Source organism: Phycicoccus sp., assembly GCF_035325325.1.
In the GTDB taxonomy this organism is placed as follows: domain Bacteria; phylum Actinomycetota; class Actinomycetes; order Actinomycetales; family Dermatophilaceae; genus Phycicoccus.
Window position 1 is genome coordinate 1 of sequence record NZ_DAOLAC010000028.1, and the last position, 53,862, is coordinate 53,862.

Annotated in this window: 55 protein-coding genes and 1 pseudogene; 18 read left to right on the top strand and 38 right to left on the bottom strand. The window is 73.6% G+C overall.

Annotation, left to right across the window (positions count from 1 at the left end):
• The first annotated feature begins 164 nt into the window (after nt 1-164).
• A complete protein-coding gene (locus PKA89_RS14825; RefSeq protein ID WP_324420775.1) occupies nt 165-1,121 on the top strand; it encodes an HNH endonuclease signature motif containing protein in 957 nt (318 codons plus the stop codon).
• Here PKA89_RS14825 and PKA89_RS14830 read toward each other — a convergent pair.
• Nucleotides 1,016-1,750 (bottom strand): DUF4386 domain-containing protein, encoded by a 735-nt coding sequence (locus PKA89_RS14830; RefSeq protein WP_324420777.1) that lies wholly within the window; start codon nt 1,748-1,750, stop codon nt 1,016-1,018. The two genes, PKA89_RS14825 and PKA89_RS14830, sit on opposite strands and share 106 nt — an antisense overlap.
• A complete protein-coding gene (locus PKA89_RS14835) occupies nt 1,747-2,190 on the bottom strand; it encodes a hypothetical protein (protein ID WP_324420779.1) in 444 nt (147 codons plus the stop codon). The genes PKA89_RS14830 and PKA89_RS14835 overlap by 4 nt, the downstream gene beginning before the upstream one ends.
• 240 nt (nt 2,191-2,430) lie before the next feature.
• Between PKA89_RS14835 and PKA89_RS14840 the strand changes: the two genes are divergently transcribed.
• A complete protein-coding gene (locus PKA89_RS14840; protein WP_324420781.1) occupies nt 2,431-3,459 on the top strand; it encodes an aldo/keto reductase in 1,029 nt (342 codons plus the stop codon).
• Between the two features lie 14 nt (nt 3,460-3,473).
• On the opposite strand, the gene PKA89_RS14845 is transcribed toward PKA89_RS14840, so the two are convergent.
• Entirely contained in the window at nt 3,474-3,890 is a 417-nt protein-coding gene (locus tag PKA89_RS14845) for a hypothetical protein (RefSeq protein ID WP_324420783.1), read from the bottom strand.
• A gap of 76 nt (nt 3,891-3,966) precedes the next feature.
• The gene (locus PKA89_RS14850; RefSeq protein ID WP_324420785.1) at nt 3,967-5,520 is read right to left on the bottom strand and encodes an amidohydrolase family protein; all 1,554 of its coding nucleotides are present in this window, start codon (nt 5,518-5,520) and stop codon (nt 3,967-3,969) included.
• 50 nt (nt 5,521-5,570) lie between these two features.
• On the opposite strand from PKA89_RS14850, the gene PKA89_RS14855 reads away from it, so the two are divergent.
• Nucleotides 5,571-5,963 (top strand): nitroreductase family deazaflavin-dependent oxidoreductase, encoded by a 393-nt coding sequence (locus PKA89_RS14855; protein ID WP_324420787.1) that lies wholly within the window; start codon nt 5,571-5,573, stop codon nt 5,961-5,963.
• Here PKA89_RS14855 and PKA89_RS14860 read toward each other — a convergent pair.
• The gene (locus tag PKA89_RS14860) at nt 5,960-7,018 is read right to left on the bottom strand and encodes an L-erythro-3,5-diaminohexanoate dehydrogenase (RefSeq protein ID WP_324420789.1); all 1,059 of its coding nucleotides are present in this window, start codon (nt 7,016-7,018) and stop codon (nt 5,960-5,962) included. The genes PKA89_RS14855 and PKA89_RS14860 overlap by 4 nt on opposite strands.
• Before the next feature lie 87 nt (nt 7,019-7,105).
• Between PKA89_RS14860 and PKA89_RS14865 the strand changes: the two genes are divergently transcribed.
• Nucleotides 7,106-8,551: a lysine 2,3-aminomutase gene (locus tag PKA89_RS14865; protein WP_324420791.1), complete on the top strand. Its 1,446-nt coding sequence runs from the start codon at nt 7,106-7,108 to the stop codon at nt 8,549-8,551.
• A gap of 24 nt (nt 8,552-8,575) precedes the next feature.
• Nucleotides 8,576-9,061, top strand: a complete 486-nt coding sequence (ybaK, locus tag PKA89_RS14870) for a Cys-tRNA(Pro) deacylase (protein WP_324420793.1) — start codon at nt 8,576-8,578, stop codon at nt 9,059-9,061.
• A 7-nt stretch (nt 9,062-9,068) separates the two neighbouring features.
• On the opposite strand, the gene PKA89_RS14875 is transcribed toward ybaK, so the two are convergent.
• A complete protein-coding gene (locus tag PKA89_RS14875) occupies nt 9,069-9,641 on the bottom strand; it encodes a helix-turn-helix transcriptional regulator (RefSeq protein WP_324420795.1) in 573 nt (190 codons plus the stop codon).
• A 50-nt stretch (nt 9,642-9,691) separates the two neighbouring features.
• Here PKA89_RS14875 and PKA89_RS14880 point away from each other — a divergent pair, with 50 nt between their 5' ends.
• Nucleotides 9,692-10,663, top strand: a complete 972-nt coding sequence (locus tag PKA89_RS14880; RefSeq protein WP_324420797.1) for an NAD(P)/FAD-dependent oxidoreductase — start codon at nt 9,692-9,694, stop codon at nt 10,661-10,663.
• Between the two features lie 11 nt (nt 10,664-10,674).
• Here PKA89_RS14880 and PKA89_RS14885 read toward each other — a convergent pair whose 3' ends face one another.
• Together PKA89_RS14885 and PKA89_RS14890 are read right to left on the bottom strand one after the other, a co-directional pair.
• The gene (locus PKA89_RS14885; RefSeq protein ID WP_324420799.1) at nt 10,675-11,250 is read right to left on the bottom strand and encodes a DinB family protein; all 576 of its coding nucleotides are present in this window, start codon (nt 11,248-11,250) and stop codon (nt 10,675-10,677) included.
• Nucleotides 11,247-11,669: an Lrp/AsnC family transcriptional regulator gene (locus PKA89_RS14890; RefSeq protein WP_324420802.1), complete on the bottom strand. Its 423-nt coding sequence runs from the start codon at nt 11,667-11,669 to the stop codon at nt 11,247-11,249. The genes PKA89_RS14885 and PKA89_RS14890 overlap by 4 nt, the downstream gene beginning before the upstream one ends.
• Before the next feature lie 76 nt (nt 11,670-11,745).
• Here PKA89_RS14890 and PKA89_RS14895 point away from each other — a divergent pair, with 76 nt between their 5' ends.
• The gene (locus PKA89_RS14895; protein WP_324420804.1) at nt 11,746-12,690 is read left to right on the top strand and encodes a 5'-3' exonuclease; all 945 of its coding nucleotides are present in this window, start codon (nt 11,746-11,748) and stop codon (nt 12,688-12,690) included.
• On the opposite strand, the gene PKA89_RS14900 is transcribed toward PKA89_RS14895, so the two are convergent.
• On the bottom strand, nt 12,656-13,105 hold the full coding sequence (locus PKA89_RS14900; protein ID WP_324420806.1) for an AraC family transcriptional regulator: 450 nt from the start codon (nt 13,103-13,105) through the stop codon (nt 12,656-12,658). The genes PKA89_RS14895 and PKA89_RS14900 overlap by 35 nt on opposite strands.
• Nucleotides 13,106-13,223: 118 nt before the next feature.
• Here PKA89_RS14900 and PKA89_RS14905 point away from each other — a divergent pair, with 118 nt between their 5' ends.
• On the top strand, nt 13,224-13,643 hold the full coding sequence (locus PKA89_RS14905) for a VOC family protein (protein ID WP_324420808.1): 420 nt from the start codon (nt 13,224-13,226) through the stop codon (nt 13,641-13,643).
• Nucleotides 13,644-13,645: 2 nt separating this feature from the next.
• Here PKA89_RS14905 and PKA89_RS14910 read toward each other — a convergent pair whose 3' ends face one another.
• Complete coding sequence (locus PKA89_RS14910; RefSeq protein ID WP_324420810.1) at nt 13,646-16,426, bottom strand: DEAD/DEAH box helicase; 2,781 nt, start codon at nt 16,424-16,426, stop codon at nt 13,646-13,648.
• 21 nt (nt 16,427-16,447) lie between these two features.
• Nucleotides 16,448-17,332, bottom strand: a complete 885-nt coding sequence (locus tag PKA89_RS14915; protein WP_324420812.1) for a YegS/Rv2252/BmrU family lipid kinase — start codon at nt 17,330-17,332, stop codon at nt 16,448-16,450.
• Nucleotides 17,333-17,390: 58 nt separating this feature from the next.
• Between PKA89_RS14915 and PKA89_RS14920 the strand changes: the two genes are divergently transcribed.
• On the top strand, nt 17,391-18,980 hold the full coding sequence (locus PKA89_RS14920; protein WP_324420814.1) for a TrkA C-terminal domain-containing protein: 1,590 nt from the start codon (nt 17,391-17,393) through the stop codon (nt 18,978-18,980).
• Between the two features lie 12 nt (nt 18,981-18,992).
• Here PKA89_RS14920 and tatC read toward each other — a convergent pair whose 3' ends face one another.
• Genes tatC through PKA89_RS14945 form a run of 5 tightly spaced genes read right to left on the bottom strand, consistent with a single transcriptional unit; the run spans nt 18,993 to nt 22,514 of the window.
• Nucleotides 18,993-19,811 (bottom strand): twin-arginine translocase subunit TatC, encoded by an 819-nt coding sequence (gene tatC / locus PKA89_RS14925; protein WP_324420816.1) that lies wholly within the window; start codon nt 19,809-19,811, stop codon nt 18,993-18,995.
• A 27-nt stretch (nt 19,812-19,838) separates the two neighbouring features.
• Nucleotides 19,839-20,147 (bottom strand): Sec-independent protein translocase subunit TatA, encoded by a 309-nt coding sequence (gene tatA, locus PKA89_RS14930; protein ID WP_324420818.1) that lies wholly within the window; start codon nt 20,145-20,147, stop codon nt 19,839-19,841.
• Nucleotides 20,148-20,184: 37 nt separating this feature from the next.
• A complete protein-coding gene (locus PKA89_RS14935; RefSeq protein WP_324420820.1) occupies nt 20,185-20,502 on the bottom strand; it encodes a hypothetical protein in 318 nt (105 codons plus the stop codon).
• Between the two features lie 3 nt (nt 20,503-20,505).
• Nucleotides 20,506-21,501, bottom strand: a complete 996-nt coding sequence (locus PKA89_RS14940; RefSeq protein WP_324420822.1) for a WYL domain-containing protein — start codon at nt 21,499-21,501, stop codon at nt 20,506-20,508.
• Complete coding sequence (locus PKA89_RS14945) at nt 21,501-22,514, bottom strand: WYL domain-containing protein (RefSeq protein ID WP_324420823.1); 1,014 nt, start codon at nt 22,512-22,514, stop codon at nt 21,501-21,503. Before PKA89_RS14945 ends, PKA89_RS14940 begins: the two co-directional genes overlap by 1 nt.
• A 35-nt stretch (nt 22,515-22,549) precedes the next feature.
• Between PKA89_RS14945 and PKA89_RS14950 the strand changes: the two genes are divergently transcribed.
• Entirely contained in the window at nt 22,550-23,647 is a 1,098-nt protein-coding gene (locus tag PKA89_RS14950) for a DUF3866 family protein (RefSeq protein ID WP_324420825.1), read from the top strand.
• On the opposite strand, the gene PKA89_RS14955 is transcribed toward PKA89_RS14950, so the two are convergent.
• The 7 genes from PKA89_RS14955 to dop form a co-directional block, all read right to left on the bottom strand.
• On the bottom strand, nt 23,631-24,008 hold the full coding sequence (locus PKA89_RS14955; protein WP_324420827.1) for an FKBP-type peptidyl-prolyl cis-trans isomerase: 378 nt from the start codon (nt 24,006-24,008) through the stop codon (nt 23,631-23,633). The genes PKA89_RS14950 and PKA89_RS14955 overlap by 17 nt on opposite strands.
• A gap of 47 nt (nt 24,009-24,055) precedes the next feature.
• Nucleotides 24,056-25,003 (bottom strand): FKBP-type peptidyl-prolyl cis-trans isomerase, encoded by a 948-nt coding sequence (locus PKA89_RS14960; protein ID WP_324420829.1) that lies wholly within the window; start codon nt 25,001-25,003, stop codon nt 24,056-24,058.
• A gap of 114 nt (nt 25,004-25,117) precedes the next feature.
• On the bottom strand, nt 25,118-26,497 hold the full coding sequence (gene pafA, locus PKA89_RS14965) for a Pup--protein ligase (protein ID WP_324420831.1): 1,380 nt from the start codon (nt 26,495-26,497) through the stop codon (nt 25,118-25,120).
• Complete coding sequence (prcA, locus tag PKA89_RS14970) at nt 26,494-27,309, bottom strand: proteasome subunit alpha (protein WP_324420833.1); 816 nt, start codon at nt 27,307-27,309, stop codon at nt 26,494-26,496. The genes pafA and prcA overlap by 4 nt, the downstream gene beginning before the upstream one ends.
• Nucleotides 27,306-28,124, bottom strand: coding sequence for a proteasome subunit beta (prcB, locus tag PKA89_RS14975; protein ID WP_324420835.1), 819 nt, complete (start codon nt 28,122-28,124; stop codon nt 27,306-27,308). Before prcB ends, prcA begins: the two co-directional genes overlap by 4 nt.
• Nucleotides 28,121-28,315, bottom strand: coding sequence for a ubiquitin-like protein Pup (locus PKA89_RS14980; protein WP_324420837.1), 195 nt, complete (start codon nt 28,313-28,315; stop codon nt 28,121-28,123). The genes prcB and PKA89_RS14980 overlap by 4 nt, the downstream gene beginning before the upstream one ends.
• 35 nt (nt 28,316-28,350) lie before the next feature.
• Nucleotides 28,351-29,886, bottom strand: coding sequence for a depupylase/deamidase Dop (gene dop, locus PKA89_RS14985; protein WP_324420839.1), 1,536 nt, complete (start codon nt 29,884-29,886; stop codon nt 28,351-28,353).
• Nucleotides 29,887-29,907: 21 nt separating this feature from the next.
• On the opposite strand from dop, the gene PKA89_RS14990 reads away from it, so the two are divergent.
• The 3 genes from PKA89_RS14990 to PKA89_RS15000 are packed head-to-tail and all read left to right on the top strand — an operon-like array spanning nt 29,908 to nt 32,235.
• On the top strand, nt 29,908-30,891 hold the full coding sequence (locus PKA89_RS14990; RefSeq protein ID WP_324420841.1) for an alpha/beta hydrolase: 984 nt from the start codon (nt 29,908-29,910) through the stop codon (nt 30,889-30,891).
• 4 nt (nt 30,892-30,895) lie between these two features.
• Nucleotides 30,896-31,888, top strand: a complete 993-nt coding sequence (locus tag PKA89_RS14995) for a ribose-phosphate pyrophosphokinase (RefSeq protein ID WP_324420843.1) — start codon at nt 30,896-30,898, stop codon at nt 31,886-31,888.
• The gene (locus PKA89_RS15000; protein ID WP_324420845.1) at nt 31,885-32,235 is read left to right on the top strand and encodes a DUF3054 domain-containing protein; all 351 of its coding nucleotides are present in this window, start codon (nt 31,885-31,887) and stop codon (nt 32,233-32,235) included. The genes PKA89_RS14995 and PKA89_RS15000 overlap by 4 nt, the downstream gene beginning before the upstream one ends.
• Nucleotides 32,236-32,266: 31 nt before the next feature.
• On the opposite strand, the gene PKA89_RS15005 is transcribed toward PKA89_RS15000, so the two are convergent.
• The 4 genes from PKA89_RS15005 to PKA89_RS15020 form a co-directional block, all read right to left on the bottom strand.
• Nucleotides 32,267-33,160: an LLM class F420-dependent oxidoreductase gene (locus PKA89_RS15005; RefSeq protein ID WP_324420847.1), complete on the bottom strand. Its 894-nt coding sequence runs from the start codon at nt 33,158-33,160 to the stop codon at nt 32,267-32,269.
• A 4-nt stretch (nt 33,161-33,164) separates the two neighbouring features.
• Nucleotides 33,165-34,784 carry a proteasome ATPase gene (gene arc, locus PKA89_RS15010; RefSeq protein ID WP_324420881.1) on the bottom strand — a complete coding sequence of 540 codons (1,620 nt, stop codon included), beginning with the start codon at nt 34,782-34,784 and terminating at the stop codon, nt 33,165-33,167.
• Between the two features lie 151 nt (nt 34,785-34,935).
• On the bottom strand, nt 34,936-35,919 hold the full coding sequence (locus tag PKA89_RS15015; protein ID WP_324420849.1) for a tRNA (adenine-N1)-methyltransferase: 984 nt from the start codon (nt 35,917-35,919) through the stop codon (nt 34,936-34,938).
• A 10-nt stretch (nt 35,920-35,929) separates the two neighbouring features.
• A complete protein-coding gene (locus PKA89_RS15020) occupies nt 35,930-37,027 on the bottom strand; it encodes a site-2 protease family protein (RefSeq protein WP_324420851.1) in 1,098 nt (365 codons plus the stop codon).
• Nucleotides 37,028-37,104: 77 nt separating this feature from the next.
• Between PKA89_RS15020 and metH the strand changes: the two genes are divergently transcribed.
• Nucleotides 37,105-40,899: a methionine synthase gene (metH, locus tag PKA89_RS15025; RefSeq protein WP_324420853.1), complete on the top strand. Its 3,795-nt coding sequence runs from the start codon at nt 37,105-37,107 to the stop codon at nt 40,897-40,899.
• Nucleotides 40,900-41,119: 220 nt separating this feature from the next.
• The gene (locus PKA89_RS15030; RefSeq protein ID WP_324420855.1) at nt 41,120-41,965 is read left to right on the top strand and encodes a PD-(D/E)XK nuclease family protein; all 846 of its coding nucleotides are present in this window, start codon (nt 41,120-41,122) and stop codon (nt 41,963-41,965) included.
• On the opposite strand, the gene PKA89_RS15035 is transcribed toward PKA89_RS15030, so the two are convergent.
• Nucleotides 41,948-42,613, bottom strand: a complete 666-nt coding sequence (locus PKA89_RS15035; RefSeq protein WP_324420857.1) for an HAD family hydrolase — start codon at nt 42,611-42,613, stop codon at nt 41,948-41,950. The genes PKA89_RS15030 and PKA89_RS15035 overlap by 18 nt on opposite strands.
• A gap of 57 nt (nt 42,614-42,670) precedes the next feature.
• On the opposite strand from PKA89_RS15035, the gene PKA89_RS15040 reads away from it, so the two are divergent.
• Nucleotides 42,671-43,528, top strand: a complete 858-nt coding sequence (locus PKA89_RS15040; protein ID WP_324420859.1) for a PAC2 family protein — start codon at nt 42,671-42,673, stop codon at nt 43,526-43,528.
• Here the strand turns inward: PKA89_RS15040 and mshC are convergent.
• The 8 genes from mshC to PKA89_RS15080 all read right to left on the bottom strand — a co-directional run bounded on the left by mshC (nt 43,525) and on the right by PKA89_RS15080 (nt 49,435).
• Entirely contained in the window at nt 43,525-44,778 is a 1,254-nt protein-coding gene (mshC, locus tag PKA89_RS15045; RefSeq protein ID WP_324420861.1) for a cysteine--1-D-myo-inosityl 2-amino-2-deoxy-alpha-D-glucopyranoside ligase, read from the bottom strand. The two genes, PKA89_RS15040 and mshC, sit on opposite strands and share 4 nt — an antisense overlap.
• Nucleotides 44,779-44,800: 22 nt before the next feature.
• Nucleotides 44,801-45,601, bottom strand: coding sequence for an SCO1664 family protein (locus tag PKA89_RS15050; protein WP_324420863.1), 801 nt, complete (start codon nt 45,599-45,601; stop codon nt 44,801-44,803).
• Nucleotides 45,579-46,109: a DUF3090 domain-containing protein gene (locus tag PKA89_RS15055; protein ID WP_324420865.1), complete on the bottom strand. Its 531-nt coding sequence runs from the start codon at nt 46,107-46,109 to the stop codon at nt 45,579-45,581. The genes PKA89_RS15050 and PKA89_RS15055 overlap by 23 nt, the downstream gene beginning before the upstream one ends.
• A gap of 10 nt (nt 46,110-46,119) precedes the next feature.
• Nucleotides 46,120-46,851 carry an ABC transporter ATP-binding protein gene (locus PKA89_RS15060; RefSeq protein ID WP_324420867.1) on the bottom strand — a complete coding sequence of 244 codons (732 nt, stop codon included), beginning with the start codon at nt 46,849-46,851 and terminating at the stop codon, nt 46,120-46,122.
• Nucleotides 46,848-47,612, bottom strand: coding sequence for a cobalt ECF transporter T component CbiQ (gene cbiQ / locus PKA89_RS15065; protein WP_324420869.1), 765 nt, complete (start codon nt 47,610-47,612; stop codon nt 46,848-46,850). Before cbiQ ends, PKA89_RS15060 begins: the two co-directional genes overlap by 4 nt.
• 1 nt (nt 47,613) lies before the next feature.
• Nucleotides 47,614-47,946, bottom strand: a complete 333-nt coding sequence (locus PKA89_RS15070; RefSeq protein ID WP_324420871.1) for a PDGLE domain-containing protein — start codon at nt 47,944-47,946, stop codon at nt 47,614-47,616.
• Entirely contained in the window at nt 47,943-48,632 is a 690-nt protein-coding gene (locus PKA89_RS15075) for an energy-coupling factor ABC transporter permease (RefSeq protein ID WP_324420873.1), read from the bottom strand. The genes PKA89_RS15070 and PKA89_RS15075 overlap by 4 nt, the downstream gene beginning before the upstream one ends.
• A gap of 110 nt (nt 48,633-48,742) precedes the next feature.
• Nucleotides 48,743-49,435 carry an MSMEG_4193 family putative phosphomutase gene (locus PKA89_RS15080; RefSeq protein WP_324420875.1) on the bottom strand — a complete coding sequence of 231 codons (693 nt, stop codon included), beginning with the start codon at nt 49,433-49,435 and terminating at the stop codon, nt 48,743-48,745.
• Between the two features lie 63 nt (nt 49,436-49,498).
• Here PKA89_RS15080 and corA point away from each other — a divergent pair, with 63 nt between their 5' ends.
• Entirely contained in the window at nt 49,499-50,476 is a 978-nt protein-coding gene (gene corA / locus PKA89_RS15085; RefSeq protein WP_324420877.1) for a magnesium/cobalt transporter CorA, read from the top strand.
• 24 nt (nt 50,477-50,500) lie between these two features.
• Here corA and PKA89_RS15090 read toward each other — a convergent pair whose 3' ends face one another.
• Both PKA89_RS15090 and PKA89_RS15095 read right to left on the bottom strand, forming a co-directional pair.
• Nucleotides 50,501-51,367, bottom strand: coding sequence for an undecaprenyl-diphosphate phosphatase (locus tag PKA89_RS15090; RefSeq protein ID WP_324420878.1), 867 nt, complete (start codon nt 51,365-51,367; stop codon nt 50,501-50,503).
• Nucleotides 51,368-51,417: 50 nt separating this feature from the next.
• Nucleotides 51,418-52,467, bottom strand: coding sequence for an LLM class F420-dependent oxidoreductase (locus tag PKA89_RS15095; RefSeq protein ID WP_324420879.1), 1,050 nt, complete (start codon nt 52,465-52,467; stop codon nt 51,418-51,420).
• Between the two features lie 233 nt (nt 52,468-52,700).
• On the opposite strand from PKA89_RS15095, the pseudogene PKA89_RS15100 reads away from it, so the two are divergent.
• Nucleotides 52,701-53,862 (top strand): annotated as a pseudogene (locus tag PKA89_RS15100) (hypothetical protein); the annotation flags it as partial.

Sequence of the window (53,862 nt, forward strand, 5' to 3'; positions counted from 1 at the left end):
GCGTGCCTGCGGGTGGATGCCGAGCTGGCGGGCCGGCTGGGGTCGATGGACCCGGCCCGGGTGACCTCCGAGGCCCGGCGGGTCGCGGCGCGGGTGGCGGCCGACCAGGTCGCCGCGCACGCCGAGTCGACGATGCGCGGTCGGTGCGTCGAGGTCCGCGCCGGGTGGACGGGCTGACCGACTGGTTCGGGTCCCTGCCGACCGCCACGAGTGCGGCGATGTGGTCGGCGGTGGAGGAGCTGGCCGGGCAGTACCGCACGGTCGACGCCGACCTGTCGCTGCCCGCGGCGCGCGCGGATGCGCTGGCCGACCTGGTGCTGCGGAACGTGACCGTCTCCGCGCAGGTGACGCTCGGGGTGCCGGTCGTCACCGACCAGTCCACCCCGCAACCCGTGACCGGGGAGCTGTTCCGGGTCGACTGGGACGACGACGAGACCGTCGTCGACTCGGTCACCGGTGAGGTGACCCGGTACGCCGACCTCGACCCCGCCTCCCGCGAGGAGCTGTCCTGGCGGGAGGCGCCGCCCGAGCTCGAGGGTGACCGGACGATGACCATGGCACCCGTGTCCATCGGCAGCGCCGTGTCCGGCGCACAGCTGCCCGGCGTCGGCTGGGTCGACGCCACGACGATGGCCAACCTGCTGAAGACCCCGCCGCTGGAGGTGGCCCGGGCCGTCCTCGACGCCGAGACCGGGACCCTGGCCTCCCTGACCACCGCCGCCTACCGGCCCACCCGTGCGATCGCCGACTTCGTCAGGAGCAGGGACGGCACCTGCCGGATGTGGGGCTGCACCCGACCCGCCGAACGCTGCGACCTCGACCACGCGAGAGCCTGGCCCGACGGGACCACCACCCCCACCGAGCTCGAGTCCCTCTGCCGCCACCACCACCGCTTCAAGCAGACCCACCGCTGGCGACCGGTCCTCGACCCCGACGGCACCCTCACCTGGCACGGCCCGAACGCCGTCACCCGCACCACCGAACCCCAGCACCGCCGTCTGCACGAGCGCGCCGGTCAGGACGCGGGGTCGCTGGTCGGCGCCTCGGCCTTCGTGCCCTTGAGGACGAGCCAGAGCGCGAGGCCGACTTCGGCGACGAACCCGATGACCCACATGGGGTAGCTGATCGCGGGGTACGCCGGGGCCAGGAGGGTCTGCAGGAACCAGACGAGCACTGCGACGCCGTCGAGCAGGAGCAGCCATCCCAGCAGGCGGGGAAGGAACCCTGAGCGCAGCACGAGCCAGCCGAGGGGGAAGAGCCATGCGGAGAAGAAGAGCTGAGCCGTGACGAACCCGACACGGTAGGTGGAGAGCGAGAGCATCGCCATGGTGTCGAGCTGCGGGTCGGTGAGGCCTGACAGCCCCAGGGAGTGGTCGCCTTGGGCGAGGACGGTGAGAAGTGGCAGGTAGCTGGCGAGCTGGACGGCCACCCCGACAGCGTTGAGGACGAGCAGGAGCAGGGCCAGGCTCTGGTCCACGGGCCGGAACAGGGTGGAGAGCGCCCACGCGGTGGTGACGAAGAGCAGGCCCGAGAGCAGCGCTGCGACGAACCCGATCCGGAACGACGGCTCGTGGTCGGCGATCGTGGTGCGCAGGGTCTGGGCGTCGCTGAGGCCGATGTGGCCGACAGAGCTGGCGAGCACGTTGGTGAGGATGTACGCGAGGTAGAGCCCACCGGCCCACCGCGCCAGCCCGGTGCGATCCCAGGCGTCCGGCGTGGTGGCCCGGGCTGTGCTGAGGGTGCTGGTCATGGTGTGTCCTCTCCGGTCGCCCGCGGGCTGTCACTGTCAGCGGCGTCGTCGCGGACGCGCCCGACGAGGCCGATCGTCAGGCCCAGGGCCACGATCCGGATGGTGTTGATGACGGTGGCGACGAGCAGCCACCTGCCGGGGTCGTCGCCACCGGCCCCGAGCTTCGCGGGCACCTCGACGAAGGCTGTCACGAGGACGAGTGCGCAGATGGCGAGGAACAGCGCATGGCACAGCCGCCCCGAACCCGGCAGGCGAGCTCCCCAGCGCAGCATGATCAGGCTGAACAGGCCCGCGAGGACCAGCCCTCCCGCAGCCGCCTCGACGAGCATCGGGACGTAGTCGATCGACTGGGCCGACCGGTAGGCGGCGGCCGCCGGGGTCAGCGAGATCAGCAGGTTGGCTGCCCAGAACGTTGCTGCCCCCGAGAGCGTGAGCGCCACCCAGGCGCCCCGCGCCGTCTTCGCCCGTCCCCCGGCCCGGGTTCGGGTCGCCTCGACCACGTCCATGACGCATCTCCGACCGGCCGAGCCTCACTCGGCCCGCCACCAGCATCCCGCTCCACGCGACCGGCGGAGCCGACGTGGTGGCAACGTCACATGGCGGGGCGGACACGGACGCCGCGAGAGGTGACGACTGGTCGCGAGCACCCGGGTCGTCAGGGCCCGGACTAGTGTCGATCCATGCGTTATCGACTCCTCGGCCACAGCGGATGTGCGGTCTCCGAGCTCGCGCTCGGCACCATGACCTTCGGAACCGAGACCGACGAGGCCGGCTCGCACGAGCAGCTCGACGTCTTCCTCGAGGCGGGCGGCACGCTGGTCGACACCGCCGACGTGTACTCCGCAGGGGTGTCCGAGGAGATCATCGGACGGTGGCTGGCCGCGCGCCCGCGTGAGGTGACTGAGCGCGTGGTCCTGGCCACCAAGGGCCGGTTCGCGACCGACCCGGGCCCCAACGGCAACGGCTTGTCGGCCCGGCACCTGACCCGTGCCCTCGATGCATCCCTGGGCCGGCTCGGGGTCGATGTCGTCGACCTCTACCAGGCCCACGCATACGACGCGCACACGCCGCTGGAGGAGACGCTGCGCACGCTCGACGGCTTCGTGAGGGCCGGGAAGGTCCGCTACTACGGTCTCTCGAACTTCACCGGGTGGCAGCTCACCAAGGCGGTACTGACCGCGAGGGCGCTGGGTCTGCACGCGCCGGTGACGCTGCAGCCCCAGTACAGCCTCATCGTCCGCGAGATCGAGTGGGAGGTCGTGCCGGCAGCCCTCGACGCCGGCATCGGGTTGCTTCCCTGGAGCCCGCTCGGAGGGGGCTGGCTCTCGGGCAAGTACCGGCGCGACGAGCGGCCCACCGGGGACACCCGGCTCGGGGACGACCCCGACCGGGGGATGGAGGCGTACGACCGACGCGGCAGCGACCGCACCTGGCGGATCATCGACGCCGTGGCCGAGGTCGCCGAGACCCGCGGCATCTCCATGCCGGAGGTTGCCCTCGCCTGGGTGAACAACCGCCCCGGCGTGACCTCGACCATCCTCGGTGCCCGCACCACCGAACAGCTGCGGACCAACCTCGAGGCCGCGGGACTCGAGCTGTCGGCCGAGGAGTGCGCCGACCTCGACCGGGCGAGCGACCTCGGCGCCACCGACTACCCCTACGGGCACCTGGGCACCGACCAGCGCAGTCGCGACCTCGCGGGCGGCTAGCCGGCCCCCGGTCGTCAGCCGCCGAACCGGCCCGCCTGCTCGAAGAGCCTCTGGGCGCCGGCTGCCACCTGCTCGGCGTCCGTGCCGTCGAGCCCGTGCGCCAGCTCGACGGCCGCGACGGCCGCCCCCAGGAAGACCCGCCACGGCAGCGGGTCGGGCCCCTCGCCCTTGGGCTTGGGGATGTGGTGCGGCCACCCCGTCCCACACCAGTCCTCGATGTCCTCGGCGAACCGGGAGAAGCTGCCGTGCACCGCCGCCCGCTCGGCGAGGACCGCCACGAGCGCCGCACCGATCTCGTGGGGTGGCAGGGGCTGCGGGTTGAGGGCGACCTGCCCGAGCCGGCCGAGGGGGCCGCCGCCGACGACCTCCCACACGTACGGGTTCCGCAGGGCGATGAACCGCAGGAAGAGGTCAGAGTCGTTGAGTTCCATGGTGTCTCCTGGGTGAGGGTGGACGTTCACCCTGAGGAGCACCCGGGCCGCCGCGTGATACTGCGGCCGTGCCCGGTCAGCCGCGGGCGTCGAAGAGGGCGATGCCGTCGGCGACCGTGAGGAGGCACTCCGGCAGCGGTGCGCCGCCGCCGAGGACGGGCAGCCCGTCCTGGTGGAAGGCGCCGACCGACCACGCGGCGAACGTGGCGGGCGCACCGACCACGAGCTCTCCCCCGGGCCGCCCGGCCAGCTCCCGGCCTCCCGTGGTGTGCGCCGCCAGCGCCGTCGCCGGGTCCACCCGTTGCCGTTCGTCCCGGTGCTCGACCGCCGCCCGCACGGCGACCCACGGCGCGAACGGGGTCACCGGCGAGTCCGCTCCGAACCCCAGCCGTACCCCGGACGCGACGAACGAGGCGTACGGGTTGGTGGCGACGCCGCGGTCGGCACCGAGGCGGGCCGCGTACATCCCCTCTCGCCCGCCCCAGTACGCGTCGAAGGCGGGCTGGACGCTCGCGCCGATGCCGAGCCGCGCCATCGTCGCGATGCCGGCGGCGTCGACCATCTCGGCATGCTCGAGCCGGGGCCGTGACGCGCGTACGACGTCCTCCCCGACCAGCTCCGCCGCCCGCACGTACCCCTCGAGGACGAGGTCGAGGCCGGCATCGCCGATGACGTGGAACCCGCTCTGCACCCCCGCGAGGGCACACGCGGCGACGTGGTCGCGCACCGCGGCCGCATCCCGGTACGCCGTTCCGCGGCAGCCCGGTTCGTCCGCGTAGTCACCGCGGAGCAGCGCCGTGTGCGACCCGATCGAGCCGTCGATGTTGAGGTCGCCGCCGAGGCCCACCGCGCCGTGCAGCGCCGCCAGCGAGCGGGCCTGACCCGGCTCGGTCACCGCCTCGGCCCAGTAGCCGACGGTCTCGGGCAGGTCCGCCCGGCGGCCGAGGTCGAGGACGTCGGCGAAGTCCTCGGCCGAGGTGAGCAGCGGTCCGCCGCACTCGTGGACGGAGACGATGCCCAGCGCTGCGGCCGCCCGCAGCGCGGACTCGACGTCGCGGCGCCGGTCGGCGTGGCTGCGCGCGGCGTCGAAGGCCGCTCGGGCGGCGTTCTTCGCGTCGCGGACGACGAAGCCCGAGGCCGACCACCCGTCGAGGGCGTCGGCGCCGCAGAGGGCGACGAGGGCGGTCGACACCACCGCCGAGTGGCCGTCGATCCGCGAGGCGTACACCACGCCACCACCGGTCGCCCGGTCGAGCTCGATCGAGGTCATCGCCCGCTCGCGGGTCCAGTCCTGCTCCTGCCACCCGTGCGCGAACACCGGTGCGCCGGGCGCCTCCCGCGCGGCGGTCGCGACGAGGTCGAGGGCCTCGGTGACCGTGCGGGTGCCGGCCAGGTCGACCCCCCGCATCCCGAGCCCGGTGTGCGAGACGTGGGCGTGGGCGTCGACGAACCCGGGCAGGACGAGGGCACCGTCGAGGTCGACGACCAGGTCCACCGCGTCGGCGTGCGACTCCGCCCCCGCCTCGTCCCCCACCCAGGCCAGCCGCCCGTCGTCCCCGACGGCGAACGCCGACGCGTCCGGGCGTTCGGCGGCGCGGACACGACCACGGCGGTAGAGGGTGCTCGGCACGGTCGCCACTCTAGGAGGCGTCCCGCGGCGGCCGGTCGTAGCGTGGCTGCATGACCCTCCCGCTGGCGATCGGACGGTTCAACAAGCGTGTGACCAACAAGGTGATGGTCCACCTCGTCGGACTCGGGTCGTTCGCCGAGATCGAGCACGTCGGCCGGCGGTCCGGGCGCACCTACCGCAACCCGGTCAACGCCTTCCGCGACGGCGACCGGGTCACCCTCGCCCTGACCTACGGCCCCCGGGTCGACTGGCTGCGCAACGTCCGGGCCGCCGGAGGATGCCGGATGCGGCTCGGTCGCGAGATCCTCACGCTCGGGGCACCCGTCGACCTCTCGGCCGACGACGGGCGGCAGCGGATGCCCGCCCACGTCCGCGCGGTCCTGGGCGTCGCCGGTGTCGACGGCTTCGTCGAGCTCCCGGTCCTCGCGAGCCGCCCGGTCTAGTCCTCGGCCGCGAGCCGGGACTCGAACAGGCCGCGAACCGCGGGGTCTCGGCGCACGAGGTCGACGGCGAGGTCGGCGTGCCCCGGCACGTAGCCGTTGCCGACGAGCATCCGGACGTCGGCCGCGAGGCCCTCGGCCCCGAGCGCGGCCGCGGCGAAGCTCGTGGCCATCGAGAAGTAGATGATCGTGCCGCCCTGCGCCGTGGCGAGGACGGCGGGCTGCTCGCAGCCCGGCACGTCGACGCAGACGACGGTGACGTCGGCCGGGCCACCCGCGGCGGCCACCGCCTCGGACAGCCCGAGCGGTGACCGGGCGTCGGCGACGACGACCTCGTCGGCCAGCCCCGTGGGCCGCAGCAGAGCCGCTTCGGACTCGGTCGGCACGACGCCGATGCGGCGACCGGCGCCGGCGTCCCGCGCGGCGGCGAGCGACAGCGAGCCCGACTTCCCGGCGGCGCCGAGGACCGCGACCGTCGGCGCGCTCCCCCGCGACAGGTGCTCGGCCACCACCCGCGCGACGAGCGCCGGCGCGCCGCAGACGTCCATCACCATGAGGGCGAGCTCGGGCGCGAGGTCGTCCGGGAGCCGGGCGGCGATCGAGCGGCCGAAGAGCACCGCCGTCCCCCTGGCCGGAACCCGCTCGGACCGGCCGTCCCACCGCTCCAGCCGGTCGGTCAGGGTGAGCGGCGTCAGCGACAGGGAGACCAGGGTGGCCACCCGGTCCCCCACCGCGAGCCCGAGCGGCGACTGCGGCCCCACCTCGGCGACGGTGCCGACGAGCATCCCGCCCGAGCCCGTCACCGGGTTCTGCATCTTGCCGCGCTCCGCGACGATCGCGAGCACCTCGGCCCGCACCGCCGCGCCGTCGCCGGCGTGCTTCTCGGTGAGCTGGCGGAAGGAGGCGGCGTCGAGGTTGAGGGTCTCGACGTCGATCCGCACCTCGTCCGGCCACAGCTCCGGCCCCGCGTCGAGGACCCGGGCGGCCTGCGGGAGCGACGCCCCGGCGGGATCGAGGACGCGGTGGATGCCGACGGGCGAGCTGGGGGTCGTGCGCACAAGAATCTCCTCACGATCCGACACGCCGCCGCAGGACTTGCGGTGAGGACGTGCGTTGGGCGTCATCCGTCCCGTATCCTGCCACGCATGGTCACGAGCATCGAGCAGCCCTACGCGTACCGTCGCCGCGAGCTGGCCGAACCCGACTGGACCCGTCTGCCCGGGTGGCGGGACGTCACCGCGCAGGACTGGGCCAGCGCGCAGTGGCAGCGCGCCCACTGCGTGAAGAACGTCGCTCAGCTGCGCGCCGTGATGGGCGACCTCCTCGAGGACCGGTTCTACGCCGACCTCGAGCGCGACCAGGCCGAGCGGGCCACGATGTCGATGCTCGTCCCGCCGCAGATGCTCAACACGATGGTCGCCTCGACCGAGGGCCCGGTGCCGTCCTCCGGCGCGGCCTTCACCGAGGCGTTCTACGCCGACCCGGTGCGCCGCTACATGCTCCCGGTGTTCTCCGACCGCCGGGTCGACTGGCCGAGCCACCCGTTCGCCGCCCGCGACAGCCTGCACGAGCACGACATGTGGGCCGTGGAGGGGCTGACCCACCGCTACCCGACCAAGGTGCTCGCGGAGATGCTCCCGACCTGCCCGCAGTACTGCGGCCACTGCACCCGGATGGACCTCGTCGGCAACTCGACCCCCCAGTTCGCCAAGCTCAAGCTCGCCGGCAAGCCCGTCGACCGCTACGCGGCGATGCTCGACTACCTCCAGCGGACGCCCGGCGTCCGCGACGTCGTCGTCTCCGGCGGCGACGTCGCCAACATGCCATGGAAGAACCTCGAGGGGTTCCTCGACAAGCTCCTCGACGTCGAGTCCGTCCGCGACATCCGGCTCGCGACCAAGGCCCTCATGGGCCTGCCGCAGCACTGGCTGCAGCCCGACGTCGTCGAGGGCGTGGCCCGGGTCAGCGCGAAGGCCCGCTCGCGCGGTGTCTCGCTCGCCATCCACACGCACGTCAACAACGCCGAGTCGGTGACGCCGCTCGTGGCCGAGGCGGCCCGGACGATGCTCGAGGCCGGCGTCCGCGACGTCCGCAACCAGGGCGTCCTCATGCGCGGGGTCAACGACACCTCCGAGCAGCTGCTCGACCTCTGCTTCGCGCTCCAGGACGACGCGAGCATCACGCCGTACTACTTCTACATGTGCGACATGATCCCCTTCTCCGAGCACTGGCGGCTCTCGCTGCGCGAGGCCCAGCACCTCCAGCACGCGATCATGGGCTACCTCCCCGGCTTCGCCACGCCGCGCATCGTCTGCGACGTCCCGTTCGTCGGCAAGCGCTGGGTGCACCAGGTCGACAGCTACGACACCGAGAAGGGGATGTCGTTCTGGCGCAAGAACTACCGCACCTCGATCGAGGGCGACGACGCCGAGGCGCTGTCGCGCGAGTACGTCTACTACGACCCGATCTACACGCTGCCGGAGGCCGGCCAGGCGTGGTGGCGGAAGAACACCGACGTCGAGGCGGCGCACGAGAAGGCCCTCGCCGGGGCGGGTGCGTCACGCGCGGCCTCGGCCGCCGACCTCGTCTGAGCGACCGGCCCTAGGCTCGGCGGCATGGCCCGCCGCGCACCCTCCGGGACGCCTGCCACCGTGGCCCTCACGGCGGCGGGCGTCACGTTCACCCAGCATGCGTACGACCACGACCCCGCCGCGCCGTCCTACGGGCTCGAGGCGGCCGCGGTCCTCGGGCTGCCGGCGGAGCAGGTGTTCAAGACCCTCCTCGTCGACACCGGGTCGGGATTGGCGGTCGGCGTCGTCCCGGTCGCCGGGCAGCTCGACCTCAAGGCGATGGCGACCGCGCTCGGCGTCAAGAGGGTGACGATGGCCGACCCGGCCGAGGCCGAGCGCTCGACCGGCTACGTCGTCGGCGGCATCTCGCCGGTCGGCCAGAAGCGGGCCCTGCCGACGGTCGTCGACGAGTCGGCCGAGCTGTTCGAGGTCGTCTACGTCTCCGGCGGCCGGCGCGGCCTCGACCTCGGCCTCTCCCCCGCCGACCTCGTCCGGGTCACCGGCGCGAGCGTCGCGGACATCGCCCGGTAGGGGACGCTCAGCTGCCGGCGCGGGGCCGGGCGCGCACGTGCATTCGCTCGCCCTGCGGCCCCATGATGCTCAGCAGCTCGACCGGCCGCTCGTCCGCGCAGCCGAACCAGTGCGGCGTCCGGGTGTCGAACTCGGCGACCTCGCCGACGGTGAGGACGACGTCGTGCTCACCGAGCACGAGCCGCAGCCGGCCGTCGAGCACGTAGATCCAGTCGTAGCCCTCGTGGCTGCGGGGGTCCGGCGCGCGCTCGTCGGGCCGCAGCACCATCTTGAACGCGCGGGGGCCACCGACCCGCGCGGTGAGCCGGATGACCGTGCCGTGCGGCTGGTCCAGCGGCTTGAGGTGCACGCGAGGGTCGCCGGTCACGGGGGCGTCGACCAGCTCGTCGAGGGTGACCCGGTAGGTGCGCGCCAGCGAGACGAGGAGCTCGAGGGTGGCCCGGCGCGCGCCCGACTCCAGCCGCGAGAGGGTGCTCACCGAGATGCCGGTGTCGCCGGAGACCTCGGCCAGGGTCAGCCGCCGCCGGGCCCGCACGTCGCGCAGCCGGTGACCGACGGCGACCGGGTCGAGATTTGCCATTCCGGCAACGTACCTTGCCGGTCGACACGCGGCGAGCCCACCCTCGACGGATGACCACCATCTCCCCCTCTGCGCTCCCCTCCCCGATCGCCGTCGACGTCCTCGTCGTCGGGGGCGGCGCCGCGGGCCTGTCCGCCGCCACCGTGCTCGCCCGCTCCCGCCGCGACGTCGTCGTCCTCGACACCGGCGAGCCGCGCAACGCCCCGGCCGACGGCGTGCACGCCTTCCTCGGGCACGACGGCGTGCCGCCCGCCGACCTCCTCGCCCGCGGCCGGGCCGAGCTGGAGTCCTACGGTGGTCGCGTCGAGCGGGCCGAGGCCGTCGACGCCGAGCACGAGGGTGGGACCGTCCTCGTCCGGTCCGCCGACGGCCGGTGCTGGCGCGCCCGTCACCTCGTCGTCGCGAGCGGTGCCGTCGACCGGCTGCCCGAGGTCCCCGGCCTCGCCCGGCACTGGGGTCGCGAGGTCGTGCACTGCCCCTACTGCCACGGGTGGGAGGTGCGCGACCGACGGGTCGTCGTCCTCGCCACCGGAGCCGCGGCAGCCCACCAAGCCGGCCTCTTCGGGCAGCTGACCGACCGGCTCACCGTCCTGGCGCACACCCCGGACGCCCTCGACGGCTCGGCCCGTGACCGGCTGACCCGGCTCGGTGTCGAGGTCGTCGACGGACCCGCGACGGGCGTCGTCGAGTGCGACGGCGTGCTCGTCGGCCTCGAGACGCCGGGTGGTGTGGTCCCGGCCGACGCCGTGGCCGTGGCCTCCGTCGTCGAGGCACGCTCGGCGGTGCTCGACGCGCTCGGCGTGCCGCTCGCCGACCTCGAGGTGTTCGGGTCCGTGGCGGCACGGCACGTCGCCGCGGACCCGGTGGGCCGCACCACGGTTCCCCGCGTGTGGGCGCTCGGCAACGTGGCCGAGCCGATGGCGCAGGTGGTCATGGTCGCCGCGGCCGGCACGCGCACCGGGGCGCTCCTCAACGCCGAGCTCGTCGCGGAGCACCAGGAGCGGCGGCTCGCCGCGGGCTGACCCGGCCGCGTTCAGCGGTGCGCGTCGGCGGCGGCCCGGATGTCGCCGACGAAGCGCTCCCAGCGCTCGGTGTCGCCGAACGACGCAGCGTCCCGTCCGACCTGCCCGTCGATGGCCTCGCGGAGGATCTCGGCGTGCCCGGCGTGCTGCGCGGTCTCGGTGGCCACCCGGACCACGAGATGGCCGAAGGTCGTCCGCCGTGTGGCCTCGGGCCACCACGGCGGCTCGGCCGGGGCGTCGAGCGGCACCTCGGCCAGGGCGGCGTCGGACAGCGCCCAGGCCTCCCGGTACAGGTCGACGACCCACTCCTGGGTCTCGTCGGCCCGAGCCCACATGTCCCCGCCGTCCCAGACGGAGCCGTCCTCCTCCCAGGGCAGCGTCGGCGCCGGGCGCCCCAGCGACTGCAGGAAGTACCCGACCTCGACGCCCGCGAGGTGCTTGACCAGCCCGAGCAGGTTGGTGCCCGTCGGGGTCAGCGGACGTCGGACGTCGTACTCGGAGAGTCCGTCGAGCGAGCGCAGCATCGAGTCGCGGGCGTCCTGGAGGTACGTGTGCAGGTCGCTCGGGAGGCCCGGCGGGATGCTCACTCCCACGGCGTCGAGAGGACCACCGTCGTGCGGGTGGAGACGTGGGCGGCGCTGCGGATGCGGGCGATGAGGTCCTCGAGCTCGGACGGCGTGGCGACCCGCACCTTGAGGATGTAGTTCTCGTCCCCGGCGACGCTGTGGCACTCCTCGATCTGGGAGATGTCCTGCAGCCGCTCGGCGATGTCGTCCGGCTGCGAGGGGTCCAGCGGCGTGACCGACATGAAGGCGGTCAGCTCGCGCCCGAGCGCGCGGTGGTCCACCTTGGCGGTGTACCCCTTGACGACGCCACGCTGCTCGAGCCGGCGCACCCGCTGGTGCACCGCCGAGGTCGACATGCCGAGGGCCTTGCCGAGGTCGGTGTAGCTGATCCGGCCGTCCTCGGTGAGCAGGTCGACGATGCGCCGGTCGAGGTCTTCCACGCGGTCAGCGTAGTGCGCGGGCCCGCACCCCGGCGTGGACGCGCCGACCGCAGGGCCGGCCCCGTAGGCTCCCCGCATGCCGCTCGACGACGGACGCCTCCCGAAGCTGCTGCTCCTCGACTCCGCCTCGCTCTACTTCCGCGCCTTCTACGGCGTCCCGGACCAGCGCAAGGACGAGTCCGAGACGCCGACCAACGCGCTACGCGGCTTCCTCGACATGATCGCGACCCTCGTGACCCAGCACCGGCCCACCCACCTCGTCGCCTGCTGGGACGACGACTGGCGTCCGCAGTGGCGGGGGGACCTCGTCCCGACCTACAAGACCCACCGGCTCACCGAGGGCTCGGCGACCGTCGAGGAGAGCCCCGACGACCTGACCCCCCAGGTGCCGCTCATCCGCGACGCCCTCGCCGCCGTCGGCATCGCCCGGGTCGGGGTCCCCGACCACGAGGCCGACGACGTCATCGGCACGCTGACCACCCGCCACCTCGGCGTGATGCCCGTCGACGTCGTCACCGGTGACCGCGACCTGCTCCAGCTCGTCGACGACGCCAACGCCGTGCGCGTGCTCTACACGGGCAAGGGCGGCGTGCGCGAGCCGGACGTCGCGACCGAGTCGATGCTTCGCGAGAAGTACGGCGTCCCGACCGGCGAGGCCTACCTCGAGATGTCGGTCCTGCGCGGCGACACGAGCGACGGGCTCCCCGGCGTCAGGGGCATCGGCGACAAGACCGCCGCCCAGCTCATCGAGCAGTACGGGTCGCTCGCAGCGCTCCGGGCCGCGGTCGAGTCCGGCGACCCGGCGATCAAGGGCGCCCGGCGCACCAACCTCGAGGCGGCCGCCGACTACCTCGACGTCGCGCCGACGGTCGTCCGGGTCGTCCGCGACGCACCCGTGCCGCAGGTGGACCTCGCCCTCCCGCGTCAGGTGGCCGACCGGCTCGCCCTCGACGAGCTCGCGGCGCGGTACGGCATCGAGAACCCGGTCAGCCGGCTGCTGACGGCCCTGGGCCTCGGCTGACGTCCCGCCCGCCGCGCTCCCCCACCGGACGCGTCCAGCGCATCCGGAACGCGGTCGGGACGAACCCGGTCGCCGGGTCGGGCACCCCCCGGTAGCTGCTCGGCGGCACCCCGACGACCTCGGTGAAGGTGCGGCTGAAGGTGCCGAGGCTCGAGAAGCCCACGGCCATGCAGACGTCGGTGACCGGGGTGTCCGTCGTGCGCAACAGGGTCATCGCCCGCTCGATGCGACGCCGCTGGAGGTAGCGGTGGGGGGTCTCGCCGAAGACCTTCTTGAACTCGCGGATGAAGTGGGCCCGCCCCATGAAGGCCACGGCGGCGAGGGCGTCGACGTCGAGGGGCTCGGTGAACCGCCGGTCGATCGCGTCGCGGGCGCGCAGCAGCCGCCGGTTGCGGTCCTCCTCGGCGGCGCTCACCCGCCCACCGTAGGGCGTGCCGGGAAACCGGTTCGCGGAAGCGCACTTTCGGAGAAGCGAGCCCGCCGAAGCCCCGCCTAGCGTCGTCCCCGACACCCACGACGGAAGGAACGCCACCATGCTGACACGCAACAACATCTCCTCGATCTTCGTCTTCGACCAGGACGAGGCCAAGCAGTTCTACACCGAGGTCCTCGGCCTCGAGGTCGCCGACGACATGGACTTCGGTCCCATGCGCTGGCTGACCGTCCGCGTCCCCGGCGACACGAAGGTCACCCTCCTCGAGAAGCCGGGGCCTCCCGGGCACGACGAGGAGACCGCCGAGCAGGTGCGCGCCCTGGTCGCCAAGGGCGCGGGAGGCGGCTGGCTCGCGTTCACGACCGACGACCTCGACGGGATGTGGGAGAAGGTCGGTGCGGCCGACGTCGACGTGACCCAGGAGATCGTCCAGCAGCCCTACGGTCGGGACTTCGCGATCCGGGACCCGTTCGGCAACCACATCCGCATCGGCGAGGTCTACGAGGACGTCTCCGGCTGACGTCAGTCGAGGCGGTCCGCCGCGACGACACCGCGCATCACCGCGTCGACCGCCTTGCGCGCGGTGCGCCGCAGCTCGGTGTCGGTCGCGGCGTCCCCGACCTGGTCGAGCAGGTCGACGAGCTGCTTGCAGCGGCGGACGAAGTCGCCGGCGGCCATGTCCTGGCCGCGCAGCACGTCGTCCAGCCGCCCGCCGGAGGCCCAGCGGTGCACCATCCACGCCATGCCGCCGTCCGGCATCGACGTCGTCGGCAGGTCGTGCTCGGTCTCAAGGTCCTCGATCTGCGACCACAGCCGCTCCATGGCCTTGACCGCGTCGGCGACGTCGTCGGTGGGCATCCGGGGCGAGACGTCGGCCTCCTCGTGCCGGGGCTCGTGGACGAGCGCGGACACCGCCGCCGCGAGGCCCGGCGCGTCGAGTCGCTTCCAGACGTCGTGGCGCAGACACTCGGCGGCGAGCAGGTCCTTCTCGCTGTAGAGCCGGCGCAGCCGCGCGCCCCGCTCGGTGACGACGGTGCCGCCGTCGGCGAGGTAGCCGAGGGCCTCGAGCGCCTCACAGATCCGGTCGAAGGTGCGGGCCACGGTGTTCGTGCGGCCCTCGACCCGGCGCTGGAGCCCGGTCGTCTCGCGCTTGAGCCGCCACCACCGCTCGGCCCAGCGGGCGTGCTCCTCGCGCTTCGGGCACTCGTGGCACGGGTGGTCACGCAGCTGGCGGCGCAGGTGCTCGACGTGGTCGGACTCGGCGGCGGTCACGTCCCGCCTCCCACGCCGGGACGGGGCGTCCTCGAGGCCGTGCGGCGTGGCGATGCGCAGCGAGGTCGCGAGGTCGCGGCGGGACTTCGGCGACTTGGGGTTGAAGTGCTTCGGGACGCTGACGTGGGCCATCGCCTCGACCGGTTCGGGCACGTCGACGAGTGTGAGCCGACGGAACTGCTTGTCCTCGGTGACGACGCCCGGCCCCGTCGGGGCGCCCTTGGCGGTCCGGGCCGGCTGCACGACGACCGCCCACCCGGCCCGCCGCCCGGCCGGGATGCGGATGACGTCGCCGACCCGCAGCTTCTCCATCGAGACGACGGCCTCGGCACGGCGCGAGGCCGCCTTCGCCTTGCGCCCGTCCTTCTCGGCGTCGGCCAGCTCCCGGCGCAGCCGCGCGTACTCGCGGAAGTCGCCGAGGTCGCAGTGCATCGCCTCGGCGTAGCCGTCGAGCCCCTCCTCGTTCTTGCGCAGCTGGGTGGCCAGGCCGACGACGGCGCGGTCGGCCTGGAACTGGGCGAACGAGGTCTCGAGCAGCTCGCGGGTCACCTCGCGGCCGACCTGGGCGACGAGATTGACCGCCATGTTGTACGTCGGCCGGAAGCTCGAGCGCAGCGGGTAGGTGCGGGTCGAGGCGAGACCACCGACGGCCATCGGGTCCATCCCCCGGGTCCACTGGACGACCGCGTGACCCTCGACGTCGATGCCGCGCCGCCCCGCCCGGCCGGTCAGCTGGGTGTACTCGGCCGGGGTGATGTCGACGTGCGCCTCGCCGTTGAACTTGACGAGCTTCTCGAGGACGACGGTGCGGGCCGGCATGTTGATGCCGAGGGCGAGGGTCTCGGTCGCGAAGACGGCCCGGATGCGACCCTCGGTGAACAGCTCCTCGACGACCTCGCGGAAGATGGGCAGCATGCCCGCGTGGTGCGCTGCGAAGCCGCGGGTCAGCCCCTCGAGGAAGTCCCAGTAGCCGAGGACACCGAGGTCCTCGTCGGCGAGGGACTCGACGCGCTCCTCGACGTGGCGGCGGATGCGGTCGCCCTCGCGCTCGGGGACCAGGCGCGTGCCCGCGGCGAGCAGCTGGCCGACGGCCGCCTCGCAGCCGACCCGGCTGAAGATGAACGTGATCGCCGGCAGCAGTCCCTCGCGGTCGAGGTCCTCGACCACCTCGGCGCGGGTGGCTCCGCCGCCGGGCCGTCCGCCGCGTGCGAAACCACGGGGGGCGGTTCGGTCGCGCTGGTTGCGCCCACCCCGGCGCCCGCCCGGCCCGCCGAGCCGCCGGGCGTCCTCGGCGAACCGGCCGCGCTGCTCGGCGTTCCGGATGGCGTGCAGCAGGTCGGGGTTGACCCGGTTGCCGGCGAAGAGGTCGAACATCGTCGTGCCGACCATCATGTGCTGGAACAGCGGGACCGGCCGGTGCTCGGAGACGACCACCTCGTGGTTGCCGCGCACCTCGGCCAGCCAGTCGCCAAACTCCTCGGCGTTGCTCACCGTGGCCGAGAGCGACACCACCTGCACCGACTCCGGCAGGTGGATGATGACCTCCTCCCAGACGGCTCCGCGGAAGCGGTCGGCCAGGTAGTGCACCTCGTCCATGACGACGAACCCCAGCCCGGTGAGCGTCGTGGAGGCCGCGTACATCATGTTGCGCAGCACCTCGGTCGTCATGACGACGATCGGCGCCTCGCCGTTGACCGAGGCGTCGCCGGTGAGCAGGCCGACGTTCGCGACGCCGTGGCGCCGCACGAGGTCGTGGTACTTCTGGTTCGACAGGGCCTTGATCGGCGTCGTGTAGAACGCCTTCCGCCCGGTCGCCAGCGCGAGGTGCACGGCGAACTCGCCGACGATCGTCTTCCCCGCGCCGGTCGGGGCGGCGACGAGCACGCCCTTGCCCTCCTCCACGGCCTCGCAGGCCCGTAGCTGGAAGTCGTCGAGGGGGAAGTCGAGGGAGGCGGCGAAGCGTCCGAGCTCGGAGCGGTCCCGGCGCTGCCGGGCCTTCGCCGCGGCGTACCGCTCGGCGGGACTGGGCATGGCCTCAGGCTACGTCAGGCCTCAGGCCAGCACGGTCACCGCGCCCGGGACGACCTCGAGGGCGACCGGCAGCGGGGCGAACCGCTCGCCGTCGGCGTACGAGACGATGCCGGTCGCCTCGAGGTGGACCTCCCGGGCCCGCAGCACCTCGACCGCCGGGTGCGCGACGTGGGTGCCGCTGAACACCTTCGGGAAGACCCGGAGGAACTCGGGAACCGGGAGGCGGTGGAGGACGAGGACGTCGAGCAGCCCGTCGTCGAAGGCGGCGTCGGGGGTGACCCGCATCCCGCCGCCGTACGCGGGGCCGTTGCCGACCGCGACGAGCATCGCCTCGGTCTCGTGGCGCACGCCGTCGAGCGTGAGGGCGTACGGGATCGGCCGGAAGACCGGGAGCTCGCGCAGGATCGCGAGGTTGTAGCGCATCGGACCCTTCGGCCAGCGCCAGTGGTTGGCCCGCTCGTTGACGACGGCGTCGAACCCGGCGGCGAGGACGCCGAGGTACCACCGCTGCTCCCCCGACGGCGTGACCTGCCGGACCGCGTCGACCGCGCGGGTGCGGCCCTCGAGGATGCGCTCGACCGCCTTCGCCGCGTCGCGGACCGGCAGCCCCAGCTCGCGGGCGATGTCGTTGCCGGTGCCGGCGGCGACGACCCCCAGCGGGACGCCGGTGCCCGCGCAGAGGTTGGCCCCGAGGTGGACCATCCCGTCGCCGCCGGCGACGACCACGGCGTCGACGGACCCCTCGGCGACGGCGACCCGGCCGTGCTCGAGGGCCCCGGGCGCGTCGGCGGCGGAGAGGTCGAGCACCTCGACCCCGGCGGCCCGCAGCAGGGTCAGCGCCTCGAGGCCGATCCGCCGGCCGGTGTTCTTGCCCGAGGTGGGGTTGACGACGAGTCCCAGGCGCACAGCGCGCACGCTATCGCCCGCCGACGGGATGCGGGAGCCGCGGTGGGAGGATCGAGCCGTGGGCACGCCCTTCACCCTCCTCGCCGACTCCCCCGTGCTCCTCCTCGCCGTCCTGCTGGCGCTCGGCGCCGCCGTCGGTCACGTGCGTGTCCTCGGCGTACGCCTCGGCCCCTCGGCCGTCCTCTTCGCGGCCCTCGCGGTCTCCGCCTGGGCCGCCGCGACCGGGGTCGACCTCGAGGTCCCCGAGGTCATCGGCACCTTCGGCCTCGTCCTGTTCACCTACACCGTCGGCGTCGTCGCCGGCACGCACTTCTTCGCCTCGCTGCGCCGCGGGTGGCCGACGCTGCTCCTCGTCGCGGTGGGCCTCGCCGTGCTCGGGGGGATCGCCGTGCTCGGCGGCCGGCTCCTCGGCCTCGGCCTCGACACCGTGGCCGGCGCCTATGCCGGTGCGCTGACCAACACCCCGGCCCTCGCGGCGGCCTCGGCCCGCGCGGCGGACCCGGCCGCCCCGACCGTCGGGTACTCGATCACCTACCTCGGCGGCGTCGTGGTGATGCTGTTCGCCGCCGCCTGGGCCCTGCGGCGTCCGGGGGCCCTGCCCCGGAGGGCGGAGATCGGCCACGTGACCGTGCGCGTCGAGGTCGACGAGCCCCTGACCGTCGCGGCCCTCGCCGCGGAGCACCACGGGCGGGTCGGGGTCTCCCGGCTCAAGCACGCGCACGCGGTGGCGCCGACCGTGGTCCCGGCGGGCGACGAGGTCATCGGGCGCAACGACCTCGTGACCGTCGTCGGGCCACGGGACCTCCTCGACGCGGTGGCCTCCCGGCTCGGGCACGTCTCGTCCCACGACATCGTCGCCGACCGGCGCGACCTCGACTTCCGCCGCGTGACGCTCTCCTCGAAACCGCTCGTCGGCCACACCGTCGGGGAGCTCGACCTCGGCGGCCGCTTCGGTGCCACGGTCAGCCGAGTGCGACGCGGAGACGTCGACCTCGTCGCCCACGACACCTTCGTGCTCGCGATGGGCGACCGGCTGCGGGTCATCGCCCCGCGCGCCCGGATGGCCGAGGTCGGTCGCTACCTCGGGGACAGCGACCGCGGGCTGTCCGACATCAACGTCGGGGGCCTCGCCCTCGGCCTGGCCGTCGGCCTGCTGCTCGGCCTGGTCCACGTGCCGACGCCGGGCGGCGGCTTCACGGTCGGGTCCGCGGCCGGCACCCTCCTCGCCGGGCTCGTCTTCGGTCGCCTCGGTCGCGTCGGCCCGGTCATCACCTCGATGTCGCACGGGGCCGCGCAGTCCCTCTCGGCCCTGGGCATGGTGACCTTCCTCGCCTACGCCGGGGTGCGCGCCGGGCGCTCGATCGCCGACGCCCTGTCCTCCGACGTCGGCTGGCGGGTGGCCGTGCTCGGCGTCCTGCTCACGGCGAGCGCCGCTGCGGGGCTCCTCCTCGCGCTGCGCGTGCTGCGGAAGGCCTCCTGGCTGGAGGTCGCGGGCTCCGTGGCCGGGGCCCAGACCCAGCCCGCGATCCTGGCCTACGTCGAGGACCGGACCGGGTACGACACCCGGGTCGGCGTCGCCTACGCCCTGGTGTACCCGGTCGCGATAATCACGAAGATCGTCGTGGCCCAGGTGCTGGCCGGCCTCTGAGGCACCGCCGTCTCAGAGCGCCGAGGCCTCGGTGTCGTCGACGTCCAGCCACTCCGGGCGCTCCTTGCGCCGGCGGCGCTCGATGAGCTTGGAGACCCCGATCGCGGCGAAGTAGAGGGCGACGAGCGGGCCCATGAGCAGGAACATCGAGTACGGGTCCGGGGTCGGCATCATCATCGCCGAGAACACCGCGATGCCGACGACCGAGACCCGCCAGGCCTTGACCATGGCGCTCGACGGGAGGATGCCGACGAAGTTGAGGAAGACGAGGAAGACCGGCAGGAGGAAGGCGATCCCGAAGCCGAGGCTGAACCGGGTGACGAAGCTGATGTAGTCGGACACCGCCTGGAAGTTGGCCGCGCCCGCCGGAGTGAAGTCGAGGAGCACGCCGATGACCAGCGGCAGCGAGAAGTGCGCCAGGGCGATGCCCCCGACGAAGAGCGGGACCGCGGCGCCGATGAAGGCCAGCGACACCCGCTTCTCCTTGCGGGTGAGGCCCGGGACGACGAAGGCCCAGATCTGGTAGAGCCAGACCGGGCTGGAGAGGATGACGCCGGCGAAGATCGCGACGCTCAGGTGCAGCGAGAAGGCGGTCGTGATGCCGCCGAGGGTCAGCTCGATGGTGTCGGCCCGGTCGGGGTGGGCGGCCTTGTAGTCGCTGATCGGCTGGCTGAGGAAGGCGTAGAGCCAGTCGTAGACGACCCAGCCGACGACGCCGCCCGCAGCGACGGCGAGTGCGGACTTGACGAGGCGGTTGCGGAACTCCCGGAAGTGCTCCGCCAGCGTCATCCGCCCCTCGGGGTCGCGACGGGTCCGGCGCGCTCGGGGCATCGAGGGAGGAGGGGGACGCTCAGGTGGTCAGGCCGCGGGGCCCGACTGGTTGTCCGTCCGGGGGGCCCGCTCGTGCACGGCGTTGCCCTGCGGGTCCGGGGTCACGACGTCGTCGACCGCGCGGTCGCGGGTGATCGACTCACCCCGGACGGTCTCGCTCGAGGCCTCGGACTTGCCGGCCTCGTGCTCCTTCTTCATCTCGTCGACCTCGGACCGGAACACCCGCATCGAGCGGCCGAGGCTGCGAGCCGCGTCGGGGAGCCGCTTGGCCCCGAAGAGGGCGATGACGATGACGAGAAGGATGATCAGGTGCCATCCCTCGAAGAGACCGCGCATGGTCGGGTGTCCTTCCGGTGCTTCCGTCGAGTCCGGTTCAGTGTACGTGCCGCGCCCACGGCGGCGTCCGTTCGACCCTGCGCGCCGTCCGTTCGGCCACCCGGGCCGCCCGCCGCCGCCGGTGCTCCTCGCGCAGCCGGTGCGGGTCGTCGAGCACGGCGGGCGGCGGCTCGTCGAGCTCGCGGTGCGTCGCCACGGCCTCCTCGAGCTCCGCGAGCAGCGACCCGGCCCGCCCGAGCTCCGCGGTGAGGCTCTTGAGGCTGCGCCACGTCGCGCGGGCCCGCAGCCCGACGAGCAGCGCGCCGCCGAGGACGAGCACGGCCCACAGGAGCACCCAGCCCCACCACGGCAGCACGGGTCACCGCCTCCCGGCGACGTGGTCGGGGTAGCCCGCGAGACCGGCGGCCGCACCCTCGCGGACCTCGGCGACGACGTCGGCCGGCTCGGTGACGTACCCGCGCCCGCCGAGCCGCCACAGCAGGCGGCGCAGCCACGCGGTGTCCGCGGTGCGGATGCGCACGAGCAGGCCGCCACCGTCGGCGGCAGGCACCTCCTCGGCGGACTCGACCGGGTAGTAGTCGGCGACCCACGTTGCGCCGGGGAGCAGCCGCACGGTGACGACGAGGTCGTCAGGCGCCGGACGGAAGGTGCCCTCGGACAGGTCGCGCTCGGTGGCCTCGGGCGGCGGGGTGCCGTCGACGTCGAGGACGGTCAGCTCCTCGACGCGGTCGAGCCGGAAGAGCCGGGTGTCCTCGGCGCGGTGGCACCACCCCTCGAGGTACCAGCGGCCGTCGATGCCGACGACCCGCATCGGGTCGACGTCGCGCTCGGTCGCCTCGTCGCGGGCCGGGACCAGGTAGCGCAGGTGGACCCTTCGCCGGTCGGCGAGGGCGGCCCGCACCCGGGCCAGGAGATCCGCGGACGTGTCGTCCGCGACCTCGGCGAGCACGCGCGAGGCGGGGGCCGCGGCCTCACCGGCGGCGGCCTCCAGCTTGGCCAGGGCGCGGTCGACGGCGTCGCGCTCGTCGAGGCCGGGGACCTCGCGCAGCGCGCGGAGGCCGACGATGAGGGTGACCGCCTCGTCGACGCCGAGCCGCAGCGGGCGGGCGATGGAGTCGGCGTTGCCGACGAAGACCCGGCCGCCCTCCCAGTCGGCCTCGATCAGCTCGTCCGGCATCTGCCCGTAGCCGCAGAGGAAGAGCAGCTGCAGGTCGGCCTCGAGCTGTTCGGTGCTCACGCCGAGGTCCTCGGCGGCCTGGGCGAGGTCGATGCCCTGCCGGTTGACCAGCCACGGGACCATCGTCAGCAGGCGGGCCAGCCGCGCGGTCGCGGTCTCCTGCGGTGCGGGCGGCATCAGGCCTCCCCTCCCCCGTGCGCGGCGACGGCGCCGGCGAGGCGCTCGACGACGGCGTCGACGAGCTCGGCCGGCTGCTCGACGACGACGTCGGCGCCGTAGCCCGCGACCTCCTCGGCGAAGGCCCACAGGTCGGCGTAGTCGAGGTCGAGCAGGGACCACGTGTCGTCGACGTCGCCGACCGTGCGGGCCCGGCGGCGCAGGGCGTGGCCCGCGCCGTGGCGCACCCGCAGCACCGCCGGGCTCGGCTGCCCGCCGGCGGCCGCGAGCGTGCCGACCATGACCCGGGGCTCGTGGTCGGCCGGCACCTCGAAGGACCCGGGGCGCCCGGTGGCGCGCACCGGGCCGCTGACCCGGGAGAGCCGGAAGACGCGCGGCGCCTGCCGGTCCTCGTCGAAGGCGTTGAGGTACCAGCGGCCGTGCCACGACACGAGCGACCACGGCTGGACCCGCCGCTCGCTGCCCTCGGTGGCCTCGGGACGGCGGTAGGTGAAGGTCAGGGGCACCCGGCGCACGACGGCGTCCTTGACCGCGTCGAAGGCGGGCTCGGCGGTGCGCAGCCGCGGCTCGATGCCGATGAGGGCGTCGGTGTCGCGCTCGACCCCGGCGGCGCGGAGCTTGCGCAGCGCCTGGGCGGCCGGCCCGGCGAGCGAGGCCTGGGCCCAGGTGCGGCTGGCCAGGCCGAGGACGGCCAGCTCGTCGGGCTCGAACGCGATGTCCGGGAGGGCGTAGTCGCGCTGGTGGATGCGATAGCCGGGCTCGTCGTCCCACAGCACGTCGATGTCCTCGGTGACCAGCGGGATGCCGAGCTCGCGCAGCTCGTCCTTGTCGCGCTCGAACATCCTCTCGAACGCCTCGGTGGACGCCGACTGCCCGTACTGCGGCACGAGCTGGCGGATCTGGGCCTTGGCGAGCGGCCGGCGCGCGTAGAGCAGGACGAGGACGAGGTTGAGCAGCCGCTCGGTCTTCACCTGGGCCGCGCTCGGCGCACCTCCCCCGCTCTGGCTGCTCACCCGGGAGACGCTACCCGACGGCTACGCTGCCCCGCGTGATGCAGTGGCGTGCCGGGATCGTGGTCGAGGAGGTCCGTCGCTGGCCGGGGGCCGTCGAGCTGGCCGTCGACCTCGAGGGCTCCGGGGAGCGGGTGCGAGCCCTCGCCTACACCGCCGTCACCGGCGTCCCGGGCATCGCCGAGCGGGTGCTCCTCAACGCCTCCGCCCTGCTGCGGGGACTCGGGACCGGCGGCCTGGCCTTCGTGGTGGCCCGCACCGACGTGCTGCCGGCCGACCCGGAGCCGGGCGACGGCCACATCGTCAAGGCCCGCTACACGCCGCTGCAGCAGATGCTCCTCGCCGTCGACGAGCAGGACAGCCCGCACCACGCGGTCCTCGCGGACGCCGACGACCTCGGCGGGCTCCCGGTCGTCGTCGCCGACCTGCACAGCGCCCTGCCGGCCGTCCTCGCCGGGGTGCGGCTCGTGCGCCCCGACGCGACCGTCGCGTACGTCATGACCGACGGTGGGGCGCTGCCGGCGGCGTTCTCGCGGGCGGTGGCGGGCCTGCGCGAGGCGGGCTGGCTCGCCGCCTGCCTCACCGTCGGGCAGGCCTTCGGCGGCGACCACGAGGCGGTCACGGTGCACACCGGGCTGCTCGCCGCGCGGCACGTCGTCGGGGCCGACGTCGTCGTCGTCGCCCAGGGCCCGGGCAATGTCGGGACGGGCACCCTGTGGGGCTACTCCGGCGTCGCGGCGGCCGAGGCGCTGCACGCAGCCGACGTCCTCGGCGGCCGCGGCGTCGCGTCGCTGCGGGTCTCCGGCACCGACCGCCGAGAGCGGCACCTCGGGGTCAGCCACCACAGCCGGACGGCCTACGGGCGGGCGCTCCTCGCCCCGGCCGAGGTGCCGGTGACGACCCTCCCGGACCCCGACCTCGACGCCCTCGTGCGGCGCCAGGTCGCCGACCTCGTGGCCGGCGCCCGCGCGCGGCTCACCCCGGTCGAGGTGTCGGCCGACGGTCTGCTCGAGGCACTCGAGGGTTCACCGGTGCCGTTGACGACGATGGGGCGGGGCCTCGTCGAGGACCCCGCCCCGTTCCTCGCGGCCGCGGCCGCGGGGGCTCACGCCGCGTCGGTCAGCGCACGTCCATGAGGTCGACGACGAACACGAGCGACTCGCCCGGCTTGATGACGCCGCCCGCTCCGCGGTCGCCGTAGGCCTTGTGCGCGGGGATGGTCAGCTTGCGCCGGCCGCCGACCCGCATCCCGACGATGCCCTCGTCCCAGCCGGCGATGACCATGCCGACGCCGAGCCGGAAGTCGAGCGGCGCACCGCGGTTCCACGACGCGTCGAACTCCTCGCCGGTGGAGTGGGCGACGCCGACGTAGTGGGCGGAGACGGTGCTTCCGGGGGTGGCCTCGGCGCCCTCGCCGACGGTGATGTCCTCGACGACCAGCTCGGTCGGGGCCTCGTCGCCGGGGAAGTCGATCTCGGGCTTGGTGGGCTGGCTCATGCGGGTACCTCTCGGGGGCGGTGGGTGGGGTGGTGCGGGCGGACCGGTCAGTACGCGGCGAGGATGTCGACGACGAAGACGAGGGTGTCGGTGCCCTTGATCTTGTCGCCGCTGCCCTGGGCGCCGTAGCCGTCGGCCGGCGGGATGACGAGCAGCACGCGGCTGCCGACCGGCTGGCCGACGAGGCCGGTGTCCCAGCCCTTGATGACCTGGCCCTGGCCGATCGGGAACTCGAAGTACGGCTGGTCCGGGTGGCTGGCGCTGGAGTCGAAGACCTCGCCGTTGCGCCACAGGGCACCGGTGTAGGAGACGCGGACGGTCTGCCCCTTGGCCACCTTGGGGCCGGTACCGGCGACGAGTGGCTGGACGACGGTCTTCGTCGGCGCCTTGGCGCCCTTGGGCACCGTGATCGTCGCGGGCTTGCCCGCGTTCATCGTCACGGTCGGGAGGCCGGCCTTGGGCGGCACCGCGCTGCCCTGGGCTTCCTTGAGGACCTTGCTCGCCCCGACGAGGTCGAGGACGAAGACCACCGGGTCGTCCTTGGCGATGCCGAGGCTCTGGTTGCCGGTGTCGCCGTAGGCGTCGGCCGGCGTCGAGGCGATGACGATCCGCGAGCCCACCTTCTTGCCGGGGATCTGGCTCTTGAACGAGGCGAAGAGGTCCTTGGCGCCGAGGTCGAGGCCGACCGTGCCGGTCTTCCACGTGCTCGTCGCGACCTTGCCGTCATTGCCGTTGACGAGGACCGCCTGGAGGGTGACGAGGTCGTCCTTGGCGATGGCGGCGCCGGTGCCCTCGGAGAGCACCTTCGACTCGGTGCGGGTGATCTTGACCGGCGCGTCGACCTTCACCGTCGGCTCCTTCTCGGCGGCACCCGTGACCTGGACGGCGCTCAGCGAGCTCGAGGGCGTGGCGGCCTTCTCCTCGCCGCAGCCGGTGAGGACGAGGGCTCCGGCCAGGGTGGCGGCGGAGAGGATGGTCGTGAGACGTCGGGGCACGGTCTGGGACACCTTCGGGACGGGGACGCCGCGCGAGAGCGGCGCGAACGGCTGTCCACGATAACCGCGGACCGTGTGAACTCCCGCATCGCCCGCTGGGAGCGGGCTGCGACCTCAGGCCGTCATGCCCTCGATGAGGCGCTCGACCCGGGCGTCCTCGGCGAGGAACGGGTCCTTGCACAAGACCGTGCGCTGGGCCTGGTCGTTGAGCTTGAGGTGCACCCAGTCGACGGTGAAGTCGCGGCGGTGGGCCTGGGCGGCCCGGATGAAGTCCCCGCGCAGCTTGGCCCGGGTGGTCTGCGGCGGGCGGACCTTCGCCTCGAACACCTCGGGGTCGGAGACGACCCGCTCGACCCTCCCCCGCTTCTGGAGCAGGTAGAACAGGCCCCGGCCACGGTCGATGTCGTGGTACGCGAGGTCGATCTGGGCCATCCGCGGGTGCTCGAGGTCGAGGCCGTGCCGCGTCGCGTACTCGTCGAGCAGCCGGTACTTGACCACCCAGTCGATCTCGCGGCCGACCAGGCCGAGGTCGTCGGTCTCGACGGCCGTCAGGGTGCGGTCCCAGAGGTCGAGGACGCGCTCGTGGAGGGGGTCGGTCGCGCCCTCGCGGGCGACGAACTCGGCGGCCTTGGCGTGGTACTCGCGCTGCAGGTCGAGGGCGGAGAGCTCGCGGCCGTTGGCGAGGCGGACGGTGCGCCGCCCGGTGAGGTCGTGCGAGATCTCCCGGATCGCCCGGATCGGGTTCTCGAGGGTGAGGTCGCGCATGACCACCCCGGACTCGACCATCCGCAGGACGAGGTCGGCGGAGCCGATCTTGAGCATCGTCGTCGGCTCGGCCATGTTCGAGTCCCCGACGATGACGTGCAGCCGGCGGTAGTGCTCGGCGTCGGCGTGGGGCTCGTCGCGGGTGTTGATGATCGGCCGGCTCCGGGTGGTGGCCGAGGACACGCCCTCCCAGATGTGGTCGGCCCGCTGGCTCAGCGCGAACGAGGCCCCCTTGCTCGTCGTGACGACCTTGCCGGCGCCGCACGTGAGCTGGCGGCTGATGAGGAACGGCAGCAGCGTCTCCGAGAGCACCTGGAACTCGCCGGCGCGGGTCACGAGGTAGTTCTCGTGGCAGCCGTACGAGTTGCCGGCGGAGTCGGTGTTGTTCTTGAAGACGTAGATGTCGCCCGCGACGCCGTCCTCGCGCAACCGCTGCTGGGCGTCGGCGACGAGCCCCTCGATGATCCGCTCCCCCGCGCGGTCGTGGGTGACGACCTGCCGGACCGAGTCGCACTCGGCCGTCGCGTACTCCGGGTGGGATCCGACGTCGAGGTAGAGCCGCGAGCCGTTCGTGAGGAAGACGTTGCTCGAGCGGCCCCAGGCCACCACCTTGCGGAAGAGGTAGCGGGCCACCTCGTCGGGGGTGAGGGTCCGCTGGCCGGCGGTCGAGCAGGTGATGCCGTACTCGTTCTCGATGCCGAAGATGCGTCGCGTCCCCCGGGTGCTCACGCGGTGCCGCCGCCGTCCTGCTCCGGGCGCTGGGTCTGCGGGTTGGTCGTCGCGTTGCCGGCCGAACCGCCGCCGTCGTCGTCGCCGGCGGGCACGTCCGCCGTCGGGTCGTCCGAGCTGAGCAGCCGCGCGAGGAGGTCGCCCTGGACGCGGCGGAACCGCCGGCGTGGCCGGTGCCGGTCGAGGACGGCCACCTCGAGCTGCTCCGGCGCGAGCGTGCGGCTCTCCCCGCCCGCGGGGTCGGTGCCGAGCAGCCCGACGGCGAGGGCCAGCGCCTCACCGAGGTGCAGGCCGGGGCGCCACGCCTCCTTCAGGCCGGCCTCGATCTGCTCCGCTCCCCCACCCATCGCGACGAACCCGTGCTCGTCGGCGACCGAGCCGTCGTAGGTGAGCCGGTAGACCTGGTCGCCCTCGGGCGTCGCCCCGACCTCGGCCACGACGATCTCGACCTCGTACGGCTTGGACTCCTGCGTGAAGACCGTGCCGAGGGTCTGCGCGTAGGCGTTGGCCAGGCCCCGGGCCGTGACGTCGGAGCGGTCGTAGGAGTAGCCGCGCAGGTCGGCGTAGCGCACGCCCGCGACCCGGAGGTTCTCGAACTCGTTGTACTTGCCGACGGCGGCGAAGGCGATCCGGTCGTAGATCTCGGAGACCTTGTGCAGCGCCCGGCTCGGGTTCTCGGCGACGAACGCGATCCCGCCGTCGTACTGCAGCACGACGACCGAGCGGCCGCGGGCGATCCCCTTGCGCGCGAAGTCCGCCCGGTCCTTCATCAGCTGCTCGGGCGAGACGTAGAACGGCATGCCGGCGGTCATCGGGCCCCCTCCGCGCGCTCGGTGATGATGGCGTCGACGACCGGGGCGAGGTCGTCCTCGGGGACGAACCGGGCCCCCTCGGCGTCGACGACCCCGACGGTCGGCCAGATGCGGCGCCCGACGTCGGGTCCGCCGGTGGCGGAGTCGTCGTCGGCGGCGTCGTAGAGCGCCTCGACGGCGACGCGCGCGGCCCCGGCGGCGTCCAGCCCGCGGCGGAAGAGCTTCTTGAGCGCCCCGCGGGCGAAGAGCGAGCCGGAGCCGACGCTGTGGTGGTCGTGCTCCTCGTAGCAGCCGCCGGTGACGTCGTAGGAGAAGATCCGCCCGCGCGACTCCTCGAGGTCGTAGCCGGCGAAGACCGGCACGACCGACAGCCCCTGCATCGCCATTCCGAGGTTGCCGCGGATCATCGAGGCGAGCCGGTTGGCCTTCCCCTCGAGCGACATCAGCGTGCCCTCGATCTTCTCGTAGTGCTCGAGCTCGACCTGGAAGAGCCGGACCAGCTCGATGGCGAGGCCGGCCGTGCCCGCGATGCCCACGAGGCTGAACTCGTCGGTGGCGAAGACCTTCTCCATGTCGCGGTTGGCGATGATGTTGCCCATCGTCGCGCGGCGGTCACCGGCCATGACGACGCCGCCGTCGAAGGTCACCGAGACGATGGTCGTGCCGTGGGGGGCGTCGAGCGCGGCACCGGGCGGCAGCGGGCGCCGCGAGGGCAGCAGCGCTGGGGCGTGCGCGGAGAGGAACTCGGTGAACGAGGACGACCCCGGCACGGTGTAGGCCGCGGGGAGGCGTCCGGAGTCGGCTCCGGCGCTCACTGGCCACCCTTCTGGACGAACCCCCGGACGAACTCCTCCGCGTTGGACTCGAGCACCCCGTCGATCTCGTCGAGGATGTCGTCGATCTCGCTCACCTGGGCGGCGGGGGCGGCGGCCGCGGGCTCCGGCGCGTCGGCGTCGTCGGGTCCGCCGTCGCGGCGCTGCGGCTTGATCTGCTCCTGACCGGCCATGGTCACCCTCCTGGGTCGTGGTCGTGCACCCGAGCCTAGTCGGAGACCTGGCGGTCCTCGTCGGCGGTCGCGAGGGCCCGCAGCAACGACGCGGCGTCCGTCGCCGACCGGACGATGTCGCCGACCCCGGCCTCGGTGCCGCGCAACGGTTCGAGCATCGGCACCCGCTGGAGCACCCGCTGCCCCGCGACGTCGAAGATCACCGAGTCCCAGGACGCCGCGACGACGTCGTCGGGGAAGCGCGACAGGCAGGTGCCGCGGAACCAGGCCCGGGTGTCGGCCGGCGGCTCGGTCACCGCGCGCACCACCTCGGCCTCGTCGACCAGCACCTCGAGCCGGCCGGTCGCGACGAGCCGGTGGGCCAGGCCCCGGTCCACCCGGACGTCGGACCACTGGAGGTCGACGGCCTTGAGGCGCGGGTCGCCCCACCCCATGCCGTCCCGCTCGCGGTAGCCCTCGAGGACCGCGAGCTTGGCGACCCAGTCGACCTCGCGACGGGCCTCCATCGGGTCGCGGCCGAGCCGGTCGAGGACCGTGGACCACCAGTGCAGGACCTCGGCCGTGTCGGCGTCCGGCTCGCCCCCGGAGCGCTCGTCGACGAACCGCGCCGCCCGGTCGTGGTACTCCCACAGCAGCTCGACCGCGGTCATCCGGCGGCCGTCGGCGAGCTCGAGCTTGGTCTCGAGGCCCGGGTCGTGCGAGACCTCGTGGAGGGTGGCGACCGGCCGCCGCACGGTCAGGTCCGGACCGACCGCGTCGGCCTCGATCATCGCGAGCACGAGCGAGGTCGTGCCCATCTTCAGGAGGTTGGCGACATCGGCGTGGTTGGCGTCGCCGAGGATGACGTGCAGCCGCCGGTAGCGGTCGGCGACGGCGTGCGGCTCGTCGCGGGTGTTGATGATCGGCCGCTTGAGGGTCGTCTCGAGGCCGACCTCGACCTCGAAGAAGTCGCTGCGCTGGGCGATCTGGTAGCCCGGGGTCCGCGAGTCGACGCCGATGCCGACCCGGCCGCTGCCGCACATCACCTGGCGGGCCACGAAGAACGGGGTGAGGTGCCTGACCACGGACGCGAACGGGGTGGCCCGCGACATGAGGTAGTTCTCGTGAGTGCCGTACGAGGCGCCCTTGCCGTCGGTGTTGTTCTTGTAGAGGTTGACCCCGGGCGGCACGGTCGCGAGCCGGGCCACCGCCTCGCGCATCACGAGCTCGCCGGCGCGGTCCCAGGCGACGGCCGCTCGCGGGGTGGTCACCTCGGGGGAGCTGTACTCGGGGTGGGCGTGGTCGACGTAGAGGCGGGCGCCGTTGGTCAGGACGACGTTGGCCAGGGTCGGGTCCTCGACGTCGGTCAGCTGGCTCGGGTGGGCCTGGCCGCGCCCCATGTCGAACCCGCGGGCGTCGCGCAGCGGCGCCTCGTCGGCGTAGTCCCAGCTGGCCCGGGCCGGCCGGATGCCGCGCGAGGCGGCGTACGCCGTGACGACGTCGCCGGACGCGACCATCGGGTTGGCCTGCGGGTCACCGGGGACGACGATCCCGTACTCGGTCTCGATCCCCATCACCCGGCGCACGGTCATGCTCCGACCATACTGAGCCACGTGCGCAGCTACCGCGGGATGTCCCCGCTGACCACCCTCGTCGCGGTCGTCGCGGACCTCTCCCGCACCCGCGTCGAGTCGGCCGACATCGACGCGATCCAGCGGGCCCGGGCGGCCGCGCTCCCCCGGACGCCGCTGCACGGGGCCGTCTGCGGACGTCCGGACCCCTCGGTGGGCATCACCTACGGCACCGCCCCGGCGCGTGACGACCACGAGATCCCGCTGCGCCTCTACCGGCCGCGGGCGCTGCGGGACTCGCGCACCGACGTCCCGGTGGTCATGTGGTTCCACGGCGGCGGCTGGGTGTGGGGCAACGTCCTCGACCACGACCCGATCTGCACCGCGATCGCCGCCGGGGTGGGTGCCGTCGTCGTCTCGGTGGACTACCGGATGGCGCCCGAGCACCGCGCCCCCGTCGCGGCTCTCGACTGCGTCGACGCGACGACGTGGGTGGCCGCCAACGGTGACGTGCTGCGGGCGGACACCTCGCGGATGGCGGTCGCGGGGGACTCCGCGGGCGGCAACCTCGCCGCGGTCGTCGCCCAGGTGATGCGCGACGCCGGGATGACCAACCTGCGCCACCAGGCGCTCCTGTACCCGGCCACCGACCTGACGATGGCCTCGCCCTCGCTCGCCGAGCACGCCCGGGCGGCGATCCTCGACCGGCCGGCCGTCGACGCCTTCCGCGACCACTACCTGCCGCCCGGCGGTGACCCGCGCGACCCGCTCGTCTCCCCGCTGTGGGGCTCGCTCGAGGGCCTGCCGCCGGCCCTCGTGCAGACCGCCGACCTCGACCCCGTCCGCGACGACGGCATCCGCTACGCGGCGGCGCTCGAGGCCGCCGGGGTCCGGACCCGGCTGACCAACTACCCCCGCGTGCCCCACGGGTTCGCGTCGTTCCCGTTCGCCACCCCGGTCGGGCGGATGCAGCGTGCGGAGCTCGTCACCGAGATCTCGTCGGCGCTGGCGCGGCCGATACGCTGACGCCATGCGCGAGATCGTCGTCTTCTCCGGTTCGGCGCACCGCGACCTCGCGCACCGCATCTGCGACGCCCTCGGTGTCCCGCTGTCCGAGTCGGTGACGGCCCGGTTCAGCAACGACTGCCTCCAGGCCCAGCTGCTCGCGAACTGCCGCCAGCGCGACGTCTACATCGTCCAGCCGCTCGTGCCGCCGACCCAGGACTCGCTCATGGAGCTGCTCCTCATGGTCGACGCGGCCCGTGGCGCCTCGGCCGCGATGGTGACGGCCGTCATCCCGCACTACGCGTACGCGCGGTCGGACAAGAAGGACGCCTCGCGCATCTCGCTCGGCGGGCGGCTCGTCGCGGACCTCATCTCCACCGCCGGGGTCGACCGCGTCATCACGATGAACCTCCACGCGCCGCAGGTGCACGGCTTCTTCTCGGTGCCCGTCGACCACCTCACCGCGCTCGGGGTGCTGGCCGACCACTTCCGCGGCCAGGACCTCGAGGACACGGTCGTCGTCTCCCCCGACCTCGGCAACGCCAAGGACGCCACCCAGTTCTCCCGGCTGCTCGGCCTCCCGGTGGCCGCCGGCTCCAAGCGGCGCCTCGGCGACGACAGCGTGGTCATCGACTCGATCGTCGGCGACGTCGTCGGCAAGCGGGCCATCGTCCTCGACGACGAGATCGCCACCGGCGGGAGCATCGTCGAGCTGATGGACCGGCTCGCCGAGCGCGGCGTCACCGAGGCCTCCGTCGCCTGCACGCACGGGCTGTTCGCCGGCCGGGCGGTCGAGCGGCTCTCGAACCACCCGATGATCCGCGAGGTCGTCACCACCGACACCGTGCCGGCTCCCCCGAACTGGCCGCAGCTGCGGATCCGTTCCGTCGCAGGGCTGTTCGCCGAGGCCATCAAGCGCATCCACGAGGGCGAGTCCGTCTCGAGCCTCTTCGACGGTGTCGACCCGATGCACGCGCCACCCCGGCAGCGGTCGCTCTTCGACGGGGTGCGCGGGTGAGCCGGCTGCTGCCGGCGCTCCTCGACGTCCTCCTCGTCCTCGTCTTCGCCGCGGTCGGCCGGCGCTCGCACGCCGAGGGCCTCGACGTCACGGGCGTGCTGCGGACCGCCCTCCCCTTCCTCGTCGGCACCGCCACGGGCTGGCTGCTCGCGAGCGTCGTCCTCGAGTCCGGCCCGCGCAGCCTCGCCTGGGGCGCGGTCGTCGTCGTCGCGACGGTCGCCGTCGGGATGGCCCTGCGGGCGCTGGCGGCCCAGGGGGTCGCGGTCTCGTTCGTCGTCGTGGCCACGACGGTGCTCGCCGCCTTCCTCGTGGGCTGGCGCCTGGTGGCCCGGCTGCTGCCGGCCTGACCCGCGACCGCCCCGGGTGTCCTGACGCCAGTCAGCCGACCCGGCGCACGACCTCCGCGAACCGCTCGTACGCGACGGGGTCGGTCGAGTTGGCGGTCGAGCAGATGACGTGGTCGATGCCCGCCTCGGCGAGCCGGCCGAGCCGGTCGACGGCCTGCTCGACCGAGTGGCCGGTCACTCCCTCGGGCAGTGCGGCCCCGGTGTCCATCGTCAGGGCCGCGAGGCAGGACTTCGAGATCTCGTCGTAGTCCCGGCCGACGTCCTCGCAGTGCCCACGGAGCACCTCGAGCTTGCGCGGGATGCCCTCGCGGCCGAGGCCGGTGTCGAAGAGGTTGCACGCGTCGGCGTACTGGGCCACGAGCCGCAGGGTCTTCCGCTCGCCCCCACCACCCACCATGATCGGCGGGGTCCGCACCGGCTGCGGGTGGTTCAGGGGCCGCTCGAGGTGGAGGACCTCCCCGTCGAAGGGGCTGTCGTCGTCGGCGAACATCTGCCGTGCCAGCCGCAGGGTGTCCTCGAGCAGCCGGAACCGCTCGGCGAGTGGCGGCATCGGCACCCCGAGGCCTCGGTGCTCCCACTCGTTCCACGCCGCCCCGATGCCGAGCCAGGCGCGGCCGCCGGAGAGGACGTCGAGCGTGGTGACCGTCTTGAGGAGGATGCCCGGGTGGCGGTAGGTGACCCCGGTGACGAGGGTGCCGAGCTCGATGCGCTCGGTGACCGCCGCGGCGTGGGCGAGGGCGGTGTAGCCCTCGAGCATGTCCAGCTCCGGCGGGCCGACCACGCCGATCTGGAAGAAGTGGTCCATCACCCAGAGCGACGACAACCCCGCCTGGTCGGCGTCGCGGGCGATGGCACGCCACGTCGCGCCGGTCGACGCCGGAGCGCCGTCGAAGGTGAACCTGCTGACCTGGAGCCCGAGCCTCATGGGGTCAGAGGTACTGGCCGGTGTTGGCGACGTTGCTGATCGACTTGCCGGGCTCGGTGCCCTCCTTGGTCTTGATGAGCGTGCGGATGTAGACGATCCGCTCGCCCTTCTTGCCGGAGATGCGAGCCCAGTCGTCGGGGTTCGTCGTGTTCGGGAGGTCCTCGTTCTCGCGGAACTCGTCGGTGCAGGACTGGAGCAGGTGCTCCACCCGCAGACCGCGCTGGCCGGTGTCGAGGAGGTCCTTGATGGCCATCTTCTTGGCGCGGTCGACGATGTTCTGGATCATCGCGCCGGAGTTGAAGTCCTTGAAGTAGAGGATCTCCTTGTCGCCGCCGGCGTAGGTGACCTCGAGGAAGCGGTTCTCCTCCTCCTCGGAGTACATCCGCAGCACGACGGCGTCGATCATCGCCTCGACCGTGGCGTCCTCGGAGTCGCCGTTGAGCGCGACGTCGTCCGGGTGCAGCGGCAGCCCGACGGTCAGGTACTTGGCGAAGATGTCGCGGGCCGCCTCGGCGTCCGGGCGCTCGATCTTGATCTTCACGTCGAGCCGGCCGGGGCGCAGGATGGCGGGGTCGATCATGTCCTCGCGGTTCGAGGCGCCGATGACGATGACGTTCTCGAGCCCCTCGACGCCGTCGATCTCGGCGAGCAGCTGCGGAACGATCGTCGTCTCGACGTCGGAGGAGACGCCCGAGCCGCGAGTGCGGAAGAGCGACTCCATCTCGTCGAAGAAGACGACGACGGGGTAGCCCTCGTTCGACTTCTCGCGAGCCCGCTGGAAGATCAGCCGGATGTGCCGCTCGGTCTCGCCGACGTACTTGTTGAGCAGCTCGGGGCCCTTGATGTTGAGGAAGTAGGACTTCCCCGGCTCGCGGCCCTCCTTCTCGGCCACCTTGCGGGACAGCGAGGCGGCGACGGCCTTGGCGATCATCGTCTTGCCGCACCCGGGCGGGCCGTAGAGCAGGACGCCCTTGGGTGGCTTCAGCTGGTGCTCGGTGTAGAGGTCGGCGTGGAGGTAGGGCAGCTCGACGGCGTCGCGGATCGCCTCGATCTGCGAGAAGAGGCCGCCGATGTCCTCGTAGTCGATGTCCGGGACCTCCTCCAGGACGAGGTCGGCGACCTCGGCCTTGGGGACCCGCTCGAACACGAAGCCGGAGCGCGGCTCGAGGAGCAGGGCGTCCCCGGCCCGGACCGTGACGCCGTCGAGGGAGGCCGCGACCCGGCAGACCCGCTCCTCGTCGGCCTGGGCCACGACGAGGACGCGGCCGTCGTCGAGGACCTCCTTGCAGAGGACGACCTCGCCGACCGTCTCGAAGCCGTGCGCCGCGACGACGTTCATCGCCTCGTTGAGCATCACCTCGCGGCCGGGGCGCAGCTCGGTGGCCTCGATGGAGGGGCTGACCGCGACGTGCATCTTGCGGCCGCTCGTGAGGATGTCCGCGGTGCCGTCGTCGAAGAGCTCGATGACGGTGCCGTACGCGGCCGGCGGCTGGGCGAGCCGGTCGACCTCGGACTTGAGCGTGACGATCTGCTCGCGGGCGTCGCGCAGGGTGCGCACGAGGCGCTCGTTCTGCGCCGAGAGCGTGGACATCTGCGACCGGAGCCGCGCGAGGTCGCGCTCCATCGAGCGGATCTGGGTGGGGCTGGCCTCGCCACCGGAGCGCAGCGCGGCGAGCTCCGCCTCGAGCGACCTGCGCTCGGCCTCCAGCCGCTCGCGGGCGCCCTCGGCCCCGGGGGTCTCGTCGGTGCTCATACCCGACGATAACTCCCGCGGCTCACGCGTGCTCGGAGGTTCCGGTCACCGAACGGCGCAGCTTCCTCACCCGCTTGTCCGACGGGACGCGCTCGCCGACGTTCTCCGGGGTCCAGTCGGCCTCGGTGGCGTCCTCGCCGGTGACGTAGCCCCGCCCGGGACGCCGCTTGCGCAGCGGCGGCGTCGTGCCCGGAGCGAGCCGCCGGGTGGTGACGAGGAAGCCGGTGTGGCCGTGCATCCGGTGCTGCGGGCGCACCGCGAGCCCCTCGAGGTGCCAGCCGCGCACGAGCGACTCCCACGCCTGCGGCTCGGTGTACGTGCCGTGGTCGCGCATCGCCTCGGCGACCTTCGACAGCTGGGTGGCCGTCGCGACGTAGCAGATGAGCACGCCCCCGGGGGCGAGGGCGTCGGCGACGACGTCGAGGCACTCCCACGGGGCGAGCATGTCGAGGACGACGCGGTCGACCGTCCCGGGCCCGACTGCGGAGGGCAGCGACTCGACGAGGTCGCCGACCTGCACCGTCCACGCCGGGTGGTCACCGCCGAAGAACTCGCGGGCGTTGGCCCGCGCGATGTCGGCGAAGTCCTCGCGCCGCTCGAAGGAGAGCACCCGGCCGTCCTCGCCGACCGCGCGGAGCAGCGACATCGACAGCGCGCCGGAACCGACGCCGGCCTCGACGACGACGGCCCCGGGGAAGATGTCGGCCATCATGACGATCTGGCCGGCGTCCTTGGGGTAGACGACGGCCGCGCCGCGCGGCATCGACATCACCCAGTCGGCGAGCAGCGGGCGCAGCGCGAGGTACTCGACCCCGGCGGTGTTCGTCACCGTCGAGCCGTCCGGGACGCCGATCAGCTCGTCGTGGCGCAGGTGCCCGCGGTGGGTGTGGAACTGCTTCCCGGCCGTCAGGGTGATGGTGTGCAGCCGGCCCTTGGGGTCGGTCAGCTGGACACGGTCACCCTCGGCGAAGGGGCCGCGGCGGCGCTCGGCTCCGGTGGCGGTCATGGCGGGGAGTCTAGGTGCGGCCGCGGGACCGCTTCGCCGCGGCGTCGAGGGCCTGGCTGGCCACGAGGCCCCACGGCTCCCCGCCCACCGTGACGACGACGACACCCACCCCGGTGGCGCTCATCGCCCGCAGCACCGCACCGACGTCGTCCCGGGGCGAGGCCTCGACGAGGTTGTCGTCGGGCAGCCGCGTGACCAAGGCCCCGATCGGGGTGGTCTCCGGGACGGCGGGCGGCACCGAGCGCAGCACGAGGCTCGGGGCGAGCCGCTCGTCGCGGCACAGCACGAGGTCGGGGTTGGCGCGCGCCACGGCCAGCGGGGTCTCGGCCGGCAGGACGACGGCCCGCTCGGCGACGTCCCCGACCCGGACGGTCGCGAGGACCCGTTCGACGGCTCCGCGGCGCAGTGCCGCGGTGGCGCCGGACCAGAGCACCCAGGCCATGACGAGGCCGATGAGCACGTCGAAGAGCTGGGGCTGCCCGCCGGTCGCCAGCGGCCACACGACGAACCAGACGACGATGCCGATCGCGACGAGCCGGCCGACCCACCCGGCGACCGCGAGGCCGAGGTCGCGCCGGCCGGTGAGCCCCCAGATGAGCGACTGGAGCGCCGCTCCCCCGTCGAGCGGGAGCCCGGGCAGCAGGTTGAACCCGGCCAGCAGGGCGTTGAGCAGCCCGAACGACCACGCGAACTGGCCGAGGTCGCCGTCGTCGCTCCACCCGAGGGAGAGGCCGGCGACGGCGAGGACGGCGTTGACCAGCGGGCCGGCGAGGGCGACGAGCGCGGTGCGGCCCGGGGTGGCGCCGGTCGCGTCGTAGGAGGTGTGCCCGCCCCACACCGTCGCCACCACCTGGTGCACGCGGAAGCCGAGGCGCCGGGCGGCCAGGGCGTGGCCGACCTCGTGGCCGAGGACGGCGACGAGGATCGAGACCACGAGCCAGGCGGCGTACGCGACGGCGAAGCCCGACCCGCGCACGAGGCCGGCGCGGTAGCCCTGGAAGGCGACGAGGGCGCCGAGGATGAGCCAGGTGCGGTCGAGGTAGACCGGCACCGTCGCCACCCGACCGATCCGCAGCGCACCCACCGGGGCCGGTGGCGAGGTGGACATGCCGACGACCCTACGCGAGCCGGACGGCATACTGTTCCCCTCCCCGTCCACGTCCCGAGAGGACCCCGAGCAGCCCCGTGAGCGCCCAGCACCGACCCGACGCCACCGACGCCCTGACCAGCGCACTCCGCGAGCGGGTCCTCGTCCTCGACGGTGCGATGGGGACGATGATCCAGGCCCGCCAGCTCTCCGAGGCCGACTACCGGGGCGAGCGGTTCGCCGACCACCCGAGCGACCTGCGGGGCAACAACGACCTCCTCTCGCTCACCCAGCCGGAGGTCATCCGCGAGATCCACGAGGCCTACCTCGAGGCGGGCGCCGACCTCGTCGAGACCAACACCTTCAACGCGCAGCGGATCTCCCTCGCCGACTACGGGATGGAGGACCTGGCCTACGAGATGAACCGCGCCGCGGCCGGCCTCGCCCGGGCGGCCTGCGACGCCGTCGAGGAGCGCACCGGGCGCCCGCGCTGGGTCCTCGGCACGCTCGGCCCGACCAACCGCACGGCCTCCATCTCCCCCGACGTCAACGACCCCGGAGCCCGCAACACGAGCTTCGACGAGCTGGCCGGCGCCTACCTCGAGCAGGCCCGCGGCCTCGTCGACGGCGGCTCCGACGTGCTCCTCGTCGAGACGATCTTCGACACCCTCAACGCCAAGGCCGCGATCTTCGCCCTGGAGACCCTGTTCGAGGAGCTCGGGCGCCGCTGGCCGGTCATGATCTCCGGCACGATCACCGACGCCTCCGGTCGGACGCTGTCCGGGCAGGTCACCGAGGCGTTCTGGTACTCGGTGCGGCACGCCCGGCCACTCGCCGTCGGGCTCAACTGCGCCCTCGGCGCCAAGGACCTGCGGCCCTACGTCGCCGAGCTCTCCCGCCTCGCCGACTGCTTCGTCTCGGCCCACCCGAACGCCGGACTGCCCAACGCGTTCGGCGAGTACGACGAGGGCCCCGACGCGATGGCGGAGGTCGTCGGCGAGTTCGCCTCGGCCGGGCTGGTCAACGTCGTCGGCGGCTGCTGCGGCACCACTCCCGAGCACATCGCCGCGATCGCGAAGGCGGCCGCCGGTGGAACACCGCGCGAACCGGCCTCCGTGGCACCGGCGTTGCGCCTCTCCGGCCTCGAGCCGCTCGTCGTCACCGACGAGAGCCTCTTCGTCAACGTCGGCGAGCGGACGAACATCACCGGCTCGGCCCGCTTCCGGCGGCTCATCCGCGAGGAGGACTACCCCGCCGCGCTGTCCGTGGCCCGCCAGCAGGTCGAGTCGGGTGCGCAGGTCATCGACGTCAACATGGACGAGGGGATGATCGACGGCGTCGCGGCCATGGACCGCTTCCTCAAGCTCGTCGCCGCCGAGCCCGACATCTGCCGGGTGCCCGTCATGGTCGACTCCAGCAAGTGGGAGGTCATCGAGGCCGGGCTCAAGGTCACCCAGGGCAAGGCCATCATCAACTCGATCTCGATGAAGGAGGGGGTCGAGCCCTTCCTCGACCACGCCCGGCTGGCCCGCAAGCACGGCGCCGCGGTCGTCGTCATGGCCTTCGACGAGCAGGGCCAGGCGGACACCCTGGAGCGCCGGAAGGAGATCTGCGAGCGGGCCTACCGGTTGCTCGTCGACGAGGTCGGCTTCCCGGCCGAGGACATCATCTTCGACCCCAACATCTTCGCCGTCGCCACCGGCATCGAGGAGCACGCCGCCTACGGCACCGACTTCATCGAGGCGACCCGCTGGATCTCCGAGAACCTGCCGCACGCGCTGGTCTCGGGCGGTGTCTCCAACGTCTCGTTCAGCTTCCGTGGCAACAACGCCGTCCGCGAGGCCATCCACGCGGTCTTCCTCTACCACGCGATCCGCGCCGGCCTGGACATGGCGATCGTCAACGCCGGTGCCCTCGTGCCCTACGACACGCTCGACGAGCGGCTGCGCACGGCCATCGAGGACGTCGTCCTCAACCGGCTCGACGACCCCCAGGAGGCCACCGAGCGGCTGCTCGAGCTGGCCGACGAGTTCCGCTCCGACGGTGCGCAGGCCGAGGCGAGCGCCGAGGAGTGGCGCGAGCTGCCGCTGCGGGAGCGGATCACGCACTCGCTCGTCAAGGGCATCGACGACCACGTCGTCGACGACACCGAGGCGCTCCGGCTCGAGATCGAGCAGGCCGGCGGGCGCCCGCTCGAGGTCATCGAGGGCCCCCTCATGGATGGCATGAACGTCGTCGGGGACCTCTTCGGGTCGGGGAAGATGTTCCTGCCCCAGGTCGTGAAGTCGGCGCGCGTCATGAAGAAGGCCGTCGCCCACCTCGTGCCCTACATCGAGGCGGAGAAGGACGAGGCCGCGCGCCGGAAGCCCAAGGGCAAGGTGGTCACCGCGACGGTCAAGGGCGACGTCCACGACATCGGCAAGAACATCGTCGGGGTCGTCCTCCAGTGCAACAACTACGACGTCGTCGACCTCGGCGTCATGGTCCCGGTGCAGAAGATCCTCGACACCGCCCGCGAGGAGGAGGCCGACGTCATCGGGCTCTCCGGCCTCATCACGCCGAGCCTCGACGAGATGGTCCAGGTGGCGGCCGAGATGGAGCGCCAGGGCTTCGAGATCCCGCTGCTGCTCGGCGGGGCCACGACCTCCAAGGCCCACACGGCGGTCAAGGTCGACGAGCGGTACTCCGGCGCGGTCGTCTGGGTCAAGGACGCCTCGCGCTCGGTGCCGGTGGTCAGCCAGCTGCTGTCCGAGGGTCAGCGGGACGGGTTCGTCGCCGGGGTCGCCGAGGAGTACGTGGAGCTGCGTGCGCGGCACGCCGCGAAGTCCGGCGACCGACCGCTGACCGATCTCGCCGCCGCCCGGGCCAACGCCCCGGTCCTCGACTGGGCAACGTACCGTCCGATGCGTCCGCACCTGCTGGCCCACCAGGAGGGCGACCGGTGGTCGGCTCCCCGCGGCTCGAAGTGGCGGCGCGCGGCGCACCAGTTCACCCGGGTCTGGGAGGACTACCCGGTCGCCGACCTGCGCGAGTACATCGACTGGACCCCGTTCTTCCTCGCCTGGGAGGTCCGCGGCCGCTACCCCGACGTGCTCAACAACCCGACGACGTCCGAGGTCGCCCGCAAGCTCTTCGACGACGCGCAGCGGATGCTCGACCACGCCGAACGCGAGCGCTGGTTCGCGCCCCGCGGCGTGGTGGGCATGTTCCCGGCCGCGTCGGTCGGCGACGACATCGAGGTGTACGCCGACGAGGAGCGCGAGACGGTGCTCACGACGCTGCACGGGCTGCGCCAGCAGGGGCAGCACCGCGCCGGGGTGGCGAACAAGTGCCTCTCGGACTTCGTGGCGCCCCGGGAGAGCGGGCTCAAGGACCACGTCGGTGCGTTCTCGGTGACCGCCGGCCTCGGGCTCGAGGAGCGGCTCCAGGCCTTCAAGGACGACCTCGACGACTACTCGGCCATCATGCTGGAGGCCCTCGCCGACCGGCTGGCCGAGGCCTTCGCCGAGCGGCTGCACCAGCGCGTGCGCACCGACCTGTGGGGGTACGCCCCGGACGAGCGGCTCGACGGCGCCGAGCTCATCGCCGAGCGGTACCGCGGCATCCGCCCCGCGCCGGGCTACCCGGCGTGCCCGGACCACACCGAGAAGGAGACCCTCATGGCCCTCCTCGGGGGCGAGGAGCGCACCGGGGTCCGGCTCACCGAGTCGATGGCCATGTGGCCCGGCGCGTCGGTCTCCGGCTGGTACTTCGCCCACCCGGAGAGCCAGTACTTCGTCGTCGGCCGGCTCGGGCGCGACCAGGTCGAGGACTACGCGGCCCGCAAGGGCTGGGACCTCGCGACCGCCGAGCGCTGGCTGTCCCCCAACCTCGGCTACACCCCGGAGTCCTGAGGTCGCGACCCGCTGAACGGGGTCGACCCGCTCTGCCGGGGTCGACCCGCTCTGCCGGGGTCCTGTCGCCCTGCCGGGGTGCGATGGCGCCCCGGCAGGGCGAGGTGGCACCGGCCAGGCGAGGAGGCGCCGTCCGCGCGTCCCCAGAACTCGACGGACCCGGGCTCGGGCCCGGGGTGGCGGCGCGGCGGTGTCGGCCCGGCCGCCTACCGTGGGCGCCATGACCCCCGCCCTGTCCCCGAGCCGCGCCGCGGACTTCAAACAGTGCCCGCTGCTGTTCCGGTTCCGGACGATCGACAAGCTCGAGGGTCCGCCGTCCCCCGCTGCCGCGCGCGGCACGCTCGTCCACGCGGTGCTCGAGCACCTCTTCGAGCTGCCCGCCGCCGACCGCACCCCCGACGCCGCCGTCGCCCTCCTCGAACCGCGCTGGCGTGCCCTCGTCGAGGAGCGTCCGGAGCTGGCGTCGATGCTCGCCGAGCACGACGGCCTGACCGAGGAGTCCTGGTTCGCGGGCGCCCGGACCCTCGTCGAGCAGTGGTTCGACCTCGAGGACCCCACCCGGCTCGAACCGGCCGCCCGCGAGCTCTACGTCGAGACCGAGGTCGAGGGGCTCACCCTGCGCGGCTACGTCGACCGCCTCGACGTCGCCCCGGACGGCGCGATGCGGGTCGTCGACTACAAGACCGGCCGCTCCCCCGGCGAGCTGTTCGAGGCCAAGGCGCTCTTCCAGATGAAGTTCTACGCCCTCGTCCTGTGGCGCATCCACGGCGAGGTGCCCCGGATGCTCCAGCTGGTCTACCTCGGCAACGGCGAGGTCGTGCGCTACGTCCCCGACGAGCGCGACCTGCTGGCCATCGAGCGCAACGTCCGGGCCATCTGGGACGCCGTCGTGCGGGCGGCGCAGACCGGCGACTGGCGGCCGCGCACCTCCAGGCTCTGCGACTGGTGCGACTTCCGCGAGTACTGCCCCGAGTGGGGCGGCACCCCGCCGCCGCTGCCCGAGGGCGCCGGTCTCATCGCGCTCGACCCTTCCCGCTCCGGCGCGGCCTCACCCGACGACGAGTGAGCCCACCGCGGCGGCGAGGGCGCGCGGCGTCATCCCCGCGAGCCCCCCGACGTGCACCGCGCCCGGGATCTCGGGCACCGGCACGACGTGCGGCACCGCGACGGTCGGCACACCGGCCGCGACGGCCGAGCGCACGCCGGTCGGGCTGTCCTCGATGGCCACGCAGCGGGTCGGGTCGACCCCGAGCAGCCGTGCGGCCGCGTGGTAGGGCTCCGGGTGGGGCTTGCCGTGCTCGACCTCGTCGCCGGTGACGACCGCCGCGAATGCCCCGGCGGGCAGGGCGGACACCACCGCGTCGGCGAGGACCCGCCACGACATGGTCACCAGCGCGCTCGGCACGCCCTCGGCGCGGAGGGCGTCGAGCAGCTCACGGGCGCCGGGCCGCCACGGCACGTGCTCGCGCACCTGCCCGACGACGCGCTCGAGGAGCGCGTCGATGATCCGCTCGGGCTCCCAGGTGATCGGCGAGTTGTCGCGGATGAACCGCGCGGAGACCATGAGGTCGTTGCCCACGAGCTGGTGGGCGAACTCGTCGTTCCACGTCCCGCCGTGCTCGGCGACGATCGCGTGCTCGGCGGCGATCCAGTACGGCTCGGTGTCGACGAGGGTGCCGTCCATGTCCCAGAGGACCGCTGCGGGGAGGCTCATGAGCACCGAGCCTATCGAGCCGTAGGGTGGAGTCCTGACCCCGTGGAGGAGGACCCCGTGATCGAGCTCGAGGACATCGGCGAGCTGCGCGACCCCGTGATGATCGCCGCCTTCGAGGGCTGGAACGACGCCGGGGAGGCCGCCAGCGCGGTCCTCGAGCACCTCGCCGACGTGTGGGACGCCGACGTCGTCGCCGCGCTCGACCCGGAGGACTACTACGACTTCCAGGTCAACCGCCCGCGGGTCGTCCTCGAGGGCGGCAAGCGCCGCATCAGCTGGCGCACGACGCGGGTCCTCGTCGCGCGCGACACCTCGATCGGCCGTGACGTCGTCCTCGTCCAGGGCGTCGAGCCCTCGTTCCGCTGGCGCGCCTTCGCCGTCGAGCTGATGGAGCTCGCCGAGGCGGTCGACGTCTCGATGGTCGTCACCCTCGGTGCGCTGATGGCCGACGTCGCGCACACCCGCCCGATCCCGGTCACCGCGACCTCGGACACCGCGGACACCCGGCACCGGCACGGCCTCGAGATGAGCGGCTACGAGGGGCCGACCGGCATCGTCGGGGTGGTCTCCGACGCCGCGACGCAGGTCGGCATCCCGTCCGTCTCGTGCTGGGCGGCGGTGCCGCACTACGCCGGCCACTCCCCCTCCCCGAAGGCGACGCTGGCGCTCGTCGGGCGCCTCGAGGAGCTCTTCGACGCCCCGATCGAGCACGGCGAGCTCGACGAGGACGCCCGCGCCTGGGAGCGCGGCATCAACGAGCTCGCGGAGTCCGACACCGAGGTCGCCGAGTACGTCGAGAGCCTCGAGGAGGCCCAGGACACCGCCGAGCTGCCCGAGGCGAGCGGCGACGCCATCGCCAAGGAGTTCGAGCGCTACCTGCGCCGCCGCGGGTCCGAGGACACCGGCCCCGCCTAGAGCCGGACGCCGAGGACCGCGTCGAGGGTGCGCGCGAGCAGACCGGGTGCGCCCGGGTCGTCACCCTCGCCGGCGAGGGTCCGGTCGCACCACGCGTCGACGGCCTCGAGGGCGCGCAGCGTCGACAGGTCGTCGGCGACCGCCGACCGCACCGCCGCGATGGTGTCGGAGGCGTCGACGCCACCGTTGGTCGAGAGCGCGGCGCGCCAGCGGTCGAGCCGCTGCTGCGCCTGCGCGAGAAGGGAGTCGGTGTACTCCCACTCGGTGCGGTAGTGCTGGGCCAGCAGCAGGAGCCGGATGGCCACCGGGTCGACGCCGTCGGCCCGCAGGCGGGAGACGAGGACGAGGTTGCCCTTGGACTTGCTCATCTTCTCGCCCCGGAAGCCGACCATCGCCTGGTGGACGTAGAGGCGGGCGAAGACCTCCCCACCGGTCAGCGCGTTGGCCTGCACCGCGCTCATCTCGTGGTGCGGGAAGACGAGGTCGCTGCCGCCGCCCTTGAGGTCGAAGGGGTGGCCGAGGTGGGCGAGCGAGATCGCCGTGCACTCGATGTGCCACCCCGGCCGGCCGGCGCCGAGCACCTCGTCGTCCCACGTCGGCTCGCCCTCGCGCGCCCCGCGCCAGAGGAGGGGGTCGAGGGGGTCGCGCTTGCCGGCCCGGTCGGGGTCCCCGCCACGGTCGGCGAACACGGACATCATCTGCTCGCGCGACCAGTGCGAGACGTCGCCGAAGGTCGGGGCCTGGGCGAGGTCGAGGTAGACGTCGTCGCCGGCGCCCTCGTCCGCCGGGACCGGGACCCGGTACGCCGCACCGGAGTCCACGAGACGGCGGACGCTCGCGACGATCTCGGGCATCGACTCGACGACCCCGAGGTACTCGTCCGGCGGGATGACGGCGAGGGCGGTCATGTCGTCGCGGAAGAGGTCGATCTCGGCGGTGGCGAGCTCGCGCCAGTCGCGGCCGTCGCGCTGGGCCCGCTCGAGGAGCGGGTCGTCCACGTCGGTGACGTTCTGGACGTACTCGACCCGACGGCCGGTGTCGAGGAGCGCGCGGACGACGAGGTCGAAGGTGACGTACGTCGCCGCGTGCCCGAGGTGCGTCGCGTCGTAGGGCGTGATGCCACAGACGTAGATGCGGGCGACGTCGCCGGCGTCGAGCGGCACGACCGCGTCGCGGCTGGTGTCGTGGAGCCGGAGGGGCTCACCGTGACCGGGGACGGCAGGGACGGACGGCGCGGGCCACGACTTCACCGGGCAAGCGTACGGGGCGCGCTCAGAGCGCCGGCCACGGGATGGCGGGCCAGCCGCCGCGGGGTCCCGGGTGGCGCCGGAGCCGCAGCAGCGCGGCGACCCGCCGACGCAGCGCCTCGACCTCGTCGGGCGTGAGCAGCGGCTCGAGGGCATCGGGCAGGTCGGTGGCCAGGGCGACCGCGAGCCGCTCCAGCCGCGCGAGGTCGGCGTCCGGCACCGGCTCCCCCGCCCAGCCCCAGAGGACGGTCCGCAGCTTGGGCTCGACGCCGAGGCTCACGCCGTGGTCGCAGCCCCGGACGACGTCACCGTCCCGGAGCAGGTGGCTGCCCTTGCGGTCGGAGTTGTTGAGCGCGGCGTCGAGGACGGCCACCGTGCGCAGCGCGGGCTCGGCGCAGTGCGCGACGACGACCGGCTTGCCGAGGGTGGACTCCCCCTCGAGGACGACGTACCAGCCGTCGGGCACCTCGTCCGGCGCCACGACGTCGACGAGGGGCTCCTCCTCGCCGGTCACCGGCCCGACCCACAGCTGCACCGAGCCGGGCCCGAGCGGTCCGTCCCGCAGCACCGTGGGTGGCACGACGCCGAACCCGCCGGCCTCGCTGACGAGGAAGGCCGCGCGCTCCCGCGCGACGAGTGTTCCGTCCGGGTAGTCCCAGAGCCGGCGCTCGGTGGCCTCGGGCTTGTGGATGACGAGCACCTCGTCGGCCGGGTCGCCGACGACGCAGAGCAGGGCCCCGTTCGAGGACCCGGAGATGCGCCCGACGGGTGTGAGGTCCCCCCGGGTCAGCAGCTCCTCGAGGTCAGCGCCGGTACCCGTTGGCACGGGGGCAGATGTGGCCGGTGGGGTCGAGGGGCTGGCCGCAGAACGGGCACGCGGGGCGCCCCGCGGCGACGACCTTGCCGCAGCGCCGGGCGAAGGCCCGCGCGGCGGGCGGGCTGAGGACGACCCGGAGCGTCTGCAGGGCGGACGCGTCGGCCTCGTCGGCGTCGGCGTCGAGCTCCTCGGGGTCCTGGTCGTGGCACTCGATGACGACGACGAGCCGCTCGGGGTCCCACGCGAGGGCGAGGGTGTCGACCCGGAACTCGTCCTCGATCGGGGTCTCCAGCGGGTCGGTGTCGCCCTCCCCGACGGGCTCGGTCGCGGTGCCGGCGGCGTGGGCGTCGAGGAGGTCGTTGACCCGGTCGGCGAGGACGCTGACCTGCACCTTCTCGAGGGAGACGGAGACGACGCGGCCCCCGCCGCTCGCCTGGAGGAAGAAGGTGCGGCCGCCCGGCGGCCCCACGGTGCCCGCGACGAAGCGCTCGGGCGGGTCGAAGACGGTGGCAGGCATGGCACCCACCCTAGATCGAGAACCCCACGGGCAGCTCGAGGCGGTGGCGGGCCATCAGGTCACCGTCCGCGAGGAGGTCCCTCGTGCCGCCGTCCGCGACGACGGTGCCCTCGGAGAGCACCACCGAGCGCTCGCACAGCTCGACCGCGTACGGCAGGTCGTGGGTCACCATGAGGATGGTCACCTCGAGCCCGCGCAGGATGTCGGCGAGCTCGCGGCGTGAGGCCGGGTCGAGGTTGGACGACGGCTCGTCGAGGACGAGGATCTCGGGCCGCATCGCGAGCACGGTGGCGATGGCCACCCGGCGGCGCTGGCCGAAGGACAGGTGGTGCGGCGCGCGGTCGGCGAGGTCGGCCACCCCGACCGCGTCCAGCGCCTCGAGGACCCGGGCGTCGAGCTCGGCACCGCGCAGCCCGAGGTTGGCCGGCCCGAAGGCGACGTCGTCGCGCACGGTCGGCATGAAGAGCTGGTCGTCCGGGTCCTGGAAGACGATGCCGACCCGGCGTCGCACCTCGAGGAGGTTCTCCTCGGTGACCGGCAGCCCCGACACGGCGACCGTCCCGGCGCCCGGGCTCAGCACGCCGTTGAGGTGGAGCACGAGCGTGGTCTTGCCGGCGCCGTTGGGCCCGAGCAGCGCGACCCGCTCGCCCGGGTGGACGTGCAGGTCGACGCCGAAGAGGGCCTGGTGGCCGCCCGGGTAGGCGTACGCGACGCCGCGCAGGTCGAGGACGGGAGTGGTCACGACACCACCATCACGGTGGCCGCCGCGAGCGCCGCGACGAGGGCCGGGGCGAGACCGGTGGCCCAGTCCCGTCCCGTGGCCTCGAGCGGCGAGGTCATCGGCATCCGGCCGCTCCAGCCGCGGCTGACCATCGCGAGGTGCACCCGCTCCCCGCGCTCGTAGCTGCGGATGAACAGCGCGCCGGTCCCGGCGGCGAGGACCGGCCAGGCCCGCACCGAGCGGGCGCTGAAACCGCGCGAGGCCCGGGCGACCTTCATCCGGCGCAGCTGGTCGGCGACGACGTCGACGTAGCGGACCATGAACGAGGCGATGAGGACGAGGGGGTCGGGCACGCGCAGGTGCTGCAGCGCCCGGACGAGGTCGCGCGGCGGAGTGGTCACGGCGAAGGCGATGGCCGCGAGCACGCCGGTCGTGCCCTTGAGGAGGAGGGCGACGGCGGCGGTGAGCCCGGTCTGCGACACCGAGACCGGGCCGACCTGGACGCGGGGCCCGACGGCGACGAACGGCAGGACGACGGCGAAGACCGCGAAGGGGGTCTCGACGGCCAGCCGCGGAAGCACGTGCCGCGCCGGGACGCGGGTGGCGAGGACGAGCCCGACCGCGAGGACGAGCAGCCCGGCGAGGACGACGTGGGCGGGCGACGGCACGGCCACGACGGCGAGCACGAACGCGACCATCCCGACGAGCTTGACGTGCGCGGGCATCCGGTGGAGGAGGGTGGCGCCCTCGACGTGGAGGTGCTCGCCGGGGCCGGACCCCACCTCAGTCCCGCCCGCGGGGTGCGCGCCGACGGACGAGGAGGACGAGCCCGGTCATCAGCACGCCGACGACGACCGCACCGATGACGCCCGCGAGCCCGCCGGACAGGCGCGAGTCCGAGACGCCCTCGACGCCGTAGCCGGCGAGCGGCGAGCCGTCAGCGGCCGAGGCCCGGCCGGCGTCGCCGAAGCCGAGGGAGTGCGCGACGTACTCGAGGCCGTCCGGGTGGCTCGAGGCGTAGAACGACACCACCCCGGCGATGACGAGGCAGACGGCGAGGCCGACGACGACGAGTCGTCGCGTCGAGACCCGGGGCGGGGCGGTCGAGGAGCTCACGCGACGGCCTCCGGGGCGCGCAGCTCGAGGGCGGGCAGCCGGCCGCGCGCGACGTGCACGAGGTCGGGGCGGGCGGCGACGATGCTCGAGACGGCGAGGAAGGTGATGACCGCCTCGCCGACGCCGATGAGCAGGTGCCAGCCGACCATCGCCGTCGCGAGCTTCCCGAGCGGGATGGCGGCGACGCCCCCGACGGCGTACAGGCCGGTGAAGCCGAGCGCGGCGACGGGGACGCTGACGAGCGCACCCCCGGCCGCCGCGACCGGGATGCTCGGCAGCCGGCGCGGCAGCACGGCCAGCAGGCCCTTCGCGACGGCGTAGCCCACCCACACCGCGACGACGCCCATGAGCAGGACGTTGGTCCCCAGCGCGGTGACGCCGCCGTCGGCGAAGAGGAAGGCCTGGACGGCGAGGACGACGGTGAGGCACAGGGTGGCCGTCGCGGGTCCGACGAGGACCGCGGCCAGCGCGGCGCCGAGCAGGTGGCCCGAGGTCCCGGCGCCGACCGGGAAGTTCACCATCTGCGCGGCGAAGACGAAGACCGCGACGAGACCGGCCAGCGGCGCCGTGCGCTCGTCGAGCTCGCGGCGCGAGGCGCGCACGAGGGAGGCGCCGACGACGCCCGCGGCCACGACGCCCGTGGCGACCGAGGTCGGCGCGTCGAGGAACCCGTCGGGGACGTGCATGGTGGCCTCCGGTGGTGCGGCACGTTGTTGCGAAGGCCTCGCAACAACTCCTGCACACTATTCGCAACAGCCCGGCCCGATCAACACCGGGGGTGGATGTCTCCGACCGGTCAGCCGGCTCCCCCGCCGACCGTCGAGTCCCCGGCCTCGTGCTGGGTCGGCAGTCCGACGAGGCCGGCGAGGTCCCCGGCGTGCGTGTTGCTCGCGAGGAGCACCATCCGGCCGGCGGTGACGTGCACGGCGGTCAACGAGCCGGGGTCCACCCGAACCCGTTGCAGGCCACCGATGCCGGCACCGACGGCCTCGGCGACGACCGCCTTGATCGGGTCGCCGTGGCTCACGGCGAGCCAGACGGCGGCCTTCCCGTGCTGCGACTCGACCTCGGCGTCGAGCGCGCGGACCGCCCCGACGACGCGCTCGGCCATCTCTCCGAGCGACTCCCCCGGGTCGACGTCGGAGGCCGGGAAGGTCGCCGCCGCGGGGTCGTCCTGGATCACCCGCCACAGCGGGTCCTTCGCGGCGTCGCTGAGCCTGCGGCCGGTCCAGGACCCGTAGTGGCACTCGCCGAGCCGCTCGTCGGTGGCGACCTCCAACGAGGGAACCGCGACCGCCGCGGTCTCGAGGCAGCGCTGCAGCGGGCTGCTCACCGCCCGGACGACGGTGATCGGTGCGAGGCGCTCGGCGACGCGGGCCGCCTGCCCGCGGCCGGTGTCGGTGAGCCCCACCCCCTCGGTCCAGCCGGCGAGCACCCCGTCGGCGTTCGCCGTCGAGTGCCCGTGCCGCAGGAGGAGGACGATCGCCACGACACGACACTGTACGAGTCCCCGTCCCCACGGCCCGCGCCGCCGTCACCCACAATGGCCTGCGTGATCGTCGACCGCGCCATCTACGAGGGTGGGCACCGCCGCGCCTGCGGTGACCTCTCCGACGAGCTCGAGCGGCTGCGGGCCGGGGACGACCCGAGCGCGTTCCTCTGGATCGGGCTCAAGGACCCGACCCAGGCCGAGTTCGACGAGGTGAACGTCGAGCTGCAGCTGCACCCGCTGGCCGTCGAGGACGCCGTCAAGGGGCGCCAGCGGGCCAAGGTCGAGCTGTTCGACGACACCGTCTTCGTCGTGCTCAAGCCGCTGCGGTACATCGACCGCACCTCGGACATCGAGACCGGCGAGGTCATGGTGTTCGTCGGTGACCGCTTCGTCGTCACCGTGCGGCGCGGTGAGCTCACGCCGCTCACCGGCATCCGCAAGGAGCTCGAGGCCGACGCCGCGGCCCTGCGGATGGGCCCGCTGGGGGTGCTGCACCGCGTCCTCGACCGGGTCGTCGACGGCTACGTCGAGATCGACGCGGAGGTGCAGACCGACCTCGACGAGATCGAGACGGCGGTCTTCTCGGACGACCGGACCGACACCGGGTCGATCTACAGGCTCAAGCGCGAGGTGCTCGAGTTCCGGCGCGCCGCGATGCCCCTGGCCGAGCCCCTGAAGATGCTCTACGCGTCACCGCGCAGCCCGGTGCCCGACGGCGAGCTGCGGCTGCTGCTGCGCGACGTGTCCGACCACCTCCAGGGCGTCATCGACCACGTCGAGTCCTACGACGACCTGCTCTCCGGCATCCTCTCGGCGCACCTGGCCCAGGTGTCGGTCCAGCAGAACGACGACATGCGGCGCATCTCGGCGTGGGTGGCCATCGCGGCCGTACCGACGATGATCGCCGGCGTCTACGGGATGAACTTCGACTACATGCCCGAGCTGAGGTGGCACTTCGGGTACTTCCTCGTGCTCGCGGTCATGGCCGGGGCCTGCGCCACCCTGTTCCGGGCGTTCAAGCGGGCCGGCTGGCTCTGACGGCGAGCGGTCGCGCCCCCCGGGTCAGGTGGCGCTCATCAGGCCGGTCGCGAGTGCACCGGCGAGGACCAGCCCGAGGACGACGCGGTACCAGACGAAGGACCGCAGGGAGTTGGTCGCGACGAAACGCAGCAGCCAGGCGATCGACGCATACGCGACGACGAAGGCGACGACGATGCCGACGACCATCTGCCCCGGGCCGAGGGTCTTCAGGTCGTGCCGGGCGTCGACCAGCTCGAAGAGGCCGGCCGCGGTGAGTGCGGGGATGGCCATGAAGAACGAGAGCTCGGTGGCGGTGACGCGGTTCAGGCCGCGGACCAGCCCCGCCGAGATCGTCGCGCCGGAGCGCGAGACGCCGGGGATGAGGCTGAAGCACTGGACGAGGCCGATGACGAGGCCGTCGCGGAGGCTGACGCCGTCCTCGCCGCGCTGCTCCCCCGCGGCCTCGAGCTCGTCGTGCCGGCGCTCGGCCCACCAGATGACGGCGCTCCACAGGACGAGCGCGACGGCGACGACCCAGAGGCTGCGCAGTGGCCCGGAGATGACGTCCTTGAGGAGGAACCCGACGATGCCCACCGGGATGGAGCCGACGACGACCGCCCACGCGAGCGCGTAGTCGCGGTGCTCGCGGGCGCCCGGCCGGCCGAGCAGGCCGTGCAGCCAGGCCATGAAGAGGCGGGCGATCTTCTTCGCGAAGTAGATGAAGGTCGCGACGATGGCGCCGATCTGGATGATCGCCGTGTACGCGGTGACGGCCGGCGCGTCGACCGGCAGCCCGAGCAGGTGCTCGGTGATGGTGAGGTGTCCGGTGGAGGAGATCGGGAGGAACTCGGTGAGTCCCTCGACGACTCCGAGGATCACGGCCTGGACGTAGGTCAGCTCGACGGGCACCCGTGGAGCCTAGAGGTACCGGCTGTGCCGAACCTGTGTGGGCGCGCCGGTCAGCCCGGGACGACCTCCGCCATCAGCCGCAGCGTCGCGAGCCGCTCCTCCGTGGTGCGGGCGTAGGGGGCGACCGACAGCGTCGTCACCCCGGCGTCGGCGTACCGCCCGACCCGCTCGGCGATGCGCTCCGGCGGCCCGAGGAGGGCGGTGGCGTCGGCGAGCTCCATCGGGACGGCGTCGGCGGCGTCCCGGGGGCGCCCGGCGAGGTAGAGGTCCTGGATGGTGTCGGCGGCCTCGTCGAAGCCCATCCGCCGGGCCAGCCGGTTGTAGAAGTTCTGCTCGCGGCTGCCCATCCCGCCGATGTACAGGGCCGTGTACGGGGCGACGGTGGCGCGGGCGGCCTCGAGGTCGTCGGTGACGACGACGGGCACGGTGGCGACCGTGTCGAAGCCGGCCATCGGGTCCTCGGGCGTGCCCCGGCCGGCCCGCTCGCGACCCTCGCGGACGGTGGCGACCAGGTCGGTGGAGTGCTCCGGGGAGAGGAAGATCGCCAGCCACCCGTCGGCGACCTCGCCGGCGAGGCGGAGGTTGCGCGGGCCGACGGCCGCGAGGTAGATGGGCAGGTCGGGGCGGGGCGGGTGGATGGTCAGCCGCAGCGACTTCCCCGGGCCGTCGGGCAGCGGCAGGGTGAAGTGCTCGCCGTCGTGCGCGACCGCCTCCCGCCGGAGGGCGCTGCGGACGATCTCGACGTACTCACGGGTGCGCCCGAGCGGGTCCTCGAAGCGCACGCCGTGCCAGCCCTCGCTCACCTGCGGGCCCGAGACGCCGAGGCCGAGGAGGAAGCGTCCGTGGCTCAGGGTGTCGAGGGTGGCGGCGGTCATCGCGGTCATCGCCGGGGTCCGCGCCGGGATCTGCATGACGCCGGCGCCGAGGCCGATGTGCTCGGTCTGCGCGGCGAGCCAGCCGAGGACGGTCGGGCTGTCGGAGCCGTACGCCTCCGCGACCCAGACCGAGGCGTAGCCCAGCCGGTCCGCCTCCTGCACGAGCTCGAGGAGGTCCTCGCCCATGCCCATCCCCGCGTAGCCGCCAGCCAGTCCGAGACGCATGTCCGCAGGCTAGTGGGTTCGGATCCGGGGGCCGGCGTGTCGCGATCCGGAGATCCCCTCGGCCGGCACTCCGCCAGTGGCCTCGGGGGTGCGCGGCGGTGGTCCGAGTTGACGGCCGACAGTCTCGGCTGAAGGCGTCAGAGTCGCTGGGAGACAGTCGTTTACCTGTGGATGGCGTGGGTGGCGTGTCGGCGGGCGGCGGTAGGATGAGGGCAGCAGGAAGGGGGGCTCCCATGGCCACGACGACCACCGTGACGACCGGTCCGACGGATGTCGTGGCCGCCGCGCGCGCGGCGCGGCGGCTGGTCGAGCAGGTGCTCTCTCCGTCCAGGGTGCACGGTTCGGTCGAGGAGTGGTCGGCGGCGGTCGGTGAGCTGCAGTCGCTCATCGACGTCGCCACCGCCGCGGAAGACGAGGCGATCGTACGGCTGGCGGCGATCGAGCCCGAGGTGCTCGAGACGGGCGAGCTGGTCGAGACCCATCGGGCGTTGGGGCACGTCTCGCTCGACGCGGCACCGGTCGTCTCCGGGGTCTTGAACGTGTCGGCGGTGCACGCCGAACGGCGGGTGCGGGACGCGGTGCGTCGCGCGGCCGACGGTCCGGACGGGACGGAGTCGTGCACCGGGCTCGGCGGTCTCCACGCGGCGATGGCCGCGGGTCGCCTCGACGGGTACCGCGCGGGCGTGGTCGCGTACGAGCTCGAGGAGGTCCCGGCGGACGTCGCCCGCGCCGTGCTCGCCGCCCTCGAGCCCCACCTGGACGGCGAGGACGCGACCCGCCTGCGGCGCCGGGTCCGGCGGGTCCTGGCCCGCATCTCCCCCGACCTGCTGCGGGAGAAGTCGGTGCGGGCACGCTCGGCCTCCTCGCTGCGGCGCTGGGTCGACGAACCGGGCGTCGACACCTGGCTGGGCACCTTCCCCTCCGAGGAGGCCTGCACCGCGTGGGCTGCGATCGACGCGTTGGCGCAGCGGTACGTCGCCGACGGCACCTGCGACCGCATCGACCGGGCCCGCGCGAAGGCCCTGACCGACCTCGTGACGAGCCACGCCACCATCGACCTGCAGGTCCACGCCGTCGCAGCCGCACACGCACCCCAGCCGGACGGCCAGACCGCGACGACCGGTGACCCCGGCGACCTCGTCGCCGTCCACGGTGCCGTTCCCGGCCAGCCCGTCCTCGTCGCGTGCGACTGGCTCCGGCGGGCCGTCGCGGAGACCACCGCCCGGTCCGACCGCTTCGGCCGCGTCGTCCTCGACCCCACCACCGGAGCCCTCACCGCTGCCGACGACGGCCTCGACACCGACGCCTACCGCCCCGGCGCCGCCCTCGCCCGCCTCGTGCGGGCCCGCGACGGGCACTGCCGCTTCCCCGGCTGCCACGTCGCCGCAAGGTTCT

Coding starts and splice junctions, on each gene's coding strand:
- PKA89_RS14830 (WP_324420777.1), bottom strand. CDS start 1,750: ATGACCAGCACCCTCAGCACAGCCCGGGCCACCACGCCGGACGCCTGG.
- PKA89_RS14840 (WP_324420781.1), top strand. CDS start 2,431: ATGCGTTATCGACTCCTCGGCCACAGCGGATGTGCGGTCTCCGAGCTC.
- PKA89_RS14845 (WP_324420783.1), bottom strand. CDS start 3,890: ATGGAACTCAACGACTCTGACCTCTTCCTGCGGTTCATCGCCCTGCGG.
- PKA89_RS14855 (WP_324420787.1), top strand. CDS start 5,571: ATGACCCTCCCGCTGGCGATCGGACGGTTCAACAAGCGTGTGACCAAC.
- PKA89_RS14865 (WP_324420791.1), top strand. CDS start 7,106: ATGGTCACGAGCATCGAGCAGCCCTACGCGTACCGTCGCCGCGAGCTG.
- ybaK (WP_324420793.1), top strand. CDS start 8,576: ATGGCCCGCCGCGCACCCTCCGGGACGCCTGCCACCGTGGCCCTCACG.
- PKA89_RS14875 (WP_324420795.1), bottom strand. CDS start 9,641: ATGGCAAATCTCGACCCGGTCGCCGTCGGTCACCGGCTGCGCGACGTG.
- PKA89_RS14880 (WP_324420797.1), top strand. CDS start 9,692: ATGACCACCATCTCCCCCTCTGCGCTCCCCTCCCCGATCGCCGTCGAC.
- PKA89_RS14895 (WP_324420804.1), top strand. CDS start 11,746: ATGCCGCTCGACGACGGACGCCTCCCGAAGCTGCTGCTCCTCGACTCC.
- PKA89_RS14905 (WP_324420808.1), top strand. CDS start 13,224: ATGCTGACACGCAACAACATCTCCTCGATCTTCGTCTTCGACCAGGAC.
- PKA89_RS14910 (WP_324420810.1), bottom strand. CDS start 16,426: ATGCCCAGTCCCGCCGAGCGGTACGCCGCGGCGAAGGCCCGGCAGCGC.
- tatC (WP_324420816.1), bottom strand. CDS start 19,811: ATGCCCCGAGCGCGCCGGACCCGTCGCGACCCCGAGGGGCGGATGACG.
- tatA (WP_324420818.1), bottom strand. CDS start 20,147: ATGCGCGGTCTCTTCGAGGGATGGCACCTGATCATCCTTCTCGTCATC.
- PKA89_RS14940 (WP_324420822.1), bottom strand. CDS start 21,501: ATGCCGCCCGCACCGCAGGAGACCGCGACCGCGCGGCTGGCCCGCCTG.
- PKA89_RS14955 (WP_324420827.1), bottom strand. CDS start 24,008: ATGAGCCAGCCCACCAAGCCCGAGATCGACTTCCCCGGCGACGAGGCC.
- prcA (WP_324420833.1), bottom strand. CDS start 27,309: ATGACCGCCGGCATGCCGTTCTACGTCTCGCCCGAGCAGCTGATGAAG.
- PKA89_RS14980 (WP_324420837.1), bottom strand. CDS start 28,315: ATGGCCGGTCAGGAGCAGATCAAGCCGCAGCGCCGCGACGGCGGACCC.
- dop (WP_324420839.1), bottom strand. CDS start 29,886: ATGACCGTGCGCCGGGTGATGGGGATCGAGACCGAGTACGGGATCGTC.
- PKA89_RS14995 (WP_324420843.1), top strand. CDS start 30,896: ATGCGCGAGATCGTCGTCTTCTCCGGTTCGGCGCACCGCGACCTCGCG.
- PKA89_RS15005 (WP_324420847.1), bottom strand. CDS start 33,160: ATGAGGCTCGGGCTCCAGGTCAGCAGGTTCACCTTCGACGGCGCTCCG.
- arc (WP_324420881.1), bottom strand. CDS start 34,784: ATGGAGCGCGACCTCGCGCGGCTCCGGTCGCAGATGTCCACGCTCTCG.
- PKA89_RS15015 (WP_324420849.1), bottom strand. CDS start 35,919: ATGACCGCCACCGGAGCCGAGCGCCGCCGCGGCCCCTTCGCCGAGGGT.
- PKA89_RS15020 (WP_324420851.1), bottom strand. CDS start 37,027: ATGTCCACCTCGCCACCGGCCCCGGTGGGTGCGCTGCGGATCGGTCGG.
- PKA89_RS15030 (WP_324420855.1), top strand. CDS start 41,120: ATGACCCCCGCCCTGTCCCCGAGCCGCGCCGCGGACTTCAAACAGTGC.
- PKA89_RS15035 (WP_324420857.1), bottom strand. CDS start 42,613: ATGAGCCTCCCCGCAGCGGTCCTCTGGGACATGGACGGCACCCTCGTC.
- PKA89_RS15055 (WP_324420865.1), bottom strand. CDS start 46,109: ATGCCTGCCACCGTCTTCGACCCGCCCGAGCGCTTCGTCGCGGGCACC.
- PKA89_RS15075 (WP_324420873.1), bottom strand. CDS start 48,632: ATGCACGTCCCCGACGGGTTCCTCGACGCGCCGACCTCGGTCGCCACG.
- PKA89_RS15095 (WP_324420879.1), bottom strand. CDS start 52,467: ATGCGTCTCGGACTGGCTGGCGGCTACGCGGGGATGGGCATGGGCGAG.